General features: G+C 36.0%; 44 protein-coding genes, 1 pseudogene and 1 riboswitch (1 of these 46 running past the window's edge). Of the genes and pseudogenes, 34 read left to right on the top strand and 11 right to left on the bottom strand.

The annotated features are described in order from the left end of the window. The 6 genes from HMPREF2846_RS03890 to HMPREF2846_RS03915 form a co-directional block, all read left to right on the top strand. Positions 1-1,478, top strand: a 1,478-nt coding sequence (locus HMPREF2846_RS03890; protein ID WP_141751860.1) for an LPXTG cell wall anchor domain-containing protein, incomplete at its 5' end; no start/stop codon positions are given. Positions 1,479-1,722: 244 nt separating this feature from the next. Next, positions 1,723-2,109: a S1 domain-containing post-transcriptional regulator Ygs gene (gene ygs / locus HMPREF2846_RS03895; RefSeq protein ID WP_002481862.1), complete on the top strand. Its 387-nt coding sequence runs from the start codon at positions 1,723-1,725 to the stop codon at positions 2,107-2,109. Between the two features lie 153 nt (positions 2,110-2,262). Next, entirely contained in the window at positions 2,263-3,390 is a 1,128-nt protein-coding gene (locus HMPREF2846_RS03900) for an NADH-dependent flavin oxidoreductase (protein WP_057510783.1), read from the top strand. Between the two features lie 262 nt (positions 3,391-3,652). Then, entirely contained in the window at positions 3,653-5,197 is a 1,545-nt protein-coding gene (pruA, locus tag HMPREF2846_RS03905) for an L-glutamate gamma-semialdehyde dehydrogenase (protein WP_002481864.1), read from the top strand. Positions 5,198-5,387: 190 nt separating this feature from the next. Further along, the gene (locus tag HMPREF2846_RS03910) at positions 5,388-6,578 is read left to right on the top strand and encodes an ornithine--oxo-acid transaminase (protein WP_070625793.1); all 1,191 of its coding nucleotides are present in this window, start codon (positions 5,388-5,390) and stop codon (positions 6,576-6,578) included. Positions 6,579-6,687: 109 nt separating this feature from the next. Continuing rightward, entirely contained in the window at positions 6,688-7,932 is a 1,245-nt protein-coding gene (locus HMPREF2846_RS03915; RefSeq protein ID WP_002481866.1) for a Glu/Leu/Phe/Val family dehydrogenase, read from the top strand. A gap of 131 nt (positions 7,933-8,063) precedes the next feature. Here the strand turns inward: HMPREF2846_RS03915 and argH are convergent, their stop codons facing one another. Both argH and HMPREF2846_RS03925 read right to left on the bottom strand, forming a co-directional pair. Next, positions 8,064-9,437, bottom strand: coding sequence for an argininosuccinate lyase (argH, locus tag HMPREF2846_RS03920; protein WP_070625795.1), 1,374 nt, complete (start codon positions 9,435-9,437; stop codon positions 8,064-8,066). Then, positions 9,430-10,632, bottom strand: coding sequence for an argininosuccinate synthase (locus HMPREF2846_RS03925; protein WP_070625798.1), 1,203 nt, complete (start codon positions 10,630-10,632; stop codon positions 9,430-9,432). Before HMPREF2846_RS03925 ends, argH begins: the two co-directional genes overlap by 8 nt. 333 nt (positions 10,633-10,965) lie before the next feature. Between HMPREF2846_RS03925 and HMPREF2846_RS03930 the strand changes: the two genes are divergently transcribed. From HMPREF2846_RS03930 to HMPREF2846_RS03960, 7 genes are all read left to right on the top strand, one after another. Then, positions 10,966-12,297, top strand: a complete 1,332-nt coding sequence (locus tag HMPREF2846_RS03930) for a glucose-6-phosphate isomerase (protein WP_070625800.1) — start codon at positions 10,966-10,968, stop codon at positions 12,295-12,297. A 127-nt stretch (positions 12,298-12,424) separates the two neighbouring features. After that, positions 12,425-12,988, top strand: coding sequence for a TVP38/TMEM64 family protein (locus tag HMPREF2846_RS03935; protein ID WP_002481870.1), 564 nt, complete (start codon positions 12,425-12,427; stop codon positions 12,986-12,988). A gap of 15 nt (positions 12,989-13,003) precedes the next feature. Beyond that, positions 13,004-13,528, top strand: a complete 525-nt coding sequence (gene lepB, locus HMPREF2846_RS03940; protein WP_070625802.1) for a signal peptidase I — start codon at positions 13,004-13,006, stop codon at positions 13,526-13,528. 16 nt (positions 13,529-13,544) lie between these two features. Then, the gene (gene lepB, locus HMPREF2846_RS03945; RefSeq protein ID WP_070625804.1) at positions 13,545-14,111 is read left to right on the top strand and encodes a signal peptidase I; all 567 of its coding nucleotides are present in this window, start codon (positions 13,545-13,547) and stop codon (positions 14,109-14,111) included. A gap of 138 nt (positions 14,112-14,249) precedes the next feature. After that, the gene (gene addB, locus HMPREF2846_RS03950) at positions 14,250-17,720 is read left to right on the top strand and encodes a helicase-exonuclease AddAB subunit AddB (protein WP_083309967.1); all 3,471 of its coding nucleotides are present in this window, start codon (positions 14,250-14,252) and stop codon (positions 17,718-17,720) included. Beyond that, the gene (addA, locus tag HMPREF2846_RS03955) at positions 17,717-21,376 is read left to right on the top strand and encodes a helicase-exonuclease AddAB subunit AddA (protein ID WP_070625806.1); all 3,660 of its coding nucleotides are present in this window, start codon (positions 17,717-17,719) and stop codon (positions 21,374-21,376) included. Before addB ends, addA begins: the two co-directional genes overlap by 4 nt. Positions 21,377-21,537: 161 nt before the next feature. Further along, a complete protein-coding gene (locus HMPREF2846_RS03960; RefSeq protein WP_002481875.1) occupies positions 21,538-22,449 on the top strand; it encodes a fumarylacetoacetate hydrolase family protein in 912 nt (303 codons plus the stop codon). Between the two features lie 175 nt (positions 22,450-22,624). Here HMPREF2846_RS03960 and HMPREF2846_RS03965 read toward each other — a convergent pair whose 3' ends face one another. The 3 genes from HMPREF2846_RS03965 to HMPREF2846_RS03975 form a co-directional block, all read right to left on the bottom strand. Next, positions 22,625-23,020: a YisL family protein gene (locus HMPREF2846_RS03965; RefSeq protein ID WP_002481876.1), complete on the bottom strand. Its 396-nt coding sequence runs from the start codon at positions 23,018-23,020 to the stop codon at positions 22,625-22,627. A 134-nt stretch (positions 23,021-23,154) separates the two neighbouring features. Further along, positions 23,155-24,477 carry a CoA-disulfide reductase gene (locus HMPREF2846_RS03970; RefSeq protein WP_002481877.1) on the bottom strand — a complete coding sequence of 441 codons (1,323 nt, stop codon included), beginning with the start codon at positions 24,475-24,477 and terminating at the stop codon, positions 23,155-23,157. 104 nt (positions 24,478-24,581) lie between these two features. Next, positions 24,582-25,427: a Cof-type HAD-IIB family hydrolase gene (locus tag HMPREF2846_RS03975; protein WP_002481878.1), complete on the bottom strand. Its 846-nt coding sequence runs from the start codon at positions 25,425-25,427 to the stop codon at positions 24,582-24,584. Between the two features lie 229 nt (positions 25,428-25,656). Between HMPREF2846_RS03975 and HMPREF2846_RS03980 the strand changes: the two genes are divergently transcribed. The 3 genes from HMPREF2846_RS03980 to clpB all read left to right on the top strand — a co-directional run bounded on the left by HMPREF2846_RS03980 (position 25,657) and on the right by clpB (position 30,987). After that, on the top strand, positions 25,657-25,965 hold the full coding sequence (locus tag HMPREF2846_RS03980) for a metal-sulfur cluster assembly factor (protein ID WP_002481879.1): 309 nt from the start codon (positions 25,657-25,659) through the stop codon (positions 25,963-25,965). A gap of 302 nt (positions 25,966-26,267) precedes the next feature. Continuing rightward, on the top strand, positions 26,268-28,121 hold the full coding sequence (locus HMPREF2846_RS03985) for an acyltransferase family protein (RefSeq protein ID WP_083309968.1): 1,854 nt from the start codon (positions 26,268-26,270) through the stop codon (positions 28,119-28,121). A 259-nt stretch (positions 28,122-28,380) separates the two neighbouring features. Then, positions 28,381-30,987 (top strand): ATP-dependent chaperone ClpB, encoded by a 2,607-nt coding sequence (gene clpB, locus HMPREF2846_RS03990; protein ID WP_002481881.1) that lies wholly within the window; start codon positions 28,381-28,383, stop codon positions 30,985-30,987. Between the two features lie 99 nt (positions 30,988-31,086). Here the strand turns inward: clpB and HMPREF2846_RS03995 are convergent, their stop codons facing one another. Continuing rightward, positions 31,087-31,290, bottom strand: coding sequence for a YjzD family protein (locus HMPREF2846_RS03995; protein ID WP_002481935.1), 204 nt, complete (start codon positions 31,288-31,290; stop codon positions 31,087-31,089). 259 nt (positions 31,291-31,549) lie between these two features. On the opposite strand from HMPREF2846_RS03995, the gene HMPREF2846_RS04000 reads away from it, so the two are divergent. Then, on the top strand, positions 31,550-32,491 hold the full coding sequence (locus HMPREF2846_RS04000; RefSeq protein ID WP_023015800.1) for a beta-ketoacyl-ACP synthase III: 942 nt from the start codon (positions 31,550-31,552) through the stop codon (positions 32,489-32,491). Between the two features lie 11 nt (positions 32,492-32,502). Further along, positions 32,503-33,747, top strand: coding sequence for a beta-ketoacyl-ACP synthase II (gene fabF, locus HMPREF2846_RS04005; protein WP_002481937.1), 1,245 nt, complete (start codon positions 32,503-32,505; stop codon positions 33,745-33,747). Positions 33,748-34,187: 440 nt separating this feature from the next. Here the strand turns inward: fabF and HMPREF2846_RS04010 are convergent, their stop codons facing one another. Next, positions 34,188-34,562, bottom strand: coding sequence for a DUF3899 domain-containing protein (locus tag HMPREF2846_RS04010; RefSeq protein WP_002481938.1), 375 nt, complete (start codon positions 34,560-34,562; stop codon positions 34,188-34,190). A 285-nt stretch (positions 34,563-34,847) separates the two neighbouring features. On the opposite strand from HMPREF2846_RS04010, the gene opp3b (HMPREF2846_RS04015) reads away from it, so the two are divergent. The 8 genes from opp3b (HMPREF2846_RS04015) to thiC all read left to right on the top strand — a co-directional run bounded on the left by opp3b (HMPREF2846_RS04015) (position 34,848) and on the right by thiC (position 44,541). Further along, on the top strand, positions 34,848-35,774 hold the full coding sequence (opp3b, locus tag HMPREF2846_RS04015) for an oligopeptide ABC transporter permease (protein WP_023015802.1): 927 nt from the start codon (positions 34,848-34,850) through the stop codon (positions 35,772-35,774). After that, entirely contained in the window at positions 35,774-36,841 is a 1,068-nt protein-coding gene (gene opp3C / locus HMPREF2846_RS04020; RefSeq protein ID WP_002481941.1) for an oligopeptide ABC transporter permease, read from the top strand. The genes opp3b (HMPREF2846_RS04015) and opp3C (HMPREF2846_RS04020) overlap by 1 nt, the downstream gene beginning before the upstream one ends. Before the next feature lie 14 nt (positions 36,842-36,855). Further along, positions 36,856-37,938, top strand: a complete 1,083-nt coding sequence (locus HMPREF2846_RS04025) for an ABC transporter ATP-binding protein (protein WP_002481942.1) — start codon at positions 36,856-36,858, stop codon at positions 37,936-37,938. Next, complete coding sequence (locus HMPREF2846_RS04030; protein WP_002481943.1) at positions 37,928-38,971, top strand: ABC transporter ATP-binding protein; 1,044 nt, start codon at positions 37,928-37,930, stop codon at positions 38,969-38,971. The genes HMPREF2846_RS04025 and HMPREF2846_RS04030 overlap by 11 nt, the downstream gene beginning before the upstream one ends. Positions 38,972-38,984: 13 nt before the next feature. Beyond that, positions 38,985-40,652 (top strand): peptide ABC transporter substrate-binding protein, encoded by a 1,668-nt coding sequence (locus HMPREF2846_RS04035; RefSeq protein ID WP_070625808.1) that lies wholly within the window; start codon positions 38,985-38,987, stop codon positions 40,650-40,652. A 169-nt stretch (positions 40,653-40,821) separates the two neighbouring features. Further along, positions 40,822-41,808: an MsnO8 family LLM class oxidoreductase gene (locus tag HMPREF2846_RS04040; protein ID WP_070625810.1), complete on the top strand. Its 987-nt coding sequence runs from the start codon at positions 40,822-40,824 to the stop codon at positions 41,806-41,808. An 18-nt stretch (positions 41,809-41,826) separates the two neighbouring features. Next, the gene (locus HMPREF2846_RS04045; RefSeq protein ID WP_083309969.1) at positions 41,827-42,438 is read left to right on the top strand and encodes a GNAT family N-acetyltransferase; all 612 of its coding nucleotides are present in this window, start codon (positions 41,827-41,829) and stop codon (positions 42,436-42,438) included. Positions 42,439-42,527: 89 nt separating this feature from the next. Next, a riboswitch (TPP riboswitch) is annotated at positions 42,528-42,626 on the top strand. A 169-nt stretch (positions 42,627-42,795) separates the two neighbouring features. Continuing rightward, positions 42,796-44,541: a phosphomethylpyrimidine synthase ThiC gene (gene thiC, locus HMPREF2846_RS04050; RefSeq protein WP_057510794.1), complete on the top strand. Its 1,746-nt coding sequence runs from the start codon at positions 42,796-42,798 to the stop codon at positions 44,539-44,541. Between the two features lie 66 nt (positions 44,542-44,607). Here thiC and HMPREF2846_RS04055 read toward each other — a convergent pair whose 3' ends face one another. Then, positions 44,608-44,895: a hypothetical protein gene (locus HMPREF2846_RS04055; protein ID WP_070625812.1), complete on the bottom strand. Its 288-nt coding sequence runs from the start codon at positions 44,893-44,895 to the stop codon at positions 44,608-44,610. 624 nt (positions 44,896-45,519) lie between these two features. On the opposite strand from HMPREF2846_RS04055, the gene opp3b (HMPREF2846_RS04065) reads away from it, so the two are divergent. The 5 genes and pseudogenes from opp3b (HMPREF2846_RS04065) to HMPREF2846_RS04085 all read left to right on the top strand — a co-directional run bounded on the left by opp3b (HMPREF2846_RS04065) (position 45,520) and on the right by HMPREF2846_RS04085 (position 51,191). Next, positions 45,520-46,449, top strand: coding sequence for an oligopeptide ABC transporter permease (gene opp3b, locus HMPREF2846_RS04065; protein WP_060803844.1), 930 nt, complete (start codon positions 45,520-45,522; stop codon positions 46,447-46,449). After that, positions 46,446-47,486 (top strand): annotated as a pseudogene (gene opp3C / locus HMPREF2846_RS04070) (oligopeptide ABC transporter permease). The gene opp3b (HMPREF2846_RS04065) and the pseudogene opp3C (HMPREF2846_RS04070) overlap by 4 nt, the downstream one beginning before the upstream one ends. 18 nt (positions 47,487-47,504) lie before the next feature. Beyond that, the gene (locus HMPREF2846_RS04075) at positions 47,505-48,587 is read left to right on the top strand and encodes an ABC transporter ATP-binding protein (RefSeq protein ID WP_057510798.1); all 1,083 of its coding nucleotides are present in this window, start codon (positions 47,505-47,507) and stop codon (positions 48,585-48,587) included. Then, positions 48,584-49,522 (top strand): ABC transporter ATP-binding protein, encoded by a 939-nt coding sequence (locus HMPREF2846_RS04080; protein WP_057510799.1) that lies wholly within the window; start codon positions 48,584-48,586, stop codon positions 49,520-49,522. Before HMPREF2846_RS04075 ends, HMPREF2846_RS04080 begins: the two co-directional genes overlap by 4 nt. Before the next feature lie 46 nt (positions 49,523-49,568). Beyond that, entirely contained in the window at positions 49,569-51,191 is a 1,623-nt protein-coding gene (locus HMPREF2846_RS04085) for a peptide ABC transporter substrate-binding protein (RefSeq protein WP_070625820.1), read from the top strand. A gap of 103 nt (positions 51,192-51,294) precedes the next feature. On the opposite strand, the gene trpS is transcribed toward HMPREF2846_RS04085, so the two are convergent. Continuing rightward, the gene (gene trpS / locus HMPREF2846_RS04090) at positions 51,295-52,290 is read right to left on the bottom strand and encodes a tryptophan--tRNA ligase (protein WP_002481950.1); all 996 of its coding nucleotides are present in this window, start codon (positions 52,288-52,290) and stop codon (positions 51,295-51,297) included. Positions 52,291-52,711: 421 nt separating this feature from the next. On the opposite strand from trpS, the gene spxA reads away from it, so the two are divergent. The 3 genes from spxA to pepF all read left to right on the top strand — a co-directional run bounded on the left by spxA (position 52,712) and on the right by pepF (position 56,157). Next, on the top strand, positions 52,712-53,110 hold the full coding sequence (gene spxA / locus HMPREF2846_RS04095; RefSeq protein ID WP_002481951.1) for a transcriptional regulator SpxA: 399 nt from the start codon (positions 52,712-52,714) through the stop codon (positions 53,108-53,110). A gap of 312 nt (positions 53,111-53,422) precedes the next feature. Beyond that, the gene (mecA, locus tag HMPREF2846_RS04100) at positions 53,423-54,142 is read left to right on the top strand and encodes an adaptor protein MecA (RefSeq protein ID WP_002481952.1); all 720 of its coding nucleotides are present in this window, start codon (positions 53,423-53,425) and stop codon (positions 54,140-54,142) included. A gap of 206 nt (positions 54,143-54,348) precedes the next feature. Continuing rightward, positions 54,349-56,157, top strand: a complete 1,809-nt coding sequence (gene pepF, locus HMPREF2846_RS04105; protein ID WP_023015808.1) for an oligoendopeptidase F — start codon at positions 54,349-54,351, stop codon at positions 56,155-56,157. Between the two features lie 343 nt (positions 56,158-56,500). Here pepF and HMPREF2846_RS04110 read toward each other — a convergent pair whose 3' ends face one another. Next, positions 56,501-56,830 (bottom strand): hypothetical protein, encoded by a 330-nt coding sequence (locus HMPREF2846_RS04110; RefSeq protein ID WP_070625822.1) that lies wholly within the window; start codon positions 56,828-56,830, stop codon positions 56,501-56,503. A gap of 17 nt (positions 56,831-56,847) precedes the next feature. Next, positions 56,848-57,671 carry the 3' portion of a C47 family peptidase gene (locus HMPREF2846_RS04115; RefSeq protein ID WP_083309971.1) on the bottom strand. 343 nt of this gene lie beyond the right edge of the window, so the window shows 824 of its 1,167 coding nt (coding positions 344-1,167); the start codon falls outside the window, past its right edge; it ends in the stop codon at positions 56,848-56,850.

Below are 57,671 nucleotides of genomic sequence, written 5' to 3' on the forward strand. Positions count from 1 at the left end.
AAGTCGACAAAGCTCAAGCTGATTTAGCAAAAGCCCTTGAAAATAAAGCAGCTCAAGACAAAGCTGATCAAGAAAAAGTACAAGCGTTCAACAAAGCACTTGAAGCATTGAAAGCACGACTTGCAAGCTCAAGAACAGTGGTTAAAGATAACTTCACACCAAACAGTGTTGCTCCATTCGAAGAAGCACAAGCAGTGGCACAAGGTATCGTAAATAACCCAGAATCTGTAACAGTAGAACAAGTTGTCAAAGCAACTGAAGTCTTGAAGTCAACACAATCAAGCTTAGTAACCAAAGCAGATAAATCGGAACTTGAAAAAGTGATTAAAACTGCTGAAGGTTTAGACTTGAACGTGACTGATAAAGAAGACAAAGCTGTAAAAGATGCATTAGATACTGCAGTAACTGTTCAAAAAGATCAAAACGCAACGCAAGAGTCTGTAAATAAAGCAACTTCTGAGTTAGAAAAAGCAATCGAAAATAAAGTGGCTCAAGATAAAGTCGATGCCTTCAACAAAGCTTTAGAAGCGTTGAAAGTACAACTTGCAAGCTCAAGAACAGTGATTAAAGATAACTTCACACCAAACAGTGTTGTTCCATTCGAAGAAGCACAAGCAGTGGCACAAGGTATCGTAAATAACCCAGAATCTGTAACAGTAGAACAAGTTGTCAAAGCAACAGAAGTCTTGAAATCAACACAATCAAGCTTAGTAACTAAAGCAGATAAATCAGAACTTGAAAAAGTGATTAAAACTGCTGAAGGTTTAGACTTAAACGTGACTGATAAAGAAGACAATGCTGTAAAAGACGCATTAGATACAGCAGTGACTGTTGAAGCAGATCAAAATGCGACTCAAGAATCTGTGGACAAAGCACAATCTGATTTAGAAAAAGCACTTGAAACTAAAGCGGCTCAAGATAAAGCAGATGCAGTTGCGAAAGCCAAAGCAGACGCTTTAGCTGAACTTGAAAAAGCATTAGATAAAACTGAAACAATTGATAAATCTAAATACACTCCAGAATCTGTTGACAAATTAGATCAAGCAGTTGTAGATGGAAAAGTCATTGTTGAAAAAGCAGATAATGTTTCTGTTCAAGATATTAAAGAAGCAACTAAAGCTGTTGAAACTGCATTGAATGGTCTAGAAAAAGTTAAAGCTCCTGCGAAAGAAACAGGAAAAACAACTGAATCTACACCAGGTACAGCTAAATCTGATACAAAATCTGATGTGAAAGCACAAGATAAACAAACATCTAAAGCTACAAAAGCTACAAAAGGTACAAAAGCTGAAAAAGCTGGAGCAACTAAAGCTAAAGCTGAAAATGCAGGCAAAAATAAAGCAAAAGCATTACCAGAAACAGGTCAAGATGTTTCATCTATCGACCCACAATATGCTTCATTAATGTTTGCGATTGGTGGTTTAATGATGTTCTTCAGAAAACGTAAAAATGAAGACAAAGATAACACTGAAAAATAATCCGTTCTTTCAAAAGAATGATTAAGTAAGTGTGCACCTCTGCGATCGATTTGATATCGAAAGCAGGGGTGCTTTTGTGTTTTTATTGGAATTTTAAGGTAGAGATTTATCTTATTTATTTCAGTGAAATTTGCGCTATAAATCAAAAAATTCGAAAATATCATACCGTTACGGTTAGTGAGCCTCTTTAATTTATGCTATGATGTTATTGTTAGAAATAATACGAAATTAAGGGGTTATTAAGTTGAATAATCACTATAAATCAGGACAACACGTAAAAGTTAAAGTGACTGGTATTCAACCTTATGGCGCATTTGTAGAAACCCCTGACAACACGGAAGGACTCATTCATATATCAGAAATCATGAATGATTATGTCCATAATTTAAATAGGTTCTTATCTGAAGGACAAATTGTCAAAGCCAAGATACTGTCTATAGATGAAGAAGGTAAACTCAATTTGTCATTAAAAGATAATGACTACTTTAAAAATTATGAACGTAAGAAAGAGAAAAAATCTGTTTTGGATGAGATCAAAGAAAACGAAAAATACGGGTTTCAAACATTAGAAGAACGTTTACCGGTTTGGATTGCGCAGTCTAAGAGAATGATTAGAGAAAATAAACTCTAATCTCATATGAAGGTCAATATACGACATGATAAGCATGTGGTATATTGGCCTTTTATTTATTTTGTCTTCAAAATGATTTGAGCGATTCTTTTTTAATTTATTTATCGGTGCTTTAAAATGAATACACAAAAATAAATTAGGAGGCACGTATAAATGGATAAGAAATATGAACCATTGTTTGAATCATATACTCTGCCAAATGGAGTAGAGATTAGAAATCGTTTTGTGCTTGCACCATTGACACACGTATCATCTAATGAAGATGGTACCATCTCAGAAGATGAGCTGAAACATATGGAGTTACGTTCTAAAGATGTAGGAATCAGTGTCAGTGCTGCGAGTAATGTGACAGACATTGGTAAAGGTTTCCCAGGTCAGCCTTCAGTGGCGCATGACTCAGATATTGAAGGATTAAAACAATTAGCTGAAGTCATGAAGAAAAATGGCGCAAAAGCACTTGTACAAATTCATCATGCTGGTGCGCAATCTCTACCTAACTTAACACCAGAAGGAGATGTTGTAGCGCCAAGTCCGATTTCATTGAAGAGTTTCGGCCAACAAGAAGAACATCATGCGCGTGAAATTACACCTGATGAAATAGAAGAAACAATCAAAGCTTTCGGTGAAGCGACACGCCGTGTTATTGAAGCAGGCTTTGATGGTGTAGAAATTCATGGTGCGAACCATTATTTAATTCACCAATTCGTTTCACGCCACTACAATCGTCGTCAAGATGAGTGGAGCAAGCCTTATAAATATCCGCTTGCTGTGGTAGATGAAGTGCTGAACACAGTTCGTAAATTCGCAGATAAAGACTTTATTGTCGGCTACCGCTTCTCACCAGAAGATCCAGAAGAAGACGGCATTAAAATGGAACAAACTAAAGAATTATTAGGTTACTTATCTAGCAAACCACTAGATTATCTTCATGCTTCACTGATGGACATCCACTCTAAAACTAGAGAGGGCAAATATGAAGGTAAAACGCGTATTGAGCTCATTCGTGAGTGGATTGACGATAAAATCCCATTAGTAGGTATCGGTTCAATCTTTAACGCTGATGAGGCCCTAGACGCTTTAAATACAGGTGTACAATTCATTGCGCTAGGTCGAGAAATCTTGTTAGATGCTGAATTCATTGAGAAGATTAAAGAAGGTCGTACAGAAGATATTATTTCTTACTTTGATCCGACTCGTGAAGATAATCATAATTTACCACCAAACTTATGGAAACAATTTGATAATGGTTTCTATCCATTACCAGAAAAAGGTGAACATTAATTCATTGGTAAGTGAAATGAAATCATATTATATGGAAGTTTAAGATTTATATATAAGACTGCACGTATTAATCGTGTGGTCTTTTTTAATTTTTGTGTAGAATCTTCTTTTTCCTGTCGTGACAGTCTTGTGCAATCACACTATTTTAAATTTTCGTAATTTTAAGCATTTTTCCTTTTACATCATAGGAGTTTTATGTAATCATTAGAAATGTAAGGGCTTTCTTATACCATTTTTAATATTAAACAAAGGGGGATTAAAAATGATTCCGTACAAACATGAACCATTTACAGATTTCCAAAAAGCAGAGAACAGAGAGGCTTATGAAAAAGCGCTCAAAAAAGTCGAAGAAGACTTAGGTAAAGAGTATCCGCTCATTATTAATGGTGAACGTATCTATACAGACGATAAAGTAAGATCATTCAACCCGTCGAATAGAGAAGAGACAATCGGTTATGTCTCTAAGGCGAATAAAGAATTAGCGGAAAAAGCATTAGAAGCGGCGAAAGAAGCGTTTAAAACATGGCGTACTGTAGCTCCTGAAGTTAGGGCAGATATTTTATTCAGAGCTGCTGCGATTACACGTCGTCGTAAACACGAATTTTCAGCATTGCTTACAAAAGAAGGCGGTAAGCCATGGAAAGAAGCAGATGCTGATACTGCAGAAGCGATTGACTTCATGGAATACTATGGACGTCAAATGTTAGAACTGAAAGACGGTAAACCTGTCAACTCTCGTCCAGGAGAATACAACCAATTTGATTATTTACCAATCGGGGTTTCTGTCGTTATCTCTCCTTGGAACTTTGCGTATGCGATTATGGCAGGTACAACAGTAGCACCTGTAGTAACAGGTAATACGGTATTATTAAAACCATCATCAAACACACCGGTTATTTCATACAAATTTATGGAAGTATTAGAAGAAGCAGGACTTCCAAAAGGGGTAGTAAACTGGATTCCTGGCGATTCTAGTGATATCGGTGACTTCTTAGTAGAAAATAAAGATGTCGGTTTAATTTCATTCACAGGTTCTAAAAATGTCGGTACAAGCATTATGCAGAAAGCATCTAAAATCCAAGAAGGTCAAAACCACTTGAAACGTGTCATTGCAGAAATGGGCGGTAAAGACACAATTGTGGTTGATAGTGAAGCGGATTTAGATGTTGCGACTGATGCGATTGTTTACTCAGCATTCGGTTTCTCTGGACAAAAATGTTCAGCTTGTTCACGTGTTATCGCAGTAGAAGATATTTACGATGACTTATTAGAACGTGTTCAAAAAGCAACTGAAGCTTTAACAGTCGGTGATGCTTCAGACTACAATAACTTTATGGGACCTGTTATTGATGAGAAAGCATTGAAGAAAATTAAAAGTTACTTGAAAGTCGGCGAAGATGAAGGTCGTTTAGTAACTGGCGGTAAAGTAGACGATGAAGTCGGAAACTTTGTATATCCGACAGTATTTGCGGACTTAGCTTATGACAGCCGTGTGATGCAAGAAGAAATCTTCGGACCTGTTGTTGGTTTCAGTAAAGCGAAAGACTTCGATCAAGCGATTGAATATGCGAACGCTACTGAATACGGTTTAACAGGTGCAGTTATTTCTAATAACCGCTTCAAACTCGAACAAGCACGTCGCGACTTCATGGTCGGCAACCTTTACTTCAACCGTGGTTGTACAGGTGCAGTTGTCGGTTACCAACCATTCGGCGGCTTCAAAATGTCAGGTACAGACTCTAAAGCAGGTGGCCCAGACTATCTAGTGCTTCACCTACAAGGTCGTACAGTATCTGAACACCTATAAAATATAACAATATAAACAACTTGAAAGAAGATTGAAGTAAGCAACACAAATCACATTATAGCTCTAGTCGCATTATGCGGTATCTATAATGTGATTTTTTTCAAAAATATTTTAAAGTGTGGAAACTATACAATGGAGTGACATTCTATAAGAAAAATAAAAACAAAGGGATATAGAGGAGGAATCATTTATGACAAGAACAGAAGATATTATCAAAAAAACAGAACACTATGGGGCGCGCAACTATACGCCACTTCCAATTGTCATTTCTGAGGCAGACGGTATTTGGGTAACAGATCCTGAAGGCAATAAATACATGGACATGTTAGCGGCTTATTCAGCAGTTAACCAAGGCCACCGTCATCCTAAAATTATTCAAGCACTAAAAGATCAAGCGGATAAAGTGACACTCGTTTCTCGTGCGTTCAACAGTGATAATTTAGGGGACTGGTACGAGAAAGTCAGTGAATTAACAGGCAAAGAAAAAATCTTACCAATGAATACAGGTGCAGAAGCAGTTGAAACAGCGGTTAAAGCTGCACGTCGTTGGTCTTATGAAGTTAAAGGTATTGATCCAGATAAAGCTGAGATTATTGCGTTTAACGGCAACTTCCATGGACGTACAATGGCGCCGGTATCATTGTCTTCTGAAGCGGAATATCAACGCGGTTATGGTCCTTTACTAGAGGGATTCAAAAAAGTAGATTTCGGAGATGTCGATGCATTAAAAGCAGCTATTAACGAAAATACAGCTGCGATTTTAGTAGAGCCGATTCAGGGTGAAGCGGGTATTAATGTACCACCTGAAGATTATATGAAAGCGATTCGTGAACTTGCGGATGAGCGCAATGTCTTATTTATCGCAGATGAAATCCAATCTGGCTTAGGTCGTTCAGGTAAAATGTTTGCGACAGACTGGGACGATGTAAAACCAGATGTGTACATTTTAGGTAAAGCACTTGGCGGTGGGGTACTGCCAATTTCAGCTGTAGCAGCTGATCATGAAGTGTTAGATGTCTTCACACCAGGTTCACATGGTTCTACATTCGGTGGTAATCCATTAGCTGCAGCAGTTTCTATTGCGGCATTAGATGTGTTAGTAGATGAAAAGCTCGCAGAACGTTCAAGAGAACTCGGTGATTATTTCCAAGAAGAATTAAGAAAGATTGATCACCCAGCTATTAAAGAGGTACGTGGTCGTGGTTTATTCATCGGTTTAGAACTGAAAGAGAATGCGAGACCATATGCTGAAGCATTAAAAGAACAAGGATTATTGTGCAAAGAAACACACGAAACGGTGATTCGATTTGCGCCGCCATTGATTATTTCTAAGGAAGAAATTGATGACGCATTAGAGAGAATTAAGAAGGTTTTCAGCTGAGTTCAAAAAGTTGTAACAAAAGGAATGAAAACCCTTTAAAAAGGTAGCGCTTATGTTACAATACAAATGAAAGCGAAATCATTGTTAGGAAAAAGAGGCGAGAAGGATTATGACTGAGAACAATAATTTAGTGGCATCGACACAACAAATTATCAAAGAAGCTTTGCATAAATTAGGTTTTGATGACGGTATGTATGATTTAGTGAAAGAACCTTTAAGATTTTTAGAAGTTCGTATTCCAGTAAGAATGGATGACGGTACTGTTAAAACTTTCACTGGCTATCGTGCACAACATAATGATGCAGTCGGACCTACTAAAGGTGGCGTTCGTTTCCATCCGAACGTTAACGTAGATGAAGTAAAAGCATTATCAATGTGGATGACAATGAAGTGCGGTATTGTCGACTTACCATACGGCGGCGGTAAAGGCGGTATCATCTGTGACCCACGTGAAATGAGTATTCATGAAGTAGAACGATTATCTCGTGGTTATGTACGTGCAATTTCACAAATTGTTGGACCTTCTAAAGATATTCCAGCACCAGACGTAATGACAAACTCACAAATCATGGCTTGGATGATGGATGAGTATAGTGCATTAGATAAATTCAACTCACCTGGATTTATCACTGGTAAACCGATTGTGCTTGGCGGTTCTGAAGGACGCGACCGTTCAACAGCATTAGGGGTAGTTATTGCGATTGAACAAGCGGCTAAAATTAAAAACCTTGATTTAAATGGAGCAAGAATTGTAATTCAAGGTTTCGGTAACGCAGGCAGCTTCTTAGCGAAATTCTTATTTGATAAAGGCGCTAAGATTGTCGGTATCTCAGATGCATACGGTGCATTATCTGATCCAGAAGGTTTAGATATCGATTACCTATTAGACCGTAGAGACAGCTTTGGTACAGTAACAAACTTATTTGAAGAAACAATTTCTAACAAAGAACTCTTTGAATTAGATTGCGACATCTTAATTCCAGCTGCAATTGAAAACCAAATTACAAAAGATAACGCACCAAACATCAAAGCGGATATCTTAGTAGAAGCAGCAAACGGACCTACAACTTTAGAAGCAACACGTATCTTACACGAACGCGGTATCTTATTAGTACCAGACGTACTTGCGAGTGCCGGCGGTGTAACTGTGTCTTACTTCGAGTGGGTTCAAAATAACCAAGGTTACTACTGGACAGAAGATGAAGTAAACGAAAAAATGCGTGATAAATTAATCACAGCATTCAATGATATTTATGAATTAGCACAAAACCGTAAAATTGACATGCGTTTAGCAGCATACATTATCGGTATTAAACGTACTGCAGAAGCAGCACGCTATCGTGGTTGGGCTTAAATTTATAGCTCATAACGAAATTAAGACCTTATCAGTGAAAACTGGTAGGGTCTTTTTTTACTTTTAATTTTATAAATCATAACGAATAAAAAAACCATTACCTGATAACGCTCGGGTAATGGTTTTTCGTATTATAATAAAGCTTTTGCGACTTCAATTTGATGACGTACGGATTCTTGTCCTGTTGAACCGTAACTTTTTCTACGTTTCAAACAATTTTCAGGTTTTAAATAACTATAGATTGTTTCATCAATAGTAGGTGAGAATTCTTGATATTTTTCAAGTGGCACATCGAGTAAATAACAATCGTGTTGAATACACCAATAAACAATTTGTCCTACAATCGCATGTGCTTCTCGGAATGGAATATCTTTTTCCACTAAATAATCTGCAAGTTCTGTTGCGTTTGAGAAGTCTTTGTGTACGGTTTCGTTTAAACGGTCTGTATTCACAGTCAAAGTAGCGAGCATCCCTTCAAAGATACGTAATGAGCCTGTGACTGTATGCACCGCATCAAATAAACCTTCTTTATCTTCTTGCATATCTTTATTGTAAGCTAATGGTAAACCTTTTAATGTCATCAGCATGCTGACTAAATGGCCAGTAGTACGGCCAGTTTTACCACGAATCAATTCTGCCATATCTGGATTCTTTTTCTGCGGCATGATAGATGAACCTGTTGAAAATGCATCAGATAAAGTGATGAATTTTGCTTCATCTGTTGACCAGAAAATAATTTCTTCAGAGAAACGAGATAAATGAATCATGACAAGCGAAATCGCATTGAGTGTTTCGACAATATAATCACGGTCACTTACAGCGTCTAAACTATTTTCATAAAGTGATGCGAAATCTAAAAGTTCTTGTGTTTTCTGACGATCAATCGGATGCGTTGTACCGCTTAAAGCAGCAGCACCTAATGGATTGATATCGATACGTTTTAAAGCATCGTTAAAGCGGGCTTTATCACGTTCAAGCATCCAGAAATAAGTCATGACATGATGTGCAAAAGAAATTGGCTGTGCACGTTGTAAGTGCGTATAACCTGGCATAATCGTATTGACGTGTTTATCTGCAAGTGAAACAATCGTCTCTTGTAAAGAATGAATCAATTCAATGATTTCTTTGACTGCTTTCTTTGTATAGAGATGCATGTCTGTTGCGACTTGATCATTACGGCTGCGGCCAGTGTGCAACTTACCGCCGACAGAGCCGATACGTTCGATTAATTCATGTTCGATGTTTAAGTGAATATCTTCTAAAGCTTCTGTAAATTCAACTTTACCATCGTGGTAATCTTGTTGGATGTCCTGGAGTCCCTTAATAATGGTGTCGCTTTCTTCAGAAGTAAGGATGCCTTGTTGTGCAAGCATCGTCGCATGTGCAATACTTCCTTGAATATCTTCATCTATTAATAGGTGGTCAAAGTGAATAGAAGCATTAAAAGCATCTACCCACGCTTCAGGTTCTGCTTGGAAGCGACCGCCCCAGGCTTTTTTACTCATGTGAATAACCCCCATGCAACATAGAATTGACTTCAGTCGGCAAGCCGTAAATTTCAATGAATCCTACTGCTGCTTCTTGGTTGAAGGCATCTTCTTTTGTATATGTCGCAAGTTCTTTGTTGTATAGAGAATATGGAGATTTTCTGCCATTTACAACCGCATTACCTTTAAATAATTTCACACGTACTTCACCGCTGACATGTTCTTGAGTTGAATCAATAAATGTTTTTAATGAATCAGTTAAAGGTGAGAACCATAAACCATTGTAGGTTTGTTCTGCGAATTGTTTTTCAATCACAGGTTTGAAGTGTGCCACATCTTTTGTCAATGTGATAGTTTCTAAAGCTTTATGTGCTTTCAGAATGACTTCAGCGCCTGGTGTTTCGTAGACTTCACGTGATTTAATACCGACTAATCTGTTTTCAACATGGTCAATACGGCCGATACCATGTTTGCCTGCTAAGTCGTTTAAATAAAGAATTAAATCATCTAATGGATATGCTTTTCCATCGACTTCTACTGGAATTCCTTTTTCAAACTTCAAAACGATTTCATCAGGTGTATCTGGTGTATCTTCGATTTCTCGAGTTAAATCAAATGCATCTGCAGGCGGTGCTGCGTAAGGATCTTCTAAAATACCACATTCGTTGGCACGGCCCCATAAGTTTTGGTCGATAGAGTAAGGAGAGTCATGGTTGATTGGTACTGGAATGTTATTTTTGATTGCGTAATCAATTTCTTCCTCACGACTCCAACCCCATGAACGTACCGGTGCAAATACTTTCAATTTAGGGTTCAACGCTTTGATGGCTACTTCAAAACGTACTTGGTCGTTACCTTTACCAGTACAGCCATGTGCAATACCTACTGCATCTGTTTTTTCAGCAATTTCAACTAATTTTTTAGAGATTAATGGGCGAGATAATGCTGAAACAACTGGGTATGTGTTTTCATACATTAAATTACCTTTAATTGCATAAGCAACATAGTCATCGCTGAATTCTTTAGTCGCATCAATGATATAGCATTCTACTGCGCCCATATCTAATGCTTTTTGATAAACTTGATCTAAATCTTTTCCTTCGCCGACGTCTAAACAACAAGCAACTACATCGTAACCTTTATCGATCAGCCACTTTACTGCCACACTAGTATCTAATCCGCCTGAATAGGCTAATACGATTTTATCCTTCATAATCTTTACACCTCGTTAGAATAGTTTGAATTTTTTAACATGTTATTATCATAGCAGATTGAAGATGAGAAATAAACCATTATTTTACATAAATATACAAAAAGATGAAATCTCACTCATTTATACCCTATGACAGCAAGGCTTGTTCTAAATGTATGCAAAATTCATAAAAACTATAGAATGTACAACGCTTTATTTCCTAGAAAAATAGTAAAAAATGACGATTTTTTCACAATTAAGACGAGTCCTTCAATTTCATAGACAGTTTTATTGATTGTATTATCAGAAATTTAGTAAAATATGAGTGAAATCAAAAAGCAGGAGGCAGTTCAAATGACACATATTGAGCTAGACTATAGTAAAGCTTTAAAATTCGTTGACGAACACGAATTAACACAACAACAAGAAATCTTAAAAACAATTCATCGTGTTATTCACGAAGGTACAGGCGCAGGCAACGACTTTTTAGGCTGGTTAGATTTACCAGTAGATTATGACAAAGAAGAATTCTCTCGTATCTTAGAAGCAGCTAAACGCATCAAAGAACATTCTGATGTATTAGTTGTGATCGGTATCGGTGGTTCTTATTTAGGTGCGCGTGCTGCGATTGAAATGTTAAGTTCAGCATTCAGAACAAGTGATGAATATCCTGAAATCGTATTTGCGGGTAACCACTTATCATCAACTTACTTACATGATTTAATTGAATATCTTGACGGTAAAGATTATTCAGTCAACGTTATTTCTAAATCAGGTACAACAACTGAACCGGCTGTTGCTTTCAGACTCTTTAAACAGTTATTAGAAGATAAATATGGTAAAGAAGAAGCAAAATCACGTATCTTTGCGACTACAGATAAAGAAAAAGGTGCTTTAAAACAATTAGCAACAAATGAAGGTTACGAAACATTCGTAGTGCCTGATGATGTAGGCGGCCGTTATTCAGTATTAACAGCAGTAGGTTTATTACCAATTGCAGCTGCAGGCATTGATATCCAAGCGATGATGGATGGTGCTGCTAAAGCGCGTGAAGAATTGAAATCAGATGACTTATCTGAAAACATCGCATACCAATATGCGACATTACGTAATATTTTATACGCTAAAGGTTATACAACTGAAATGTTGATCAACTATGAACCATCATTACAATACTTCAATGAATGGTGGAAACAATTATACGGCGAATCTGAAGGTAAAGACTTCAAAGGTATCTATCCTTCAAGTGCTAACTACACAACTGACTTGCATTCATTAGGACAATACGTACAAGAAGGCCGTCGTTTCTTATTCGAAACAGTGGTTAAAGTTGAAAATCCTAAATTCGATATTACAATCGAAGAAGATGCAGATGATTTAGATGGCTTGAACTACCTTGCTGGTAAAACAATTGATGAAGTAAATACAAAAGCGTTTGAAGGGACATTACTTGCGCACACAGACGGCGAAGTACCAAACTTAGTGGTTAAAGTGCCAAGCATTGATCCAGAAACATTCGGTTATTTAGTATACTTCTTCGAATTAGCTTGTGCGATGAGCGGTTACCAATTAGGTGTTAACCCATTCAACCAACCAGGTGTAGAAGCATATAAACAAAATATGTTCGCATTACTTGGTAAACCAGGTTACGAAGATAAAAAACAAGAATTAGAAGAACGTTTATAATTCTGAAATAAATATAAGACTCTCATATTGCTGACTAGTAATATGGGAGTTCTTTTTTTAGTTTCAAAATACACCTGTTCCCTATATAATAGTAGTAATCGAAGATGAATGAGAGACAGGTGGAGTTATGTCAGCACATCAAATTGAACAGTGGATGCGAGCAATGGGGGACTATGGGGATATACTTGGGTTTTTATTACCGTTTTTAGAATCATTTATTCCTATTTTACCAATGTTCGTATTTGTGTTTGTTAATGTAGATACATTCGGATTATTTTTAGGAATTATAATCTCATGGCTGGGCACATTTTTAGGGAGTTTCGTTGTTTTTTTAATCATACGTTATTTTGCGAACACTAAATTCATGGATAAAGTCAAAGAACGAAAAGAAGTTCAAAAGTTTTTGGGGTTTGTGAATCATCAAGGTGTGACACCTATTTTCATTTTATTGTGCTTTCCATTTACCCCAAGTTCTTTAATGAATGTGGTGGCTGGCTTGTCTCAAATGAAACGTCAGACTTTTTTCATTATATTAGCTGTTTCAAATTTGATTGCGATGGCCTTAACAGGTATTTTAGGCAGAGAAATGCATAGCATTTTAGAAAGCCCGATTCGTGTCGTGTTAGTGATTGTGATTTTAGCTGGACTTTGGATAATCAGCAGAAAGTTGGAGCGTCGTTTCATAAAATAACGAAGGAGATAAATAGTGAGAAAAATTGTAAAATATTTGCTTTCCTTGATAATTGCGATTATTATTGTAATGTTGATTCAAGCTTTTATCTTAATCGGTGCAGTGGTACATTCTAATCAGATGTCACCTGCATTGCATCAGGATGATCGTATTTTGGTCAGTAAAGTACAAACCACTTTCAACCAAATACATAATAGTGATATCATCATGTATCGTCATCAAGGACGTATCTACTTTGGACGAGTCATTGGGACACCTGGTGAGTCTGTCGAAATAAAAGCGGGTCAATTGTATCGAGATGACCAACAAGTACATGAAAGTTATCAGGTACAACATCCTACTCAAACCCTAGCATTACGCAATATTAAACATTCAGAAGGAGATATCTTAGCACCTAAACACTATTTAATATTGAATGATGATCGCTCTGATTTAAACGATTCGAGAAAATTCGGAACGATACATCAGCAAGATATTGTGGGGACTGTGTTTTTAAGATATTATCCATGGCGTGATTTTAAAATTTCATTTAATGAATAATTGAGGTGTTTTTACAGTGAAAAAAGAATTGAAAGAATGGATTATAGCCATAGCTATAGCATTGGTTTTAATCGCATTGATTTATAATTTTGTTGCTAAATCTTATACTGTACGCGGAGATTCTATGTTCCCGACGTTAAAAGACGGTGAAAAAGTTATCGTCAATGTGATTGGCTTTAAAATGGGCGGTCTTGATAAAGGTAACGTAATTGTCTTCCATGCAGATAAAAACAGCGACTATGTCAAACGTGTCATCGGAACACCTGGTGACAGTGTAGAATACAAACATGATGTATTGTATGTAAATGGTAAAAAAGTAAAAGAACCGTACTTAGATTATAATGAAAAACATAAAAGTTATGATGAAATCACAGGTACGCTTCAAGTTAAAAACTTGCCTAACTCAGATGGCACAAATAAAATTCCAAAAGGAAAATTATTAGTCCTTGGGGATAACCGTGAAGTGAGTAAAGATAGCCGTTCATTCGGTTTAATTAAAGAAGATCAAGTTGTCGGTAAAGTCAGCTTACGTTACTGGCCTTTAACGAAATTCAAAGTGAACTTCAATCCAGCAGAAAATTAAATGTTAAGATAGATTAGACGAAAAAGAGTTGATACTTTCATTCAAAAATAAGTATCAACTCTTTTTACATTCATAAGGGAAGAAGCACGAAACTATGAGAACATATGTGCTACAATAAATGACAAAGAGGTGAGAAAGGTGACTGAATTTAACGCATATATCGGTCGCGCGGGAACTGGAAAATCCCATGCGATGTTAGACGAAATCAAACAAAAAATGAAACAAGATCCTTTAGGTGATCCGATTATTATCATTGCGCCGACGCAAAGTACATTCCAAATTGAACAAGACTTTGTGAAAGATCCAGAGTTAAACGGGAGTTTACGTGCAGAAGTCCTTCACTTTGAACGACTCAGTCATAGAATCTTTCAAGAAATCGGTGGTCTGACAGAAGATTACGTTTCAAAAGGTGCTATGGAAATGATGGTCTTTGATATCTTGCAAGACCAACGTAAATCATTAAATTTATACCAATCGCAAGTTAAGTATTATGGTTTCAGTTCTAAATTGACAGAACAAATCCAAGACTTTAAAAAGTATGCGGTCACACCTGACCAATTAGATTTATTTATCGCTGAAAATCAGCTTCAACCGAGAACACAAGATAAGCTGCATGATATTGCGTTAGTTTATCATCATTTAGAAGAACGATTAAAAGGCAATTTTGTTTCTTCAGAAGATACACTTTATAAGTTTGTAGAATGTATGGAAAACTCTGAGTGGTTAAAACGTGCTGAGATATACATAGATGGTTTCCATAACTTCTCAACACTTGAGTATTTAATGATTGAAACATTAGTTAAACATGCCAAGTCTGTAAATGTTTTACTGACAACTGATGGCAATAAAGACCCATTTAGTTTATTTAGAAAGACATCATCTGTATTAACGCATTTAGAAGAGATTGCGAATCGATTAAATATTAACTTGAACCAACGTCTGTTTACAACACAATATCGCTTCGACAATTCAGATTTAAATCAATTAGAAACACAATTTGACGCACTTCAAGTTAATCCGCAACCAAACAACGGACACGTTAATATTTTAGAAGCTTCTAATGTACGTGAAGAAGTGAATGCGATTGCGCGAGATATTATTCGTAAAGCACGTGAAGAAAATATCCGCTTCCAAGACGTCGCTATTCTCTACCGTGATGAAGCCTACGCGCATTTAATGGAAAGTGTCATGCCTGAATACGATATTCCATTTAATATTGATACAAAAAAATCTATGACGCATCATCCAGTGATGGAGATGCTACGTTCACTCATTGAAGTTATCGAAACAAAATGGAGTTTTGAACCATTGATGCGCTTATTTAAAACACAAGTGCTGACACGTAAATACGAAGATAGCCGTTACCTTACAGATATCTTAGAAAACTTTGTCTTAGAAAGAGGTATTTATGGAAAGCGTTGGATAGATGACAGCTACTTCAAAATCGAACAATTTAATCAAATGGGCTTAAAGCGCCAACCGATGACAGAAGAAACAGAAGAAGTGTATCGTCGTGTCATTGATTTAAAAGATTTTGTGATGCATCATATTTTAAAATTTGAACAAGCTTTAAGTGAAGCACATACCGCAGTAGAATTTGCGGCTGCTTTCTATAAAGTATGCGAAGCCTTTAATTTACCGAGTCAATTAATGACTGAACGTGATGAGTTGGATTTAGCAGGCAAACATCAACAAGCTGAAGAACTTGATCAAGTTTGGAATGGTTTGATTCAAACATTAGATGATCTTGCGACAGTCTTTGGAGATACTGAAATGTCACAAAAACGCTTCTTAGAATTATTCGATGTCGGCTTAGAACAATTAGAATTTGTGATGATTCCACAAACTTTAGACCAAGTGTCTATCGGTACGATGGACTTAGCAAAAGTAGATAATAAAACGCATGTCTATATTGTGGGTATGAATGATGGCATTATGCCCCAAGCGATCTCTAATTCAAGCTTAATCAGTGATGAAGAGAAAAAATACTTCCAAGAAGAAACGCAATTAGAACTGAGTCCAACAGCAGATATCTTACAAATGGATGAAGCCTTTGTGTGCTATATTGCGATGACACGTGCAACTACTTATGTGACATTCTCATACAGCTTAATGGGCTTAAATAATGATGAAAAAGAAGCAAGTCCATTTATCCAAAGTATCAAAGATTTATATACGAATTTAGAGGTACAAAATATCGCCTTTATTGCACAACAAAATCCATTAACGTTAATGGAACACCCACATCAAACAAAAATCAATCTATTTGAAGCTCTTCAAAGTTGGTTGCATCATGAATTAACCGCAGAGTCTTGGTTAGATGCGTATCAAGCAATGATGCATCACGATAAACTGAAACAAGGTTTAAACTATCTGACATCTGCATTGACGTATGATAATAAAACCGTACAACTGAATGAAACACAAACAAAAGATTTGTATGGATCAACTATTAATGCTAGTGTATCGCGTTTTGAAGGTTACCAAAATTGTCCATTCAAACACTATGCTTCTCATGGTTTACGCTTGAACGAACGTACAAAATATAAACTAGAGAACTTTGATTTAGGAGATATCTTCCATGCAGTTTTAAAATATATTGCGGATAAAGTTCAAGGGGATTTCAAAAACCTGACAAATCAACAGATACGTCAATTAACAACAGAAGCTTTAGAACAAATATTGCCGACAGTGCAATACAATCTATTGAATTCTACTGCGCATTATCGTTATATGTCTCAACGTATCGGTGCGATTGTTCAATCTACATTGACTGCGTTGAAATACCAAGGCAGTTTCTCTAAATTCAGACCTCAAGCGTTTGAAAAATCATTTAGAAGAAAACCGAAAAATCCAGATCAGCTTCAAGCAGAAGCGTTATATACAACACAAGGCATACCGATTAATATCCGTGGCCAAATCGACCGTATTGACACGTATACGAACCAAGACCGCAGTTTTGTGAACATTATCGACTACAAGTCATCAGAAGGCAGTTCAGAGTTAGATTTAACTAAAGTGTATTATGGACTACAAATGCAGATGATGACGTATATGGATGTCGTGCTTCAAAATAAAGAAAGACTAAACTTAGCAGCACAAACTGAACCTGGCGGCTTACTTTATTTCCATGTCCATGAACCACGTGTTAAGTTCTCAAATTGGGCAGATATTGATGAAGAGAAACGTCAAAAAGAATTATTGAAATCCTTTAGATTAAGCGGTTTGGTCAACAATGATCCAGATGTGATTGAGGCAGAAGATTCACGCTTAGAACCTCAATTTACTTCTGATATTGTACCGTTGAATATGTTGAAAAGCGGCGCATTAGGTAAAAGCAATCCAGTCGCAGATACAGAAACAATTTATAAATTTATTGAACATAATAAACAGAACTTCACACAAATTGCGTCTGATATTATGGAGGGCCATACGGAGGTCGCTCCGATGAAATATGACCAAAAATTACCGTGTCGTTTTTGTAATTATCGTTCCGTGTGTCATGTGGACGGCATGATTGACAGTAAACGTTATCGTACAGTAGATGAAACGATTAACCCGATAGAATTATTGAAAGTAGCATCAGAAGAAGAGGAGGATGACGCATGATACCAGAAAAACCGAATGATGTGATTTGGACAGACGGCCAATGGAAAAGTATTTACGCGAAAGGCCAAGATACTTTAGTAGCAGCTGCAGCGGGTTCTGGTAAAACGGCTGTATTGGTTGAAAGAATTATTCAACGTATCTTACGTGATGAGGTTGATGTTGACCGTTTATTAGTTGTGACGTTTACCAATTTAAGTGCACGTGAGATGAAGCACCGCGTCGAACAACGTATCCAACAAGCATCTTTAGAAAATCCAAGTAATACACACTTGAAAAATCAACGCGTTAAAATTCATCAAGCTCAAATTTCGACGTTGCATAGTTTTTGTTTAAAACTTATCCAGCAACATTATGATGTGCTAGAAATTGATCCGAATTTCAGAACCAGCAGTGAGGCTGAAAACATCTTACTCTTAGAACAAACTATAGATGAAGTATTAGAACAATATTATGATGCGTTAGATCCAGCCTTTATTGATTTAACAGAACATTTATCTTCTGATAGAAGTGATGACAAGTTCAGAAAAATCATTAAGAATCTGTATTATTTCTCAGTTGCGAATCCACAACCGATGGCTTGGCTGTCATCATTAGTAGAACCTTATAACAATACTGACACTCAAGATGAGTACTTAGACTTATTGATTAATATTGCGAAAGTCTATATGTATACGGCACTTGAAAATTTAAATAAGAGTTACGACTTATACCATGAATTCGCAGGTGTTGAAAAACATTTAGAAGTGGTTGAAGGTGAGCGTGCGTTTTTAGCACGTGCTATGGAAGGAGATGTGTTAAACACTGAGTTAATCAGTGAACATCAATTGCCAAAGCGTTTTCCAAGTATTACCAAGAAGCTTAAAGAAGCGAATGAAGGCTTTGAAGACGGCCTAAAACTCGCGAAATCATATTATGATGACTATAAAGCAGCAGTTGAGAAAGTGAAAAAAGATTATTTCTCACGTTCAGCAGAAGATTTAAAAGCAGATATGCAGACGCTAGCACCTAGAGTAGCGGTATTAGCACAAATTACACAAGATGTGATTAAACAGTTCAGCCTCAAAAAGCGTAGTCGCAATATCTTAGATTTCTCTGACTATGAACACTTTGCGTTGCAAATTTTAATGGATGAAGCAGGGAATCCGACTGAAATTGCACGCCATTACCGTGACCGCTTCGACGAAATCTTAGTGGACGAGTATCAAGATACCAACCGCGTACAAGAACAGATTTTAAGTTGTTTGAAACGCGGCGACGAAACAAATGGTAATCTCTTCATGGTTGGTGACGTGAAACAATCGATTTATAAGTTCAGACAAGCGGATCCTAGTTTGTTTATTGAAAAATACAATCGTTTCAATATAGATGGCAGTTCTGGCATGCGCATTGATTTATCGCAAAACTTCCGTTCTAGACCTGAAGTATTATCTACAACCAACTATTTGTTTAAGCATATGATGGATGAAGCAGTCGGTGAGATTGTTTACGATGAAGCGGCACAATTGTATTTCGGTGCACCGTTTGATGATAGACCGCATCCATTACATTTAAATGTTTTAGTAGAAGAAGCAGAATCTGAACTTACAGGTGATGAACAAGAAGCGGAATATATTGCAGATCAAGTTGAAACCATTTTAAATCAACATGAAGTCTATGACATTAAGAACAAGACTTATCGTAAACCGACGTATAAAGATATTGTGATTTTAGAGCGTGGATATAGTCGTTCTCGTGCATTGCAGCAGGTGTTTAAAGACCGAGATATTCCGTTTCATGTAAATAGTAAAGAAGGGTACTTTGAACAAACTGAAGTCAGACTGGTCTTATCTTTCTTAAGAACGGTAGATAACCCGCTTCAAGACATCTATTTAGTCGGTCTGATGCGTTCTGTTATCTATCAATTTACAGAAGATGAACTCGCAAGTATTCGTATTGTCAGTCCGAATGATGATTATTTCTATCAATCGATTCAGCATTATATGCAGAGTGAAGAAGCGGATGTGCGCTTAGTTCAAAAACTTCAAGACTTCTTAGATGATTTAGCGTTTTATCAAGCGTTCAGTTTAAAACATCCAGTCTATCAATTGATTGACCGCTTCTACAATGATCGCTTTGTGATTCAATATTTCAGTGGTTTAATCGGCGGTAAAGGCAGACGTGCAAACCTTTATGGTTTATTCAATAAAGCTGTAGAATTCGAGAAATCCAGCTTCAGAGGACTCTTCCAGTTTATTCGATTTATTGATGAATTAATTGAAAGAGGTCAAGACTTCGGTGAAGAGAATGTCGTTGGTCCGAATGATGATGTGGTACGTATGATGACCATTCACTCTAGTAAAGGTTTAGAGTTCCCATTTGTGATTTATTCTGGATTAAGTAAACAGTTTAATAAACAGGATTTAAGTCAACCAGTGATTTTAAATCAAAAATACGGATTAGGTTTGACTTACTTTGATACTGAACTAGATATCACGTTCCCATCACTTGCCTCTGTGACACTTAAAGCCATTAATGAAAATGAAATTATTTCTGAAGAAATGCGTTTAATGTATGTAGCCTTAACAAGAGCCAAAGAGCAATTATTCTTAATTGGACGTGTGAAGAGCGAACAAGCATTAGATAAAATGGTTGGTACAGCGATTGCAGGAGATAAGTTGCCTGTTAGTTACCGTTTGAGTGCGAAAACGCCATTTGAACTGATTTATCCGATTTATGCGAAATATCAATCTCACAGCATTACTAATGATTTGAAGTTTGAACAAGATATTAATGATTTAGCATTACCGCTTCAACCTAAAGTAGAAATTCAAATCGATGATTATAGTGATATCAAACCAGATGAAACAGAAGAAGACAAAGAAGATTATCGTACGGTGGCAGATATTATTGATTATCAGTCTGGTCAACCAGAAGTAGAACGTCAAATTGAACAACAATTAGCGTTTGAATATCCATATCAAAAAGATATGGTCAAACCGACGAAACAATCTGTATCTGAATTGAAACGTCAGTTAGAAACAGAAGAAAGCGGCACAAGTTATGAACGTGTCCGCCAATACCGTTTAGGTGCTTCGACTTATGAACGTCCGCAATTTTTACGTCAACATCAAAAACGTAAAGCTAATGAAATCGGGACATTGATGCATACAGTGATGCAGCATTTACCGTTTAAAACTGAGCGTATGACTGAAGATGAATTAGATCAATATATTGATCATTTGATTGAGAAGAATATTATCGAAGATGATGCGAAACAAGACATTCGTATGAAAGAAGTTGTTAAATTCATCAATAGTGATCTTTATATGAAGATTGCGCAAAGTGATCAGATTATGCGCGAAGTACCTTTTGTGGTCAACCAAAGTAAAGTTGATCACGAAATGGATCAAAATGAAGATGTTTCTATTATCCAAGGGATGATTGACTTGATTTATCGACAAGATGATCAGTATTACTTTGTGGACTATAAAACTGACGCCTTTAACCAACGAAAAAGTGAAACAGATGAAGAAGTCGGCGAAAAATTAAAAGCGCGTTATAAAGTACAAATGTACTATTATCAAGCCGCACTTGAGACGATTTTAAACACGAAAGTCAAAGGTTCGCTGTATTTCTTCCAATACGGTGAATTAAGATTAGATGACACTTCGCATTAATTCCAAATGGACAGGGTAGAGATAATTAAGAGGATTAGACGTTTAGTTTGTATTTTCATATTATCACTCCCTATATTTGGAAGTGTTTATTAAATATTTGTTATTTTTCTGAAAATACAGTTATAATGTAAATTAAGATTGAGATGAGGAGCTGATATTGAATGAAATTTTTATCATTCAAATATAATGATGAAACATCGTATGGTGTGAAAGTAAAACGTGAAGAAGCAGCTTGGGATTTAAGAAAAGTTTTCGCAGATTTTGGTGAAGGCGACTTCCATCCTAAGACTTTATTAGAAGGTTTAGAACAAAACCATACATTAGATTTCCAAGAGCAAGTGCGTAAAGCAGTTGTCGCAGCAACAGATAGTCCAAATTCAGAAGACTATAAAGTACAATTTGCAGACTTAGAATTTTTACCACCTGTGACACCGCCGAACAATGTGATTGCATTCGGACGTAACTATAAAGAGCATGCGGATGAATTGAATCATAGTGTAGAACGCTTATACGTGTTCACAAAAGCAGCATCATCTTTAACAGGTGATGAATCAACAATTCCTAACCATAAAGATATTACAGATACATTGGATTATGAAGGTGAATTAGGGGTTGTTATCGGTAAATCAGGCGAGAAAATTCCTAAAGGTTTAGCATTAGACTATGTATACGGCTATACAATCATTAACGATATCACAGACCGTACAGCACAACGTCAACAAGACCAAGCCTTTTTATCTAAAAGCTTAACTGGCGGTTGCCCAATGGGTCCTTATATCGTTACTAAAGATGAATTACCGACACCTGAAGACGTAAATATTGTCACAAAAGTAAACAATGAAATTCGTCAAGATGGCAATACAAGTCAAATGATTCTTAAAATTGATGAATTGATCGCAGAAATCTCTAAATTTGTTGCTTTACACCCAGGTGATATCATTGCGACAGGTACACCATCAGGTGTTGGGGCAGGTATGAATCCGCCTCAATATTTACAACCTGGTGATGAAGTTAAAGTAACAATCGATAATATCGGTACTTTAACTAACTTTATCTCTAAAGAAGAAGAGTAATTAATTATCATCATGCTTTTTAATTAAGCATATTATTATAATAAAGCCCGAGTTGAAATGAATTTGTTTCAACTCGGGTCTTTTAATATCCAAAATAGAAAAATTAATTTTCACTTAAAGTTTAAACGCAATAAGAAAAGCTCGTTACTACATGTGACGAGCTTTAAATGGTTTATTAATTACCAATGCCGAATAGGCTTGAGATTGGTCCTTCTGGTAAGATAATGCCTAATGCCATTGTGATAATGATTAGAACGATCGTACCCCAGAATAAACCTGTGTGTGAAACTGAACGTTCTTTACGGATTAATGTCACTTCCATTAAAGCAACAACTGCGATACCGCAAATCATTTTTAATGTGAGTAACATATGTGCACTACCTGTTGCAGTAGCGAATTCTACAACAACTTGCCACACACCACTGAATAAGATCAATACTAAGAACAAACGTAATGCCATGTGCAACGGTTTGTAAGCTTTCTTAGGTGCACCGGGTGATTTAAAACTGAAATAAGCTGCGATAAATAAAATGATCCCGATGACCCAGCTGAAAATGTGTAAATGTAACATGTAATTTCCCCATTTCTTCAATATTCCGTATCTATGATAACATATAACCTTAGCTTAATTATAATGATTATAATTATTTTTAATTTATTTTTGAATACTTGATGGTTTTATGGATTTTCTCTAAATAATATATATTATTTAGATTGCGCTTTATAACCCACCATATTAATAATATCTTTAGGTGAACTATAAGGCGGCGCATAAGCTGGTTCAAATTCAGTTAGTTCATCAATGGTCATATTGTTTTGCATGGCCATTGAAAGTACATCAATACGTTTATCTGCACCTGCTTTACCGACTGCGGCAGCGCGTAAAATACGACGTGTATCTTTGTCGAAATAGACACGTAAATGGACACGTTCTGCGCCAGGGAAGTAGCTGGCATGGTTGTATTGTTCATTTTCAGTCATACCATAATTAAAGTGTTTCAATTCGTTTGGTGAGATACCGACACTCGTTAAAGTATAATCAAAGAATTTCACCGCATTTGCGCCTAAGAAGCCTTTAAACGGCGGAGCACTGTCTAAAGCGATATGTTGTGCTACAATGCTGGCAGCACGATGTGCACCCCAAGCTAGCGGTACACGTGTTGGTAAGTCAACATGACGATAATAGTAAGAGGCAATGTCGCCAATCGCATAAATGTCTTCAAAGTTCGTTTGGAAGTATGCGTTGACTGGGACATAACCATCGTCATCTAATTTGATGTCAGTATCTTTAAATGATTCATTGTTCGGTACAATACCGAGCCCTTCAATAATCATGTCGAAGTCTTCTTGTTTACCTGATTTGAAGTGCACCGTTTTACCCTCTACAGTGTCAATTTCTTCATTGAGTCGATAATCAATTTTGCGTTCATCCATCGCATCGAAAATCACTTGGTTCATATCTTGATCCATGAATTTATTGACTTTATCTGAGCGGTGGATTAATACCGTTTCTAAACCGTGATGATATAAGTTTTCTAAGACTTCTAATGAAATGTAGCCGGCACCGACAATCAGTACCTTTTTAACATTATTTTGTTTAATGTAGTTTTCAATTGCATCTGTATCTTCTAGGTTACGTAGTGTAAAGGCCATATCAGTGTCCAGTGGGAGTGAGTTTGCGCGACAACCTGGACTTAAAATTAATTTATCGTAATTGTCTGTGAATGTTTCGCCAGTCTCTCTGTTTTTGACTGTCACTTCTTTTTTAGAAGGATCAACATGTGTAACTTCGTGATAGACATGTGCATCGATATCTTTTTGTTCTTTTAAACCTTCAGGTGTGTAATTGAGCAATTGCGAACGATCTGGAATAATACCGCCTAAATAATAGGGAAGACCACAGTTCGCAAAAGTCACATCACGATCTTTCTCATACACTGTTATCTTATAGTCTGAATTTAATCGGCGTAATTGGCTTGCGACTGTTGCGCCGCCAGCGACACCGCCGACAATAATAATATGTGTCATGTTTTTACCTCCAATATGATGTAATAAAAAAACAAGGTTGATACAAAGTGTCATAATAGATTGTCTTTAAAACACTTGCAAACCTTGAATTGATAAGATTTATATTAACAAGAATGCACGTTTGCGTTTTCTTGATAAGGAATATTTAAACTGAAAAAGTCATTTAAATAACGGCCGATACCGTCTTGGTTGTTAGAATAAGTTGTTTCTTTTGCGATGTGTTTCAGTTCATCTAAGCCGTTATCCATCGCTACGCCATGTTTCGCGTATTTAATCATTTCGGTATCGTTATCTTCGTCGCCGAAAGCGATAATGTGATTACGGTCTACACCGAGTGCATCTTTCACACTATCAATTCCTCTCGCTTTACTTATACCCCGTTTAACAATCTCTATAACTGGGAATGGCGCACCCCAGCGGCGATGTTCAATACTTTCTGCGAAGAAACGTGACAACATTTGTTTTACTCTTGGAATCATATGCTCTTCGGCTTCGATTAAAATAGAAGTCGGTGATTCATTTAATTGGCTGACGATATCTCCAGTCTCAATTTTAGGATTGCCCATAGAGAAACCTTCGAATAGATGTTCATCGTACGTATCGATAAAGACATGGTCTTTTACTTCTGCGATAATATTTTTTACCTGCATATTACGTAATGCGTCAATAATACTTGAGGCCAAGTCTGGATCCAATGTCTCATGTGTGACAGGGAAGTCAGCATCTGTCGGATTATGCACATAGGCACCATTGAAGTTGACAATCGGCGTATTTAAACCTAATTGGTCATAATAAGGGCGGCTGGCTCTGAAAGGTCTGCCTGTCGCAATCATGATATGGTGGCCTTGTTCTTTTAACGTTTGTAAAACTTTAAATGTATATGGTGAAATTTCTTTTTCATCGTTTAATAATGTTCCGTCTAAATCTAAACAAATTAAATAAGGTTCCATAGTATAATCTCCTTGTGCTTAAGTTGATAAATAAATCTAAATGCGGTTTGACGCATGAAATGGATGAATTGAGTATAAACACTGCTCAATCTCCTTATATGAAACATTGTCTATAAATAGGCTGATTCATTTTTTTGTGAATGTATTCCTATAATAGCATTTTATTGGAGTTTTGTCGGATATTTGATATATTGATAATAACCATAATTGCATAAAAGAGGTGAATATAATGGATGAAGCATTAAAAGATAATATCTTAGGTGCATTAGAAAACGTAATTGACCCTGAGCTCGGCATTGATATCGTCAACTTAGGTTTAGTATATAAAGTCAATCTCGAAGACGATGGTTTATGTAAAGTAGAGATGACACTAACATCAATGGGTTGTCCCTTAGGACCGCAAATTATTGAACAAATCAAAATGGCGCTTGCAGAAATTCCGGAAATTCAAGATACTGAAGTGAATGTTGTTTGGAATCCGCCATGGAATAAAGATATGATGTCACGCTATGCGAAAATCGCTTTAGGCGTGAGCTAAGAGATATCATGCCAATGATATAAGAAATGAAACGACTTATTTGTTTAAAGCTAATGAAAAATAGCTGAAGACGATAAGTCGTTTTTTTTATCCCGAATTGTACTTGTTCACAAAATTGTTATAAATGAGTTGTGTGATTCATGCTAAATAAAAGATTTATTCAAATAACTATAAAATATCTTGATATTGCAAGAATATTACATTAATATTACAATTGGTAATTATGACACTCACGTGTTCTGTCACATACATAGAGCACAATGAACCACGCAAAATCTTAAATCAGAAAGAAAGGTAAATGCATGACTAATTTGAAACGCAGTTCAGCTCAGAACAGTGCATCACCTGAAAAACCTAAAAAAATGAACTATATGCCTGGTTTAGATGGGTTAAGGGCAATTGCTGTGCTCGGTATTCTTATCTACCATTTAAATAAACAATGGCTTTCAGGCGGATTTCTTGGTGTAGATACGTTCTTTGTTATTTCTGGATATTTAATCACAAGTCTTTTATTAATAGAACATCATCAAACAGGAACGATCAGTTTAAAGCGCTTCTGGTACAGACGTATTAAACGTTTGATTCCAGCAATGTTATTTGTGGTCAGTGTAACTACGATATTTACGTTGTTATTCCAAAGAGATGAAATACTTCGTGTTAAACAAGATGCGATTGCGGCTATTTTTTACGTCTCTAACTGGTGGTATATCGCTAAAGATGTCAATTATTTCGACCAATTTTCATTTGAACCTTTAAAACATTTATGGTCTCTTGCGATTGAAGAACAATTCTATTTATTCTTTCCTTTAGTTTTGATTTTATTACTGGCTAAAGTTAAGAAACATAAACAAATTGTATTGATATTTTGGATTATCTCATTAGCTTCATTATTAGCAATGGTGTGGATTACACATCCTGGCATGAACTTCTCACGTGTGTACTTCGGTACAGATACACGCTTGCAAACGTTATTACTCGGTGTCATTCTTGCATTTTTATGGCCGCCGAACCGTTTGAGAAAAGATCCGCCGCTTGCGGTACGTATGTCAGTTGACTTGATGGGAGTTATCTCATTAGCAATTTTAATGGCTTTATTTGTCGTTGTAGAAGACCAAAGTTACTGGATTTATAACGGTGGTTTCTACTTGATTTCAGGGATTACACTCTTCTTAATTGCAAGTGTGGTACATCCGAGCGGCTTATTAGCACGCTTTATGGGCAATCCATTATTTGTATATATCGGACAACGCTCATATAGTTTATATTTATGGCATTTCCCAATTATCGTATTATTGCATCGCTACTTTGTAGCAGGACAAATTCCAGTATGGGTGTATGTCGTAGATGTTGTTTTAACATTCATTATGGCCGAAGTGTCTTATCGTTATGTTGAAACACCATTTAGAAAACAAGGCTTCAAAATGTTGTCATTTAGAACGAAATCAAAACGTATTTGGGTTCATTGGCTGGCATTATTAGTCATTGCGATTCCGTTTGCGGTAATTTTAGCAGGTGTCTTTGATCATTACGGTAAAGATAAAACTGCGGATAAAGCGACTCAATTCAATACAAATTCAATTGATAAATATGTGGTACGCCCAGTGCCGTATGGCAAAATTGATTTCTTAGGCAATGGCGGCGGTAAGCAGCCAGAAGAACAAGTTGAAGTATACAATAAAGTGAAACCTTTATTAATCGGTGACTCTGTTATGGTTGATATTGGTGAACGCTTTAAAGAACAAGTACCGCATTCAGTCATTGATGGTAAAGTGGGACGTAATATGTACCAAGCTAAACCATTAATCGAACAAAATTACAGTCATTATAATAAAAAAGGCGACCAAGTCATTATTGAATTAGGTACGAATGGTGACTTCAATAAAGAACAATTAGATGATGTCATCGCATCATTCGGTAAAGCAGACATCTATTTAGTCAACACACGTGTGCCGCGTTCTTATGAAGGACACGTTAACCAATTGATGAAAGAAGCGGCTAAAGAACATAAAAACGTTAAACTCGTAGATTGGTATAAACGTTCGGCAGGACATCCTGAATACTTCGCATACGACGGTATTCATTTAGAGTATCCAGGTGTTAAAGCATTATCTGATGAAATCATTAAAACAATGGGTCTCAGTAAAAAAGACAAGTAAATAGAAACGAATACAAGAACTGAAATCAGAAAATGAACGCTGATTTCAGTTCTTTTCTTATATTTAGAGTGAGTTTGTTATAGGTAAAAGTTTTGTGGTAAAGCATACGAGGAATGACTTAAAAAGAAGAGAAAAATTTACTGAAACGAAGCGTTATAAGTTGAAAAATAAAGGGTCGATGCTCTATACTATGTATAAGGTCAAAGAAAGTCAAAGTAAAAAGGACTTGCAAGCATACTGAGTAACAGAGGTGAAGAGAATGGATGCAAATAAGATGACCTATGCCGTGCAAGAAGCGTTACAACAAGCGATTCAACTTGCACAAGACTATGAACAACAAAATGTAGAAATAGAAGCGGTGTTATTAGCTGCCTTAAAAGAAACAGATAGTTTATTTAATAGTGTATTAGAACGTGCCAATATTGATACGAGTGAGTTAGCGAACGCATATGATTCAAAATTAAAACGCCATGCGACAGTTAAAGGCGATAATATTCAATATGGTCAATATATCGGCAATGAAACCAATACGCTGTTTAATAAAGCAGAAGCTATTATGAAAGACTATGATGATGAGTTTGTATCAATGGAACATGTGTTGTTAGCAGCCATGGAAGTTGATGAGACAACTAAATCATACGTCGGAAATAAAAATGAAGTAATCAAAGAAATTATTAAGAAGATCAGAGGAGGAAATCACGTGACATCACAAAATCCAGAAGCGAACTATGAAGCACTTGAAAAATATGGTCGTGATTTAGTAGAAGAAGTCCGACAAGGAAATATGGATCCAGTTATCGGAAGAGATGAAGAAATTCGTAATACGATTCGTATCTTAAGTCGTAAAACGAAAAATAACCCTGTCTTAATCGGGGAACCAGGTGTCGGTAAAACTGCGATTGTTGAAGGATTAGCACAACGAATTGTGAAAAAAGACGTGCCGGAATCCTTATTAGATAAAACAATCTTCGAATTAGACTTAAGCGCATTAGTGGCTGGTGCAAAATACCGTGGTGAATTCGAAGAACGCTTAAAAGCAGTCTTAAAAGAAATTAAAGATGCTGATGGTCGTATTATTCTCTTTATCGACGAATTGCATATGCTAGTCGGTGCAGGTAAAACAGACGGTGCGATGGATGCAGGCAACATGTTGAAACCGATGTTAGCACGTGGTGAATTACACTGTATCGGTGCAACAACTTTAAATGAGTATCGTGAATATATTGAAAAAGACTCAGCATTAGAACGTCGTTTCCAAAAAGTAAACGTGTCTGAACCTGATGTAGAAGATACAATCTCTATTTTACGTGGATTGAAAGAACGCTATGAAGTGTATCATGGTGTACGTATTCAAGACCGTGCATTAGTTGCTGCAGCAGAATTATCAGATCGTTATATCACAGATCGTTTCTTACCAGATAAAGCAATTGACTTAGTAGACCAAGCATGTGCGACAATTCGTACAGAAATGGGTTCTAACCCGACAGAACTCGACCAAGTCAACCGTCGTGTAATGCAGTTAGAAATTGAAGAAAATGCGCTACAACATGAATCAGACAGTGTCAGCCAACAACGTTTGAAAGAACTTCAAGAAGAGCTTTCAAATGAAAAAGAAAAACAAGCAGCGTTACAATCTCGTGTAGAACAAGAAAAAGAAAAAATTGCGAAACTACAAGAAAAACGAGCAGAGCTTGATGAAAGCCGTAAAGCATTAGAAGATGCTGAAAATAACTATAATCTTGAAAAAGCAGCGGAATTGCAACACGGTAAAATCCCTCAATTAGAAAAAGAATTACGTGAATTAGAAGATGCGTTCCAAGATGATCAAGTTGGTGATGAAGAACGTATTATCCGTGAAATTGTGACTGATGAAGAAATCGGAGATATCGTCAGTCAATGGACAGGTATTCCAGTTACAAAATTAGTGGAAAGTGAACGTGACAAATTACTACACTTAAACGATATCTTGCATGAACGTGTCGTAGGTCAAGATAAAGCCGTTGATTTAGTTGCAGATGCGGTTATCAGAGCACGTGCAGGTATTAAAGACCCTAACCGTCCAATCGGAAGTTTCTTATTCCTAGGACCAACAGGTGTCGGTAAAACAGAGCTTGCTAAAGCATTAGCTTCTAGCTTATTCGATTCAGAAAAACACATGATTCGAATCGACATGAGTGAGTATATGGAAAAACACTCTGTCTCTCGTTTAATTGGAGCGCCTCCAGGCTATGTAGGTCACGATGAAGGTGGTCAATTAACAGAAGCAGTGCGTCGTAATCCTTACTCAGTCATCTTATTAGATGAAGTAGAAAAAGCACACTCTGATGTCTTCAACGTGTTATTACAATTATTAGATGAAGGTCACTTAACAGATTCTAAAGGCCGTAACGTAGACTTCAAAAACACAATCATCATTATGACAAGTAACATCGGTTCGCAAATCTTACTTGAACAAGTGAAAGAAACAGGTGTAATTACAGAAGACACAGAAAAAGCAGTCATGAATAATTTAAATCAATTCTTCAAACCTGAAATCCTGAACCGTATGGATGATATTGTATTATTCCGTCCATTATCAGTAGATGACATGAGCTTGATTGTAGAAAAAATCTTAGCAGAATTGAATATCCGCTTATTAGATCAACGTATTTCAATTGAAGTGTCAGACGCAGCGAAAAAATGGTTGGGTGAAGAAGCATATGAACCGCAATTTGGTGCGCGTCCATTAAAACGTTTTGTACAACGTCAAATTGAAACGCCGTTAGCACGTATGATGATTAAAGAATCATTACCAGAAGGTACAACAATTAAAGTTGACTTAGATGATGATGGTTTACAATTTGATGTAGAAAAAGCACAAATATAATGATTAATATAAAGAAACAGCCGTATCGCATTTGATACGGCTGTTTTCATACATAAAAAAATCCAGCAAGAACTTTTGCTGGATGCGAAATGCGGGCTGTTATTGTTTACTGTCTTCTTCTGCAGCAGATGGCTTAATAGGTTTCATTAGTGCGTCTAAAGCAACGATAGCAAGTGTAAAGACAACTGCTAAAACTAATGGAAGAACCATATCTAATGTTCCGCCGCCGGCTAAACTGTTTAACACGAAGTTAACCATTTGAAGCAGCAAAACAGACCAGAATAGTACCATAATGTATTTCATCTGTTGTGCCTCCATATTTCATCTTTAGTTCAATTATAAAATAGAGTAATTGCTTTGTATAGTGAAATCAGGAAATTCGACACAAGAGCCAAGTTGTAGAAGATGAAACAACATCACATTTATTGTGATACGCGCGTTCAAATATTATAATAGTGTAAGCAATGTCATGATGGATACGAATAAAGCACTTGTATTCAAAAAGTAGAATATGATAAATTAATACCTGGTATTAAAATTATTTTTAAGAAGGTGTAGAACCATGAATGTGGGTATTAAAGGTTTTGGAACTTACGTTCCAGAAAAAGTAGTAGACAATGCCTATTTTGAATCGTTTTTAGAAACATCTGATGAATGGATTTCTAAAATGACTGGAATCAAAGAACGTAGATGGGCAGGCGAAGACGAAGAAACATCAGATCTTGCTTATGAAGCAAGTGTGAAAGCAATTGAAGATGCAGGAATTAAACCTGAAGATATAGATATGGTAATTGTCGCAACATCAACAGGAGACTTCCCGTTTCCAACTGTAGCAAATATGTTGCAAGACCGTTTAGGTTTAGGAAAAGTTGCGACGATGGATCAATTAGCAGCATGTTCAGGATTTATGTATTCCTTGATTACTGCCAAACAGTACATACAGTCAGGTGACTATCATAATATTTTAGTAGTCGGTGTGGATAAACTTTCTAAAATTACTGATTTAACAGATCGTTCGACTGCTATTTTATTCGGTGATGGTGCAGGTGCAGCAGTAATCGGTGAAGTATCTGAAGGACATGGTATCTTAAGCTATGAAATGGGTTCTGACGGCAGTGGCGGCAAGTATTTATACTTGAACCACGATAACGGCAAAATCTTTATGAATGGTCGTGAAGTGTTTAAATTTGCGGTTCGTATTATGGGAGAAGCTTCTCGTAATGTAGTGGATAAAGCCGGATTAACTGCTGATGATGTCGATATGTTCGTACCGCATCAAGCGAACATCAGAATCATGGAATCTGCTCGTGAACGCTTAGGTATTCCAAAAGAAAAAATGAGTGTATCAGTAGATAGATTCGGCAATACTTCAGCGGCTTCTATTCCGTTAAGTATTGGACAAGAACTCGAAAACGGCAGAATTAAAGACGGCGATGTCTTAGTGCTAGTCGGTTTCGGCGGCGGCCTGACTTGGGGCGCAATTACATTAAGATGGGGAAAATAGGAGGATAAGGTATGAGCAAAGAGCAACGCGTTGTAATTACAGGAATTGGCGCATTATCTCCATTAGGAAATGATGCAGAAACGTCATGGGAAAACGCTTTAAAAGGTGTTAACGGAATTGATGAGATTACTCGTATTGACACATCTGATTACAATGTTCATTTAGGCGGAGAATTAAAAGACTTCAATGTTGAAGATTATATCGATAGAAAAGAAGCACGTCGTATGGATCGTTTCACACAGTATGCGGTAGTAGCGGCACGTGAAGCGGTACAAGATGCGAAGTTGGATATTAATGATAAAACAGCTGACAGAATCGGTGTATGGATTGGTTCAGGTATCGGAGGCATGGAAACTTTCGAAGTGGCACATAGCCAATTGTTAAATCGTGGACCACGCCGTGTCAGTCCGTTCTTCGTACCAATGTTGATTCCTGATATGGCAACAGGCCAAGTATCAATTGATTTAGGTGCTAAAGGACCAAACGGTTCAACAGTGACAGCTTGTGCAACAGGTACTAACTCAATTGGTGAAGCATTTAAAATTATCCAACGCGGTGATGCAGATGCGATGGTAACTGGCGGTAGTGAAGCGCCGATTACACATATGGCAATTGCTGGATTCAGCGCAAGCCGTGCGTTATCTACAAACAATGACAAAGAAACAGCATGTCGTCCATTCCAAGAAGGCCGTGATGGCTTCGTAATGGGTGAAGGTGCAGGTATCGTAGTACTTGAGTCGTTAGAATCAGCACAAGCACGTGGTGCGAAAATTTACGCTGAAATCGTTGGTTATGGTTCAACAGGTGATGCGTATCATATCACTGCACCAGCGCCTGAAGGTGAAGGCGGTTCTCGCGCAATGAAAGCTGCGATGGATGATGCAGGTATCGAACCGAAAGATGTACAATACTTAAACGCACATGGTACAAGTACACCAGTAGGTGACTTGACTGAAGTTCTTGCGATTAAAAATACATTCGGAGATGCTGCGAAAAACTTGAAAGTCAGCTCAACTAAATCAATGACTGGCCACTTATTAGGTGCTACAGGTGGTTTAGAAGCTATCTTCTCAGCGCTTTCTATTCGTGATAGTAAAGTTGCGCCAACAATCCATGCAGTAACACCAGATCCTGAATGTGATTTAGACTTCGTGCCAAATGAAGCACAAGACTTAGACATCACATATGCGATGAGTAATAGTTTAGGTTTCGGTGGTCACAACGCAGTATTAGTATTGAAAAAATTTGAAGACTAATTTTAAATAGACCTAAAAATAAGCCAGATGTTTGGACTCTAAATCAGAGTGCAAATATCTGGCTTTTGTCTTTCCTGAAAATACAATTGTATTTTATGCAGGAGCATTCATATTGAATATACAGATGCGATAGTGTAACAAAACGAATGGATTTTTCAGGTTTAATATACAAAAAGACATGCGATTATTACTATATTTCACTGAAAACCCTACAATGAATGTATTAAATTAATAAGAAATACAAAAAATAGATAAATAACTTATGTTAAATTTTCTTGTTTAGTACTAAAAATTTAGATTTTGTCAATGATGTATAATATGTGAAAAGTTTCCTTTGTATATCCTGAATAGACAATTGAAATTAAGTGGTAAATAAAACTAGCAATTAAATAGGTAGAAAAAAACGGCAAAGTGAAATCACTCTGCCGTTTTTTTTGTGGTTAAAAAGTGAAAGTCGCTAGCAAACATAAAATGACATAAACCACATTGACTAAAGTTAAATAGATCGTCCAACGTTCTACAATATAGACCTCTCTTTTAACTTGTTTAGGATTAATAAATTCATCATCAACATGTGCTTTACGATGTTTGGCACTAGACATTTGGTAGCGCAAACGCCTGAAACCATAGCTTGTCGCATCAAAGATACCATCTTGAACTAAGATGAAAACGAAGCCGACAATAAAAAGCAACATACTGACAATGAATAAAATGTCGATAAATTGGGTCCACGTATGTTCGCGAAACAGCCAAATAATCAAACTTAAAACAGGTGAGAATATTGCCCAGAAAATCCATCGGAAATGTTTATTCATATCACGATTACCTCTCGATTCATTAAAAATTTAAAAGTAATTCATCAGCATTTATTTAGTAATAACTATAAAGTTTTTTTAATAGAAATACAAGAAACAAAAAGCACGTAATCTATTGATATTGCTATATTTGTTACACATGTGTGACGGAACTTTTTGTTATAACATTTAAATTATTCAAAAAATTGTGTTGATTTTAAATGTAAAGTACCGATATACTAATATTAAAATATTTCTGATAATTAGAAGGGAATGTTTAATTTGAATCTATAAGGGGGATTGTCAATGCTTAGATATATACTCAAGCGTTTTGGGTACATGCTTATTTCTTTGTTTATCATTATGACTATCACTTTCTTCTTAATGAAATTGATGCCAGGTTCACCGTTTAATGATGCAAAGTTAAGCGCAGATCAAAAGGAGATTTTGAACGAGACCTACGGTTTGAATGATCCAGTCATTGTACAATATTTGCACTACTTAAAGAACGTAGTCACAGGAGATTTTGGGGTTTCATTCCAATATCATAACCAACCAGTGTGGGATTTAATTCAACCTCGTTTGATTCCGTCAATTGAAATGGGACTTGCGGCGATGGTCATCGGGATTGTTTTAGGATTGATTTTGGGTGTTGCAGCAGCAACAAAACAAAATACATGGGTGGATTACTCAGCGACAGTTATTTCAGTTATCGCTGTTTCAGTACCATCATTCGTATTAGCAGTATTATTACAATATGTGTTCTCAGTAAGATTAAGATGGTTCCCAGTTGCAGGTTGGGAAGGTATTTCAACAGCTATTCTGCCATCACTCGCACTTTCAGCAGGCGTACTTGCGACAGTCGCACGATACATACGAGCGGAAATGATCGAAGTGCTGAGTTCTGATTATATTTTACTTGCGAGAGCCAAAGGGAATTCAATGATGCGTGTGCTATTCGGCCATGCATTACGAAATGCATTGATTCCAGTTATCACAATCATCGTGCCGATGTTAGCTGGAATTTTAACAGGGACACTTACAATCGAGAATATCTTCGGGGTTCCAGGACTAGGGGATCAGTTCGTAAGATCGATTCAAACGAATGACTTCTCTGTCATTATGGCAACCACTCTTTTATTCAGTACGTTATTCATCGTATCGATTTTCATAGTGGATATTTTATATGGAATTATCGATCCGCGTATTAGGATACAAGGAGGTAAGAAATAATGGCAGAAGACAAAAAACAACACTTGCATGGAGATTACTCCAATGCAACGTTATCACATACGACAGATGGCGAGAATGCGCCTGACTTTATCTTAGTAGAACAAGATATTGATAAAGAACCAGAAATTCAACGTGAAAGTAAAAACTTCTGGCAAGATGCTTGGAGCCAATTAAGACGAAATAAACTTGCAGTAGTCGGGATGATCGGATTAATTTTAATCATCATCATGGCACTTGTCGGTCCTTTAATCAGCAGCCATGATTATGCTGAACAAGATGTAGACCGCAGAAACTTACCAGCAAAAATACCTGTCTTAGACAAAATACCTTTCTTACCGTTTGACGGTGTAGGTGCAGATGGCAAAGACGCATATAAAGAAGCTGGTGTGAAAGAGAACTTCTGGTTTGGGACAGACCAATTAGGTCGTGACTTATGGTCACGTACTTGGCAAGGTGCACAAGTATCATTATTCATCGGTGTTGTTGCCGCAGCACTAGATATCTTTATCGGTGTAGTTTACGGGGCAATATCCGGATTCTTTGGAGGACGAACAGATGACGTCATGCAGCGGATTATAGAAATCATCGCTTCTATTCCGAACTTGATTGTCGTAATTTTATTCGTATTGATTTTCGAACCTTCAATTTGGACAATTATTTTAGCAATGGCCATTACAGGATGGATTGGCATGAGCCGTGTTGTTCGTGGTGAGTTCTTAAAATTAAAAGGACAAGAATTCGTATTAGCATCACGTACATTAGGGGCTTCTAAAGGGAAATTGATTTTCCGTCATATTTTACCAAATACATTAGGAGCAATTGTTGTAACTTCAATGTTCACAGTACCAAGTGCAATTTTCTTCGAAGCATTCTTAAGCTTCATCGGTATCGGTGTACCAGCACCTAAAACATCACTTGGTTCATTAGTAAATGACGGACGCGCGATGTTATTGATTCATCCACATGAATTATTTATTCCAGCATTGATTTTAAGTTTATTGATTTTATTCTTCTACTTATTCAGTGATGGATTACGTGATGCATTCGATCCGAAAATGCGTAAATAAGGGAGGCAAAAAGGATGTCAGATAAAATATTAGAAGTAAACGACTTGCATGTCTCCTTTGATATTGATGCTGGAGAAGTGCAAGCTGTACGTGGTGTAGACTTTTATTTGAGAAAGGGAGAAACTCTTGCGATTGTAGGTGAATCAGGTTCTGGTAAATCAGTGACAACGAAAGCACTGACAAAACTCTTCCAAGGAGATGCTGGCCGAATTAAAAAAGGCGAAATTTTATTCTTAGGTGAAGACTTAGCACAAAAACCTGAAAAAGAATTAATCAAATTAAGAGGTAAAGACATCTCTATGATTTTCCAAGATCCGATGACGTCGTTAAATCCAACGATGCAAATAGGTAAACAAGTGATGGAACCTCTGATTAAACATCGTAACTATAGTAAATCACAAGCAAAAAAACGTGCGCTAGAGATTTTAGAAATGGTAGGTTTACCAAACGCGAAACAACGCTTTAAAGCTTATCCTCACCAATTCTCAGGTGGGCAAAGACAACGTATTGTCATTGCGACAGCACTTGCATGTGAACCAAAAGTATTAATCGCAGATGAACCGACAACAGCATTAGACGTGACAATGCAAGCACAAATTTTAGACTTGATGAAACGTCTGCAACAAAAAATTGATACATCAATTATTTTCATTACGCATGACTTAGGTGTCGTCGCAAATATCGCAGACCGTGTTGCAGTTATGTACGGTGGACAAATGATTGAAAGAGGAGAAATTGATGAAATATTCTATGACCCTCAACATCCATATACTTGGGGACTGTTATCTTCAATGCCTGACTTAGAAACAGGTAATGATATTGAATTAACAGCAATCCCAGGAACACCGCCAGACTTGTTGCACCCACCAAAAGGAGATGCATTCGCACCACGAAGTCAATATGCATTAGATATCGACTTTGAAGAAGAGCCGCCATGGTTCAAAGTATCACCGACACACTTTGTGAAATCATGGTTGTTAGATGAAAGAGCGCCGAAAGTTGAACCGCCAGAGCTTGTGAAACAACGTCAAAGAAAAATGGCGAATAAGTTTGATAAACCACAACGACAAGAGGGGGTGGCGTTCAATGAAGGATAATCGTGAACAAAAATTTAACGAATCAAATACAGCGCTAGAGCAACAAAAAAATATTGAACAAGAACAAAGGGAAACAGCTGAACAACGTCAACAAGAACCGTCACAAGAAGTGTTGCTTGAAGTTAATAACTTAAAACAATACTTTAATGTCGGAAAGCGTAATGAAGTTCGTGCTGTTGAAGGTATCTCATTCAAGATATTCAAAGGGGAAACATTCGGCTTAGTAGGAGAATCTGGTTGCGGAAAGTCAACCACTGGTAAAGCCTTAATTAAGTTGAATGATGCGACAGCTGGAGAAGTTTATTATGAAGGGGTTAACATACAAGATATTAAAAAGCGTAAAGATATGTTGAAATTCAATAAGAAAATCCAAATGATTTTCCAAGATCCATACGCTTCATTGAATCCGAGATTAAAAGTGATGGATATCGTTGCTGAAGGTATTGATATTCATAAATTAGCAAAGAATACGAAAGATCGTAAAAAACGCGTATATGACTTATTAGAAACAGTAGGTTTAAATAAAGAACACGCGAATCGTTATCCGCATGAGTTCTCTGGTGGACAAAGACAACGTATCGGTATTGCACGTGCTTTGGCAGTTGAACCAGAATTCATCATCGCAGATGAACCGATTTCAGCGCTAGACGTTTCAATTCAAGCACAAGTGGTCAACTTATTGTTGAAACTTCAACGTGAGAAAGGTATTACTTTCTTATTCATTGCCCATGATTTATCTATGGTGAAGTATATTTCAGATAGAATTGCGGTTATGCATTTCGGTAAAATTGTAGAATTAGGGACTGCGGATGAAATCTATAATCATCCTTTACATCCTTACACACAATCTTTGCTATCAGCAGTACCTCAACCAGATCCTGAAAGTGAACGTACAAGAACACGTATTGTCTATAAAGAAGATGCTGAAAAGAATGATGAACGTTCATTACAAGAAATCAATCCAGGACATTATGTCTTTGTGACAGATGAGGAAGCGCAAGAATTAAAACAAAGATTACAACAAACAGTGTAAGGGGGATAAAGCGATGAAGAAAAAATTAATTTCATTAGCCATGATGCTTGCTGCAGCAGCCCTCATACTCAGTGGGTGCAGTCAAGGCGGTGGTATTTATGATGATAAAGGGCAAGTGTATCGAGAAGTAATTTCTCAAGATATGAGTACATTAGATAGTGTATTAGCTTCTGATGAAGTTTCATTCAACACATATAACCAAGTATTTGAAGGTTTATATACATTGGATAGAGAAGATAAAATTCAGCCAGGTGTTGCTAAAGAAAAGCCGAAAAAAAGTAATGGCGGTAAAACTTTAACGATTGAACTTAGAAAAGATGCGAAGTGGTCAAATGGCGATCCAGTTACTGCACATGACTTCGTCTTTGCTTGGAGAAAAGCATTGAAACCTGAAACAGCATCTGAATATGCATATATTATGTATGATTTAAAGAATGCTCAGAAGATAAATGAAGGTAAAATGTCTCCCGATAAATTAGGCGTTAAAGCTTTAAATAAATATAAACTTCAAATTGAACTAACTAAACCGTTACCATATTTTGATCAAATGCTAGCGTTTGGTACATACATGCCACAAAATGAAAAAGTTGCGAAAAAGTATGGCAAGAGATATGGGACAACTGCTGACAAAGTTGTCTATAACGGTCCATTCAAAGTGAAAGAGTGGAAAGTGGAAGATAAAATTCTTTTAGAAAAAAATGAAGATTACTGGGACAAAAAAGCAGTTAAATTGGATAAAGTTAGCTATAAAATATTGAAAGACCAACAAGCAGGTGCATCTTTATATGATACAGGTTCAGCAGATGTTACGGAAATAACTTCTGAACAGGTAGATAAATACGAAAAGAATCCTGCACTGTTCAAAAGACTATTTGCTTCTACGTTCTTCTTGAAACTCAATGAAAAAGAACAAAAAGAATTTAAAAACAAAGATATGCGTTATGCAGTAGCACAATCTATCAACAAAAAAGATTACGTTGATACAGTCTTAAATAATGGATCTGCACCATTTGATGGCTTTACAGCTAAGAAAACAGCTATTCTTGAAGATGGTAAAGATTATGCTTCATTGGTAAAATCTCCATTGAAATATAATCCGAAGGAAGCTAAAGCACATCTTGAAAAAGCGAAGAAGGCTCTTGGTAAAGATGAATTCACATTCACTTTAAATACTCAAGATACAGCATCAGCAAAAATTTCAGCACAATTTATCAAGTCTGAAATGGAGAAAAACTTACCAGGTGTAACTGTCAATATTAAACAATTACCATTCAAACAGCGTGTCACAGCTGAATTATCAATGAATTATTCTATGTCTCTATCTGGATGGGGACCAGACTATCCAGACCCGATGACTTTCTTAGACATTATGACTACTGGAAATGCTCAAAACAATACAGATTGGGGCAGTAAACAGTATGATGATATGTTAAAAGAAGCTAATGGACCTTTATTAAAGAATCCAAAAGAGAGAATTAATAAATTGAAAGAAGCAGAAGAATTAATGTTGAAAGAAGCACCAGTTGCACCACTTTATCAACAAGGTAGAGCTTACTTGAAAAATCCACAAATTAAAGGTGTAGTTTATCACCAAGTTGGTGGTAGAGATTCATTGAAAACAGCCTACATCGATAAAGATATCGATAGAAAAACAGGTAAGAAAAAGAAAGATAAAGAGTAATAAACAAAGGGATAATTTTTCACACAATAAGGGGATTTAAATATTGAAACACGGTCAGTTTTGGCCGTGTTTTTCTTTATGCATAATTTAAGAAAATCGTAGTCTTTGACTTTATGTACGCTTAACCCTAGCATGACAAGTAAGAGAGACAAGAACAGGAGAGGGTTATATGTTGCCGGTCAGTATATTAGACCAAACGCCCATTACTAAAAATCAAACGTCACAAGAAGCTTTAAAACAAACGATAGAACTTGCGCAACTTGCAGATCAATTAGGATATACACGTTATTTAGTCGCAGAACATCATAATTTGAAAGATGTGATTGGAACATCTCCAGAAATCTTAACGATGCATTTATTGAATCAAACTAAAAATCTACGCATAGGTTCTGGTGGTGTTATGTTGCAGCATTATCATCCGCTTAAAATAATCGAACAGTTTCATTTAATGGATGAATTATCTAACCATCGTGTAGATTTGGCGGTAGGAAAAGCACCAGGAGGATATCCTAAGGTAACTGAAATCTTAAAAGAAGAGTTGAAAGAGCACTACTTTTCATTTGATGAGAAATTTGAGATATTGAATCGCTTGAACACTCAAAATTTTGATAATTCATCTAAATACGCAGGATTAAAAACGGCCAAACGTAAAAGTGAGATCTCAAGTGTACCTGTATATTTACTGGGCACGAGTTTAAACTCAGTAATACAAGCTGCAGAAGCTAAAGTTGGTGTCATCTATGCATTCTTTATTAACGCTGAACAAGAAGCGCTAGAGGAGGCTTTAGAGGCTTATAAATCACGCTTCCCAGAAGGACGCTTTATTGTAAGTATACCCGCTATGGTTACAGCAGTTGGTGATAATCAATTACCATTTCGATTTTCACAACGTCATTTTGAATTGATTTCTAAAGATGGCAGACGCACGGTTTTAAATACTAAAGCACAAGTTGATGATTATTTATCACAAACTGATGAAACATTTGAAGTGACAGAAAAACGTATGCATATTATTAGTGGAAATAAGGAAGAAGTCCAAAGCAAGTTAGATGAAATTAATAGGAAGCATATGATTGATGAGTGGATGTTGCACATGCCGATTCCAAATCATAAATTGCGTATGAATACAGTAAGACAACTTGCACCAACAAACTAGAAAAAAGGAGCGCTACGCGTGAATGATACTATAAAAATAACTTCAGCATCACGTGATTTTGATCAAGCTGGACATTTAAGCTATGTCGCGATTGGTGATATGTGTCATGCGATGTTAGGGAGTCAGAATGACCGATTAATTGAACACTATATGCAGAAAATGTATCGCAAGAAAAAGAATCGCTTCAGCTATGAACATACACTTCAAGCAACGATTAATGATAAAGTAGCAGGGTTGATGACATGTATGCCATATCGTGACTTAGAACGAAGTTTAGTTTCGACAGTCATTCAAATTGCTTTGTTAAAACACATTTTTGTGTTTCCGCATATTTTGAATTATTATCAATCTATCTTGTCATTAATTCGTATGCAAGAAGGTAAAGATGATGAGTATCATGTCAGTATGTTATCTGTTTCATCCGAGTTTCAACATAGAGGTGTCGGACAAGCTTTGTTGGAAGAAGCGGAACATAAAGCTAAAGCAGCAGGATTTAATAAGATTTCACTAACTGTAAATCAAATCAATTACAAAGCAAATGCTCTATATCAAAAGTTAGGTTATGAAAAAGTGGGTGAAGCAAAGGCCTCAATGATTACATTAAATAGAATGAGAAAACACTTAACTTAATAACATAACTATGACTTTTAAAATGTGATACCGCACATTGACTTGTATAATAGATTGTTGAATGTTAGTATAAAAATGTAAATTAAATATCTCATTGCTAGGGGTGCCGAAATGGCTGAAAGATATACCATCAACCCTTTGAACCTGATCTAGTTAGTACTAGCGTAGGGAAGCGTACATAGATGATTAAGAAACAGAAATTCAATATGACGATAGATGGACATAGAGATATGTTTATTTTTAGTTGTATATGTATAAAATCCTTACGCATTCATAAAATTATGAATGCGTTTTCTTATTTGTCTTGTCTTGATGTTTTATAGGCCTCCTAGCAATGATGCAGGGAGGAATTATTTTATGAAACAAGAAGAAATTGAATTGAAAAAAGGTTTTCCAGCAAGCAGACGTGTCTTTAAACAAGGGGCAGATGAAGATATTCGTGTGCCGTTTCGTGAAATTGAACTCAGTGATACGGTGACAGATTACAGCACACAAAAGAACGAACCTCTTACAGTGTATGATACAGCGGGTGTATATCACGAAGAAGGTTATGAAGTAGACGTCCAAAAAGGTATTCCGAAATTACGTTCTAACTGGATTGAAGCGCGTGAAGATATAGAAGTATATGAAGGACGTAAGGTGCAATCGATTGATAATGGCTTTAAAAAAGAAGGTCATCATAAATTCGTTGAAACGCCATTTAAATATCAGCCTAAACGTGCGCAAGAAGGTAAACGTGTGACACAAATGTATTATGCAAAACAAGGTATCATCACAAAAGAAATGAAATTTGTGGCTGCGCGTGAAGGTGTCGAACCAGAATTTGTCAGAGATGAAATTGCGAGAGGTCGCGCAATTATTCCTAATAACGTGAACCATCCTGAATCTGAACCGATGATTATTGGTAAAAACTTTCAAGTAAAAATTAATGCGAATATCGGTAATTCTGCAGTGTCTTCATCGATTGAAGCGGAAATTGAAAAATTAGTATGGGCCACACACTGGGGTGCAGATACAATTATGGATTTATCTACAGGTAAAAACATTCATGCGACACGTGAATATTTATTAAGAAATTCACCTGTTCCTGTAGGTACAGTTCCAATTTATCAAGCATTGGAAAAAGTAAATGGTATTGCAGAAGATTTAACATGGGAAATCTATCGTGACACATTAATTGAACAAGCAGAACAAGGTGTAGACTACTTTACTATCCATGCAGGTGTATTACTACGTTATGTTCCATTAACTGTTGATCGTTTAACAGGTATTGTTTCTCGTGGAGGTTCTATCATGGCGCAATGGTGTTTAGCGCATCACGAAGAAAGCTTCTTATATGAACACTTTGATGATATTTGTGAAATCTTAAATCGTTATGATATTGCGGTCTCTTTAGGAGATGGATTAAGACCAGGTTCAATTTATGATGCGAACGATGAAAGCCAAATTTCAGAATTAAAAACATTAGGTGAATTAACGGATATCGCTTGGAAACATGATGTTCAAGTTATGATTGAAGGTCCAGGACATATTCCAATGCATAAAATCAAAGAAAACCAAGATTTAGCAGATTTTTACTGTAAAGAAGCACCGTTCTATACATTAGGACCACTTACAACAGATATCGCACCAGCTTATGACCATATCACATCTGCCATCGGAGCAGCACAAATCGCAAGTCATGGTACCGCAATGCTTTGTTATGTTACACCTAAAGAACACTTAGGTTTACCAAATAAAGACGATGTACGTGAAGGTGTAATTACTTATAAAATTGCAGCACATGCGGCAGATTTAGCGAAAGGCTTGAAAGGTGCATCAGAACGTGATGATGCAATTAGTAAAGCACGTTTTGAATTCCGTTGGATTGACCAATTCAATTTATCTTTAGATCCAGAGCGTGCGCGTGAATATCATGATGAAACCTTACCAAAAGAGTCAGCAAAAGTTGCACACTTCTGTAGTATGTGCGGACCTAAATTCTGTTCAATGCGTATTTCTCATGATTTACGTCAACATCATTTTGATGAGCAAGAAAGACAAGATGCGATGAAAGAAAAAGCGAAAGATTTCGTAGAACAAGGCAGTAAGATTTATCAATAATTAGAAGCAAACTAATAAAGATAGCACCAGTACAAGAAAATTAATGTACTGGTGCTGTTTTTTTACTTATAGCTCATGGAAAACCGCAATAAAAACTGTACCGATATAAAAAGTCAAACTCGCGTAAATCCAAAAGTAATTCGTACCGATAGATTCAGCACGTTGTTGAGCATTATGAAAGAACGGAAGGTTACCGTTTTTAATCAATGAAACACCCACAAAGAATGCAAAAACGATAAAGGAACCAATAAATAAAATTGTGTTAATAACCATATCGTAATGTACAAAAAGACTATACCCCACATAAATTGTTGCTGCGATACAAGCTACTGTTCTTATTATTGTAGAAAGCATGTGCTACACCTCTCATTCATCTTATATCATTATTATATAACATTTAAGTTAATAGAGGCATTACTATTTAGATTGTTCAAGGCAAGAAAGATAAAATAAGAAATGCTTTTCTAAATCAATGAGAATGAAATAAAGCAATAAAAATAGTAGCAATAAAGAAACTAAGACTGATTAAAATCCAAAAGTAATTAGGTTTTCTAATTTGAGAGACTTTCTTGTAATGATCAAACAAGGTATCAGGTGTTTTAGATTGTTTCTTTTTACTGATTTTTGAATTAAATCGACTAAAAACGTAGTTAAAAAGGTGTAAGGAACCGTTAAAAATCAATGGTTTTATAACAAGTAAAGCAAATAATAAAAATGAACATACGAATAAAAGAGAATTAAGTGATTCATTAAAATAGACAAACAAGCTAATCAAACTATATGCAATTAAAATAATTGAGATTGAAATTTTATAGATTTTTGGTTGCAAAGCCAAGCCACCTCTTCGATATGATATGCAATTATTATAGTGTATTTTTATTACTAATGAAATAAAAATCTTTATTGCACTAAACCAAGAAAGTGGGTATAATACGCTTATCAAAAGATTCAGAAAATACAAGCGAGAGAGTGAACAACATGATTAAGTATATACTACAAAGAATCGGCTTTATGGCCATCACGCTTTTTTTAATTATGTCTATCACATTTTTCTTAATGAAACTGATGCCAGGATCTCCGTTTAACGATGAAAAACTGAGTGCTGCGCAGAAAGCAATTATTAATGAAAAATATGGTTTGAACGATAGTTTGCCTGTTCAATATGTACATTATTTAGGAAAAGTAATCAAAGGAGATTTCGGAGTATCTTTTCAATACGATAATAAAGAGGTTTGGTCTCTTATACAACCCCGTTTAGGGCCTTCAATGGAAATTGGATTGTATGCCATGATTGTTGCTGTAATATTCGGTATCTTATTCGGATTGATTTCGGCATTTAAAAAGAATACATGGATTGATTATACATCTACTGTTATTACAGTATTTGCCATTTCGGTTCCTGCTTTTGTACTTGCTGTATTGCTGCAATATTTCTTGGCAGTGAAATTAGCAATTTTCCCAGTTAGTGGATGGACATCATTAGAGTCTGCTGTATTACCGACTGCTTCGTTAGGACTAGGATTGATAGCAGTTATTGCTAGGTATATCAGATCAGAAATGATTGAAGTATTGAGTTCTGATTATATTTTATTAGCAAGAGCTAAAGGGTTATCAGAACCAAGAATTTTATTTGTGCACGCGTTACGTAATACTTTAATTCCACTTGTAACGGTTGCAATTCCAATGTTAGCCAGCGTTTTAACAGGAACGCTTACAATTGAAACAATTTTTGCCATACCAGGTATTGGTGATCAATTTGTAAGATCAATTCAAACTAATGATTATCCAGTTATTATGGCATTGACATTATTATTCAGTTTCTTATTTGTCGTTTCAATTTTTGTTGTAGATATTCTTTATGGCATTATCGATCCACGAATCAGAACACAAGGAGGTAAAGAATCATGACGCAATTATCATCAGAGACTAAGTCATCAAATGAACTAAAGCGTGTTGATTTATCAAAGTTCAGATTCAGAACGATTGATGTGAACGATATTGAGAAAAATGAAAGAGAATATCATTCGACAGCTAAGCATGTCTGGTTGCAAATTCGTAAAAATAAAGCAGCTTTTTACGGCATGATCGGATTAATCATACTCGTATTATTTGCACTAATAGGGCCACTTGTTAGTTCATATACGTATTATGAACAAGATACAAACAGTGCCAATTTACCACCTAAAATTCAAGGTTTAGATAAAGTGTCATTTTTACCATTCGATGGTAAGGATGCGAGCGGTCGTGATTTATATGCAGAACAACATGTTGAAAAATACCATTGGTTCGGTACAGATAATTTAGGTCGCGATATTTGGACGAGAACATGGAAGGGTACACAAATTTCAATCTTTATCGGTTTAGTAGCCGCTTTTATGGATGTCACAATCGGAGTGACCTATGGGGCGATATCAGGTTATCTTGGCGGTAAAACAGATTTATTCTTACAACGTTTAATTGAGATATTAAGCTCGATTCCTAACTTGATTGTATTGATTTTATTTGTGCTTATTTTTGAACCATCGATATGGACTATCATTTTAGCCATGAGTGTGACAGGTTGGATTGGGATGAGTCGTATTACACGTGGTCAATTTATGAAATTAAAAAATGAAGAGTTTGTATTAGCTGCACGCTCTTTAGGCGTTTCAAATTTAAAAATTATTTTCAAACATATTTTACCGAATGCAACTGGAGCAATCATTGTAACCTCTATGTTCACAGTACCAAGCGCAATTTTCTTCGAAGCATTTTTAAGCTTTATCGGACTTGGTATCCAAGCACCACAAGCTTCTTTAGGTTCTCTTGTGAATACTGGTAGATAGTTCTTATTAACATTCCCGTATCAATTGTTTATTCCGGCGATTGTTTTAAGTCTATTAATACTTTGTTTCTATTTGTTTAGTGACGGAATTCGAGATGCATTTGATCCTAAATCAGAATAAACATCAGGAGTGTAACATATGAATAAGATATTAGAAATCAAGAATTTATATATAGATTTTCATTTAGACAATGGCGTTGTTCAAGCCGTTCGTAATGTAAGCTTGGATTTAGAAGAAGGGGAAACATTAGCAATTGTAGGGGAATCAGGTTCTGGTAAATCTGTATTAACAAAAGCTATTACAAAATTATTGCCACCAAGAATAGCTAAAATCAAAGAAGGCAGTGTTATTTTTGAAAATAAAAATCTTGTTGATTTAACGAATAAAGAACTGCAATCAATTAGAGGTAAAGAAATCTCAATGATTTTCCAAGATCCAATGACAGCATTGAACCCAACAATGAAAATTGGAAAGCAAATCACCGAATTATTAAAAGTTCATAAAGGGATAGGGCATAACGAAGCCAAACAAGAAGCTATCAAAGTACTTGAAAGCGTGGGTGTACCTAATGCGGAGAAACGATTTAATTATTATCCGCATCAATTTTCAGGTGGGCAACGTCAACGTATTGTTATTGCAATGGCATTAATATTAGATCCTAAAATCATTATTGCGGATGAACCGACAACCGCTCTAGATGTATCAGTTCAAGCAAAAATATTAGAACTATTTAAAGCATTACAACAAGAATATAAAACTTCCATCATCTTTATTACTCATGATTTAGGTGTTGTTGCGAATGTTGCGGATAAAGTAGCGGTAATGTATGCAGGTGAAATTGTAGAATATGGCACAGTGAATGAAATATTCTATGATCCAAAACATCCGTATACATGGGGATTATTAGGTTCAATGCCGCATTTAGAAACTGATAAGTCTGTTAAATTAGCCTCAATTCCAGGTTCGCCGCCAGATTTAATGTTCCCACCGGTGGGTGATGCATTCGCAAGACGAAGCGACTATGCGATGGACATTGATTTTGAACAAGCACCGCCAACATATCAATTCAGTAAAACACATTATGCTAAATCATGGTTATATCATGAAGCAACACCAGCATTTGAAGTGCCTGATGCAGTTAAAGTGTTGAATGAAGAGTTTGAAGAAGAGACTTTTGAAAAACCTTTACTTCTTCAAGTAGAGGAGGAAAGCAAAGCATGACAGAGCCAATTTTAGAAGTGAAACATGTCAAAAAGTATTTTAATATCGGTAAACCGAATGAAGTGAGAGCGGTTGATGATGTCAGCTTAACGGTTTTTAAAGGAGAAACATTCGGACTTGTTGGTGAATCAGGTTGTGGGAAATCAACACTAGGTAGAACGATTATGCATTTGTATCAAGCAACAGATGGTGAAATTATCTTTGAAGGTAAGGATTCTCAAAAAATAAAATCACGAAAAGAAAAATTGGAATTCACACAGAATGTCCAAATGATTTTCCAAGATCCATATGCTTCTTTGAATCCTAGATTTAAAATTATCGATATTATCTCGGAAGGGTTAGATGTACAAAAGTTACATCAATCAAAAGAAGAAAGAAAACAACGTGTGTTTGAACTGCTTGAATTAGTAGGTCTTAATAAAGAAAGTGCTTATCGTTATCCGCATGAATTTTCAGGTGGGCAACGTCAACGTATCGGTATTGCACGTGCCTTAGCAGTGAATCCTAAGCTTATTATTGCTGATGAACCTATTTCAGCATTAGACGTTTCTATTCAAGCTCAGGTGGTTAACTTGCTTCAAGAGCTTCAAGAAAGCATGGGATTAACAATACTATTTATTGCTCATGATCTATCTATGGTCAAATACATTTCGGATCGTATTGGCGTGATGTATAAAGGTAAAATTGTTGAACTTGGAGATGTGGAAGAAATTTACAAAAATCCGCTTCACCCATACACAAAATCTTTATTATCAGCTATTCCGATTTCAAATCCGAATATTGAACGCCAAAGACAAATAATTGAGTATCATCCTGAAGATGACAGCAACATTGGCTTTAAACGCTCTGAAGCGTTGAAATTATATGAAGTGAAAGATAAACATTTTGTTTATTGTACTGAAGAAAAAGCGAAAGCATTAGCACAACAACTCTAGTATATTAATTCATTAATATAAATTACATCAGAAAGAAGGAAACAACATGAATAAGAAAGCTAAGATAGCTACTGGTATTCTGTCGTCGCTTTTAGTATTGACAGCATGTTCTAGTGGCGGAGGCAACGCAGGTAAAGACGAAAAGACATTGAAAATCGCGGAATCAGCAGATATCCCGACATTAGATCCATCAAAAGCGACTGACGCTGTTGCATTCACACAATTCGAACAAATTTATGAAGGCCTTTATAAAGTAGGTAAAGGAGATGAAATTATCCCTGCACTTGCGAAAGGCGAACCTAAAAAATCAGATGATGGTAAAACATGGACAATTAAACTTCGTGACGATGCAAAATGGTCTAATGGTGATCCTGTTACAGCTGATGACTTCGTATATTCATGGCGTAGAACTGTAAACAAAGACACAGCTGCTGAATATGCTTACATGTTCGAAAACATTAAAAATGCCAAAGAAATTACTGAAGGTAAGAAAAAAGTAGAAGAACTTGGTGTTCAAGCAGTAGACAAACACACATTGAAAATTGAATTGGTTAAAGACTTACCATATATGAAAGCTTTATTAGCATTCGGTAGTTTTTTACCTCAAAATGAAAAATTCGTCAAAGACCATGAGAAAAATTATGGTACAACTGACAAAGATGTTATCTTCAACGGTCCATTCAAATTGGAAAATTGGAAAAATGAAGACTCTTGGGACTTAGTTAAAAATGATAAATACTACAACAAAGACAAAATCAAATTAGAAAAAGTTCACTATAAAGTTGTTAAAGAAGCACAAACAGCAGTGAATATGTTTGAATCTAAAGATTTAGATTATGTAAGAAGTTTAACACCTGAAAACATCAAAAAATATAACGGCAACAAAAACTATAAAACAACACCTGAATCAGCTGTCTTCTTCTTAAGAGTCAATGAAACTAAGAATAAAGACTTAGCAAATGAAAACTTAAGAAAAGCTATTGCGAAATCAATCGACAGAGAAACATTCGTTAAAAAATTATTAGACAATGGTTCTGCAGCGACTGATAAATTAACAACAAAAGGTATCGTTAAAGAAGATGGTCGTGATTACACTGATGGCGTTAAATCATCTTTAAGCTATGATGCTAAAGAAGCAAAAGCATACTATGAAAAAGCTAAAAAAGAATTAGGTAAAGATAAATTTGAAATTGAATTCTTAACATACGACAAAGATAATGCAATTACTGAAACAGAATTTATGAAAGCACAAATCGAGAAAAACTTACCTGGTGTGACTTTAAAAATCAAACAATTACCATTCAAACAAAAATTAAAAGTAGAATCTGAGAAAAACTATGACATTTCATATGCTGGTTGGGCTCCTGACTATCCAGATCCAACAACATTCTTAGATTTATTCAAAAAAGACAGTCCACACAACCAAACTGGTTATGCTAGTGATGAATATGATGGTTTATTAGAAAAAGCTAACTCTGATACAGCGCTTAAAAATCCTGCTGAACGTTTAAAAACTTTACAACAAGCAGAAGATAAAGTATTAGAAAGTGGTAACGTTGTACCATTGTATCAACGTGGTCTAGCTCAACTTTTAAGAACTAATGTAAAAGGATTAGAAAATCATCAAGTAGGTCCTGATTACAGCTTAGATAAAGTAGAATTGAAATAATTGAATAAATAAGATTAAGCACTGTTACTTTTTTAGTAATGGTGCTTTTCTTATGAATAAAAAAACAAGCACTCACAAGAGCACTTGTTCAATAGGTCACTATTTATCTTTTGCGTTTACGGCCTAAGCCCATCGCATTTTCCATTTTTTGTAATGTACGTGAAGAAGCTTTAATAGCTTTGTCTCGACCAAGATCTAAGATTTCATCTAGTTTATCTGAATGGTAGTAATCGTTATAGCGTTCTTGGAATTCTGTTAAGAAGTTTTTAACGACTTCTGCTAAATCACCTTTAAAGTCGCCATAACCTTTGCCTTCATAACGTTTTTCAAGGTCTGAGAATGATTCGTCAGTTAGGCTTGAATAAATAGAAAGAAGATTGCTGATACCTGGTTTATTATCTTTGTCATATTTAATGATACCATCTGAGTCAGTTACAGCACTTTTGATTTTTTTAGCTGCTGTATTTGGATTGTCTAATAAAGAGATGTAGTTTTTTGTATTATCATCACTTTTACTCATTTTTTTAGTAGGGTCTTGAAGACTCATGACACGACCACCGATTTTCGGCATACGTACTTCTGGTTTTACTAAGACATCGTTGTAGCGGCTGTTGAAGCGGTCTACAAGATTTCTTGTTAATTCAAGATGTTGTTTTTGGTCTTCGCCGACAGGTACGATATTCGTATTGTAAAGTACGATATCAGCTGCCATAAGTGGCGGATAAGTTAAAAGACCAGCAGGGATACCTTCTGTTTGTTTAGATGATTTATCTTTGAATTGTGTCATACGTTCTAATTCGCCTACAGAAGAAATAGTTGTCAGCATCCATCCTGCTTGAACGTGTGCAGGAACCTCTGATTGAATAAATAATGTTGATTTTTCTGGGTCGATTCCTGATGCTAAGTAAATTGCGGCTAATTGACGGATGCGCTCACGCAATTTCAGTCTGTCCTGCGGTACTGTAATCGCATGTTGATCTACGATGCAGAAGAAACAATTATAATCATCTTGGACTTCACTGAATTGTTTAAGTGCACCGATGTAGTTGCCTAATGTTGGAATTCCACTTGGTTGAATTCCTGAAAATAGAGTTTCCATTTAAGATGCCCACTTTCTTACGTAATATAGTAATGGTTTCATTATAGCAGTATTTTAAATATTTGTAATGTGTGTTAAAATATAGATGTAGCTAAATTTTTAACCTCATACCCGTGTGGCATTTTATATTCAAAATATTGAAAAGCTATCGTCATTTTAGCTATTCGATCTCAAGAATTCGGTATGTTTTAAATTTTCTATAAATAATCCCTTTTTTCTCATTTAATTTTAATGTTGAAAGGGTATACTTTAATCATAGAGTTAAGAGAAGGAAATTTTAACGTGTAGACAAAGTTTAAGTTGAAAGTAACACGAGTTATTTGGACATAGATGAGTACTGCGTTTTGATTTTAGATAAATTCCTTAACTAAATCAACAAAATCAATGAATTTAATTCATGATAAATAGGAGAGTGAGATGTATGGTAACACTATTCACATCACCAAGCTGCACATCTTGCCGTAAAGCGAAAGCATGGTTACAAGAACATGACATTCCGTATACGGAGCGTAACATTTTTTCAGAACACTTAACAATTGATGAAATTAAACAAATCTTAAAAATGACAGAAGACGGAACAGACGAAATTATTTCAACTCGTTCTAAAACATATCAAAAACTAAACGTGGACATTGATTCATTACCACTACAAGAATTATATACAATTATTCAAGATAACCCAGGCTTATTACGTCGTCCGATTATCTTAGATGAAAAACGTTTACAAGTTGGTTATAACGAAGATGAAATTCGTCGTTTCTTACCAAGAAAAGTGCGTACGTTCCAACTACAAGAAGCGCAACGTATGGTAGACTTATAGGATTTAAAATCCAATTAAATGAATGTGAGGGGCTGCAGTGCAAAAGTACTGTGGCTTTTTGCATGTAATAAAAAAGATCAACTACTGATATAAGTAGTTTTTATAGAGTGTTTTCAGGGAATATGTTATTATAATAGGCCAACGGTAGAGCAGTTATGCCTTTATAAACAAATAAATTGTAATTTGCACACCGTTTTTATACAATATGAGTACTATTCTAGGTTGTCGACAAAGTAGACGCTGCCTAGACTCTAGAAAAGTTTGTCTAAAGTCTAGATATTGCTATTCATCGACTGTAAGGAGTGAGATGATATGAGAATAGAGCGCGTAGATGATACAACAGTTAAACTTTTCATAACGTATGGTGACATTGAAGCAAGAGGTTTCAAAAGAGAAGACTTATGGACAAACCGTCAACGTGGTGAAGAATTCTTCTGGTCAATGATGGAAGAAATCAATGAAGAAGAAGACTTTGTAGTTGAAGGTCCATTATGGATTCAAGTACATGCTTTTGAAAAAGGTGTGGAAGTCACTATTTCTAAATCTAAAAACGAAGAAATGATGAACTTAAATGATGATAGTATGAACAGTGAATTCGATCGTCAATTAAACGAATTGCTTGAACAGACTTTCGAAGAAGAACATGAAGAAGCTGAACAAAAACAGCAATCACGTTCAAATCGCTCTCAAGCAAGAGATCGTTTCCAACAACCACGTCGTACTAATGGTCGTTTAGTTATTGTTAAATTTGAAGATTTAGAATCTGTCATTGATTATGCACATCACCATAATCAACCAACTGATGACTTTGAAGATTTATTATATATGTTGAATAACGAATATTATTATGCAATTCATTTTGATGACAGCGTAGTAGAAGAAACAATCAATGACTTCTACAGTCAATTGTTAGAATTTGCAACGCCAAGTGATCATTCTGAAGTTTATTTAAATGACTACGGTAAAATCATTATGAGCCATAATGTAACTGCACAAGTACGTCGTTTCTTTAACGACACAACAGAAGCATAATATAAATTTAATTGATTAAGCCTGTCCTTGTTGGACAGGTTTTTTCTATTTCCTGGGAAATTGAATGACAACGTTGAGACGTAGAAGTTTTGTTTTGAATTTGTATTGTTTCTTCTATACAAGTTAATAGAGGTAATGACGTGCAAAATAAACGAAATAATGAGAAAATCTAAGTATTGACATTAGCATAAGAGGAGGCTTTTTTTATGAGTCAACAATTAACAAGAGAGCAACAAGAACAAAAATATCCTGAGTATACTTGGGATCTAACAACAATCTTTGAAAGCGATGAAGCATTTGAAGCTGCATTTAAAGAAGTAGAAGGCTATTTAGGTGCTGAAGAGAAATTCAAAGGGCACTTAGGGGACAGCGCTGAAACGCTATATGAAGCATTAGCTTTAGAAGATAAAATTGAAACTGAACTTGAAAAGGTCTATGTCTATGCACACTTAAAACAAGACCAAGATACAGGCAACGATAAATATACTGGCTATGAAGCTCGCGCGCATCAACTTGCGATTAAATTAAGCTCAAGCTGGAGTTTCTTAGTACCTGAAATCTTACAAATTGATGAAGAGACAATTCAAAAATTCATCGATGAAAATAAAGATTTAGAACGTTATGCCTTTGATTTAAAATTAATCAATGAAGAACGTCCGCATGTCTTAAGTGCAGATAAAGAAAAATTATTAACAGAAGCGCAAGATGCTTTATCAACACCATCTAACGTATATGGTATGTTCAGTAACGCAGATTTAGAATTTGAAGATGCGGTAGATAAAGATGGTAATAAACACCCATTAACTCAAGGTACGTTTATTAAATATTTAGAATCTGATGATCGTGAACTTCGTCGTTCAGCATTCAGAAACTTATATAAAGCTTATGGTGCTTACAACAATACTTTAGCAGCGACATTAACAGGTGAAGTGAAAAAACATGTGTTCAATGCGCGTACACATAATTATAAAACTGCTCGTGAAAAAGCTTTAAGCAACAACCATATTCCTGAAGCGGTTTATGATAACTTAGTTAAAACAGTACACAAATATCTGCCATTATTACATCGTTACACTCAATTACGTAAAGATGTTTTAGGTTTAGAAGATATGAAAATGTATGACCTCTACACACCATTAGTGAAAGATATCAAATTTGAAATGCCTTATGATGAAGCTGTGGAATGGATGTTAAAAGCTTTAGAACCAATGGGTGATGAATATTTAGATGTCGTTAAAGAAGGTTTAAATAATCGTTGGGTCGATGTGTATGAAAACAAAGGTAAACGCTCAGGCGGTTATTCTTCAGGTGCACATTTAACAAACCCATTCATCTTATTAAACTGGTCAGATACAGTCTCAGACTTATTTACATTGATTCATGAGTTTGGTCACTCAACGCATAGCTACTTCAGCAGAAAATTCCAACCATCTAATCATAGTGATTACTCAATCTTCGTCGCAGAAGTTGCTTCTACAACAAACGAAGCATTGTTGAGTGATTATATGGAGAAAAATTTAGATGATGAGCGCAGATTGCTCTTATTAAACCAAGAATTAGAACGTTTCCGTGCGACATTATTCCGTCAAACAATGTTCGCAGAGTTCGAGCATAAAATTCACCAAATTGAAGAAGCAGGGGAACCACTAACTGCAAATCGCATGAATGAAGAATATGCGAAATTAAATCGCGAATACTTCGGTGATATTGTAGAAACTGATGAAGATATCAGTAAAGAATGGTCACGTATTCCGCACTTCTATATGAATTATTATGTTTATCAATATGCAACAGGTTACAGTGCAGCACAAAGTTTAAGTTATCAAATCTTAAATGAAGGTAAACCTGCAGTAGATCGTTATATCAATGAATTCTTGAAAAAAGGAAGCTCTAATTATCCGATTGAAATCTTAAAAAATGCAGGTGTAGATATGACAACACCAGAACCAATCGAACAAGCATGTAAAATGTTTGAACAAAAATTAGATGAATTTGAAAAACTAATTAAAGCGTAAAGTTTGTGAAATCGTTTACAATATGACAAGTTTGTGACAAAAACGTTTTCATGGGTTAAGCGCCTTGAAATAGGGTTTGGCACGTGGTATATTATGACCATGAAATTAATCACATAACAAACATACCCCTTTGTTTGAAGTGAAAAATTTCTCCCATCCCCTTTGTTTAGCGCCGTGTATTCAGACACGGCGTTTTTTTTATGCTTAAATTTAATAAAGTGAATTTTAAAGTTTTATAGATACATATAGAAAAGCGCCGGCAGCCATGGTAGGGGTTACCATGAAACTGCCGGCGCCTTGTTTATTGCGCGATAGGTGTAGAGAGATGTATTTTAGATAAGGATTAACCTTTTTCTAAAATGTAACGCTGAGAACTGCCCATACGATCAGCATTGATCACTTGATAGCTGACGTGTTGTAAATCTTTTTTCTTTAAACAAATGACAAAATCTGAGTCAGATGTCGGCGTTAAGGCGATTTCGTCATCTGTTGTACTGATAGATTTAATTTCATAAACATCTTCTAAAGTGCTTGGGATTGAATAAAGTATACGTATATCTAAAGAGAGGGTATCGTCTTGACTTAGCCACTCTCCTTGGAAATGATTTAACAGCGTTTCTTCTGAATCAGATAACGAGTTGAGATATTTCACATTAATACTAGTTGTTTCCATATTAGCTATCCGTCCTTTTAGAAACCAACAACAGAACCGTACCAGTGGTAATGGTCACCATTAGACACAGGAATCACGTTACTGTCTGCTGGTTGTAATGAATAATCACGATCCCAAGGATTCCAGAATACAATGACTTGTTGGTTATCTGCAGTAACTGCGTTACCTACAACTGCCATTGCATGTCCAGCATGCATACCTTGAGTCGCTTCAATTTGTTTTCCTAGTATTGCTATACCCTTATTGTCCTTAGTATATTGGTCTACCATATTAAAACTTGGCATTCCATTATAATAAGATGTATTTTTACCTTGAGCACGGCCGTATTGAATCATTTCATCTGCAGTCAAACCAGTGAATTGGAATGCTTGACCAGATAGTCCAGGGTGGATTTGATGCATAACGTCTTGTGCTCTATATTGGCTTGTGTTTTTTGTAGCGTTTAATAATGCAGCCATTGTATAACCTGCACACCAGCCATTGTTGCCTTGTTGTTCACGAATTTGGAAGTTAGGTAGTAAGTTGACATATTTAGTCGCAACACTGCTGTGTGTAGCTTCTGTTTGTGTCGCATTAACGGTTTGTTTTAATTCTAAATTCGGAACTGCAGGTGTTGACGGTTTTGTTTTATCATCTGGTAATTTTGTTTGCATGACTAGATCTAAACGTTTGTCATGTTCAATGTAGTAACCGTCTTTATTTGTGAATATTGTAATAGGGGTATTGTTTTGGCGATATTGATTTAATTCGTCAGAGATGAATTTTGAGATACGCACACTATAGTTGGCATTATTTTTATTTGCGTGTACGTCATTTTCACTCTTAGGCGTTACAGTGAGGA

The sequence above is a fragment of the Staphylococcus sp. HMSC056G08 genome (assembly GCF_001812305.1).
Classification (GTDB): domain Bacteria; phylum Bacillota; class Bacilli; order Staphylococcales; family Staphylococcaceae; genus Staphylococcus; species Staphylococcus simulans.

What these genes read in the sequence shown, in the direction of transcription:
- pepF (WP_023015808.1), top strand. Translation starts at nt 54,349, where the DNA reads ATGAGTCAACAATTAACAAGAGAGCAACAAGAACAAAAATATCCTGAG.
- HMPREF2846_RS03915 (WP_002481866.1), top strand. Translation starts at nt 6,688, where the DNA reads ATGACTGAGAACAATAATTTAGTGGCATCGACACAACAAATTATCAAA.
- HMPREF2846_RS03910 (WP_070625793.1), top strand. Translation starts at nt 5,388, where the DNA reads ATGACAAGAACAGAAGATATTATCAAAAAAACAGAACACTATGGGGCG.
- HMPREF2846_RS04055 (WP_070625812.1), bottom strand. Translation starts at nt 44,895, where the DNA reads ATGCTTTCTACAATAATAAGAACAGTAGCTTGTATCGCAGCAACAATT.
- HMPREF2846_RS04000 (WP_023015800.1), top strand. Translation starts at nt 31,550, where the DNA reads ATGAATGTGGGTATTAAAGGTTTTGGAACTTACGTTCCAGAAAAAGTA.
- HMPREF2846_RS03930 (WP_070625800.1), top strand. Translation starts at nt 10,966, where the DNA reads ATGACACATATTGAGCTAGACTATAGTAAAGCTTTAAAATTCGTTGAC.
- argH (WP_070625795.1), bottom strand. Translation starts at nt 9,437, where the DNA reads ATGAGTAAAAAAGCCTGGGGCGGTCGCTTCCAAGCAGAACCTGAAGCG.
- HMPREF2846_RS04040 (WP_070625810.1), top strand. Translation starts at nt 40,822, where the DNA reads ATGTTGCCGGTCAGTATATTAGACCAAACGCCCATTACTAAAAATCAA.
- spxA (WP_002481951.1), top strand. Translation starts at nt 52,712, where the DNA reads ATGGTAACACTATTCACATCACCAAGCTGCACATCTTGCCGTAAAGCG.
- HMPREF2846_RS04110 (WP_070625822.1), bottom strand. Translation starts at nt 56,830, where the DNA reads ATGGAAACAACTAGTATTAATGTGAAATATCTCAACTCGTTATCTGAT.
- addA (WP_070625806.1), top strand. Translation starts at nt 17,717, where the DNA reads ATGATACCAGAAAAACCGAATGATGTGATTTGGACAGACGGCCAATGG.
- HMPREF2846_RS04010 (WP_002481938.1), bottom strand. Translation starts at nt 34,562, where the DNA reads ATGAATAAACATTTCCGATGGATTTTCTGGGCAATATTCTCACCTGTT.
- HMPREF2846_RS03960 (WP_002481875.1), top strand. Translation starts at nt 21,538, where the DNA reads ATGAAATTTTTATCATTCAAATATAATGATGAAACATCGTATGGTGTG.
- HMPREF2846_RS04085 (WP_070625820.1), top strand. Translation starts at nt 49,569, where the DNA reads ATGAATAAGAAAGCTAAGATAGCTACTGGTATTCTGTCGTCGCTTTTA.
- HMPREF2846_RS03985 (WP_083309968.1), top strand. Translation starts at nt 26,268, where the DNA reads ATGACTAATTTGAAACGCAGTTCAGCTCAGAACAGTGCATCACCTGAA.
- fabF (WP_002481937.1), top strand. Translation starts at nt 32,503, where the DNA reads ATGAGCAAAGAGCAACGCGTTGTAATTACAGGAATTGGCGCATTATCT.
- HMPREF2846_RS03925 (WP_070625798.1), bottom strand. Translation starts at nt 10,632, where the DNA reads ATGAAGGATAAAATCGTATTAGCCTATTCAGGCGGATTAGATACTAGT.
- HMPREF2846_RS04030 (WP_002481943.1), top strand. Translation starts at nt 37,928, where the DNA reads ATGAAGGATAATCGTGAACAAAAATTTAACGAATCAAATACAGCGCTA.
- HMPREF2846_RS04035 (WP_070625808.1), top strand. Translation starts at nt 38,985, where the DNA reads ATGAAGAAAAAATTAATTTCATTAGCCATGATGCTTGCTGCAGCAGCC.
- HMPREF2846_RS03970 (WP_002481877.1), bottom strand. Translation starts at nt 24,477, where the DNA reads ATGACACATATTATTATTGTCGGCGGTGTCGCTGGCGGCGCAACAGTC.
- mecA (WP_002481952.1), top strand. Translation starts at nt 53,423, where the DNA reads ATGAGAATAGAGCGCGTAGATGATACAACAGTTAAACTTTTCATAACG.
- HMPREF2846_RS03965 (WP_002481876.1), bottom strand. Translation starts at nt 23,020, where the DNA reads ATGTTACATTTACACATTTTCAGCTGGGTCATCGGGATCATTTTATTT.
- HMPREF2846_RS03900 (WP_057510783.1), top strand. Translation starts at nt 2,263, where the DNA reads ATGGATAAGAAATATGAACCATTGTTTGAATCATATACTCTGCCAAAT.
- HMPREF2846_RS03995 (WP_002481935.1), bottom strand. Translation starts at nt 31,290, where the DNA reads ATGAAATACATTATGGTACTATTCTGGTCTGTTTTGCTGCTTCAAATG.
- HMPREF2846_RS03980 (WP_002481879.1), top strand. Translation starts at nt 25,657, where the DNA reads ATGGATGAAGCATTAAAAGATAATATCTTAGGTGCATTAGAAAACGTA.
- pruA (WP_002481864.1), top strand. Translation starts at nt 3,653, where the DNA reads ATGATTCCGTACAAACATGAACCATTTACAGATTTCCAAAAAGCAGAG.
- opp3b (WP_060803844.1), top strand. Translation starts at nt 45,520, where the DNA reads ATGATTAAGTATATACTACAAAGAATCGGCTTTATGGCCATCACGCTT.
- HMPREF2846_RS04080 (WP_057510799.1), top strand. Translation starts at nt 48,584, where the DNA reads ATGACAGAGCCAATTTTAGAAGTGAAACATGTCAAAAAGTATTTTAAT.
- HMPREF2846_RS04075 (WP_057510798.1), top strand. Translation starts at nt 47,505, where the DNA reads ATGAATAAGATATTAGAAATCAAGAATTTATATATAGATTTTCATTTA.
- HMPREF2846_RS04025 (WP_002481942.1), top strand. Translation starts at nt 36,856, where the DNA reads ATGTCAGATAAAATATTAGAAGTAAACGACTTGCATGTCTCCTTTGAT.
- HMPREF2846_RS03935 (WP_002481870.1), top strand. Translation starts at nt 12,425, where the DNA reads ATGTCAGCACATCAAATTGAACAGTGGATGCGAGCAATGGGGGACTAT.
- clpB (WP_002481881.1), top strand. Translation starts at nt 28,381, where the DNA reads ATGGATGCAAATAAGATGACCTATGCCGTGCAAGAAGCGTTACAACAA.
- HMPREF2846_RS03975 (WP_002481878.1), bottom strand. Translation starts at nt 25,427, where the DNA reads ATGGAACCTTATTTAATTTGTTTAGATTTAGACGGAACATTATTAAAC.
- thiC (WP_057510794.1), top strand. Translation starts at nt 42,796, where the DNA reads ATGAAACAAGAAGAAATTGAATTGAAAAAAGGTTTTCCAGCAAGCAGA.
- opp3C (WP_002481941.1), top strand. Translation starts at nt 35,774, where the DNA reads ATGGCAGAAGACAAAAAACAACACTTGCATGGAGATTACTCCAATGCA.
- opp3b (WP_023015802.1), top strand. Translation starts at nt 34,848, where the DNA reads ATGCTTAGATATATACTCAAGCGTTTTGGGTACATGCTTATTTCTTTG.
- trpS (WP_002481950.1), bottom strand. Translation starts at nt 52,290, where the DNA reads ATGGAAACTCTATTTTCAGGAATTCAACCAAGTGGAATTCCAACATTA.